Source organism: Blautia sp. DFI.1.216 (assembly GCF_020594215.1).
Taxonomy (GTDB): domain Bacteria; phylum Bacillota; class Clostridia; order Lachnospirales; family Lachnospiraceae; genus Blautia_A; species Blautia_A wexlerae.
The window spans coordinates 1-57671 of sequence record NZ_JAJDML010000014.1 but is presented as its reverse complement, the minus strand read 5'-3'; the positions used below and the strand labels follow the sequence as shown (position 1 = coordinate 57671).

The following is a 57671-nucleotide window of genomic DNA, read 5'->3' as shown; positions in this document are numbered from 1 at the left end:
TGCACCAGCCGCCAGATCCGTCTGGAGCTGCTTCTCTCCGGACATGAACTTTATGTCAGAGCTGATATGGAACAAATTCAGCAGGTTCTTTACAACCTTCTTGATAATGCCATTAAATTCAGCAATGATAATTCCTCTGTTCAGATTGAAACAACTGTAAAAAGCGGTAAGGTCTTCGTTTCTGTAAAAGATTACGGAACCGGCATTCCCAAAGAAAGTCTGGGCAAAATCTGGGATCGTTTCTACAAAATTGATGCATCCCGCGGAAAAGACCGTAAAGGCACCGGACTTGGACTTTCTATAGTCAAAGAGATCATCAATGCACATAACCAGAATATTGATGTGATCAGTACAGAAGGTGTGGGAACCGAATTTATCTTTACTCTGGAGAAAACGAAATAAATTTCTTTCACTTGAAAAATATTGTCTTAAATATACCTGTAACAACCCTCTTACCTGGAGCGTGTCTGAGAGGACTGCTATAAAAAATACCGTAACAAAAGTATATATCATTTACTTTTATTACGGTATTTTTTTTATTCTATGGCAATCCTCGTAAATAATGCATTTAAGACATTTCACCCACCTTAACTAAACGGTGTTCTCAGCATTCTGTCTTCATTTACGAGATAGATTCCTCTCGGTGTGATCCTGATTTCAGGAATCACAGGAAGTGCCATAAATGACAAGGTGATAAACGGATCAAATCCTTCTTTCACTCCCATCTCATGGGCCTTCGGAATCATTTTTGCAAGTGCTTCGTTTACACTCTCGTAGCCGGCATCGCTCATCAGTCCCATGACAGGAAGTGGTAAGGTTCCATAAATCTCTCCATTGCATACCAGAGTATAACCACCTTGCGTCCGCATCATTTCTTTTACAGCAACAGCCATATCACGATCATTATCTCCTACTACAATAATATTGTGGGAATCATGAGAAACACTGGAAGCAATAGCTCCGCCGCGGATTCCATAGCCTTTTATAATGCCCACTCCCATCTTGCCCGTATTCTTATGACGCTCTATTACTGCAATCTTCTGATATTCCCCGTCCGGAGCAAAATATTTCTCACCATCCGATTCTATCCATGGAACCTCTTCCAGAACATCCCTTGTCACAATCTGTTTCTCAAGCATCTGAATCACTCTTGCCTTTGTTCCCGGATGTTTCAGTTTCAGACGTTCCTCACTGAAACCTGATACATGAACTGTATTTTTCAGATATGGAGGACATGGTTTCAATTCTGCTTTCTCATCTTTAATGATCTTCTTACCACAATGATATACATCTACAACATTCAGATCTGCCACATTATCCAGAATGACAAAATCTGCCTGTCTTCCGGGTGCGATCATTCCAAGTCTGTATAAACCATAACATCTTGCAGGCTGGATCGTTGCCATCTGCAGTGCTTTCTCAACCGGAAGTCCAAGCTGTACAGCCCGCTTCACATTATAATTGATATGCCCCTCTTTACGAATTTCTTCGATATGCTTATCATCAGTACAGAAGCAGAAACCTGACGTATCTGTATGGTGTTCCACAATCCCCTTCACAATAGCATCCAGATTTCTTGCTGCACTTCCCTCACGTATCAATACCTGCATTCCATTTCTTGCCTCAGCCATTGCATACTCATAATCCACACACTCATGATCTGTGTCAATTCCGCCAAGTACATATGCAGCCAGATCCCCAGATGCCAGAAACGGTGCATGGCCATCCTTCACTCTGTCCTGAAACAGCTGGAGCTTTTCATGCATGGCAACACTTCCGTTAATCACAGAAGGCGCATCCATCACTTCACCAAGTCCCAGAATCCTCGGATGTTCCAGATATCCCTTCATCTTTCCTGCTGTAAGAATACACCCGTTATCATCCACATGAGTCGCCGGAACACAGGAAGGCATCATCACATATACATTCGCCGGTGCATCTTCTGTCTGATCCAGGATATAATCAATTCCATCCGTACCGGATACATTTGCAGACTCATGAGGATCTACAATAAATGTTGTAGTTCCACACTGTGCAGCCTGCCGGACCAGCTCACCCGGCGTCACCAGAGTAGATTCCAGATGCAGATGACTGTCGATAAATCCCGGACAGATTACTTTTCCTTCCAGATCAATCTCTGTCTCTCCTTCATATGTACCGACTCCGATCACAATTCCATCTGCAACAGCCACATCACCATCAATAAATTCTCCCGTACCAGAGCTGAACACACGCCCATTTTTAAACACCAACTCAGCCTTCTCAATACCTCTTGCCATCTGCGAATACCTGCGATACATCTCAAGTTCCATAAAAAAACCTCCTTTCGCTCCCTTGAAAGCCCTCCTGCGCCACACATTCATTATTACAGTAAAGCTTCCAATATATTATCATATTTACTTGTTTTTTCAGACTTTTTATTGTCCCAATCATTTTTTTCTATATATTTCATTATATATTATCATCTGTCTTTTTAATTTGCAACCTGTTTTTTCTTTACCAAAGCAACTTTCCATCAACTTTTAACGGCTTTACAAAAAGGCTGCCGGATATCTCCTGCAGCCTTTTCATATCACTTACATCTCTATATTTACATCATATAATCTTTGATCACATCATGATCTCTGAGTACTTTCTCGATCACAGTTCCCTTAACAGCTTTCAGAAGCGGTTTCTTCAGCATATCCAGTGGTCCCGGAAGTTCGATCTCCAGTGGAGATTTTCCATCCATCAGCTTCACACTGCTATCCAGTAATTCTCTGATATCATAAACACTGCCCCATACTTCCGGCACACCTCTGTCAACACCCAGAAGTCCATACACAGCCTCCATAGCAGTTCTTACGGAATATTCAGTAGTAAATACAGTATCTCTTGGTGTATCGGCAAACTGTCCGAGGAATGCGAAGTTTACACAGCCATCCGGAATAACATCAGGTCTGTCACCCTTTGTTCTCGGCATAAAGAATGCTGTAATATAAGGCATCATGGTCGGTACACAAACTGCACTGTTCTCAGCCATGTCTTCAATCTGGTCAACCGGAACGCCAAGATGATAGAGCCACTCTTCTGTGATTTCCTTACCTGTACACTCCTTCATAGGCTTCTTGATATAATCACCAGGTACATCTGTAAACAGACCATATACCCATACACAAACCTTGTCTTTGTCCTGATCCTTGAACTGTCCCTGTCTATTGATCGTCCAGCTTAATAACCAGCTGGAATCCTGACAGCTTACAATACCGCCTGTAACAACCTTGCCTGTTCTCGGATCACGTTTGCAGATATCTGTAATATAAGGAATGATCTTATCATCCAGAGTAGTCACTGTTGCTGACTCCCAATTTGTCTTAGCAATATCAGAACAGAATTTCTCAGGATGTCCGAAGGACGGATCCTGTTTTGCGATATTTTTCCAGAGACTCCAGCATCCACTTGTACGAACTTCTGCATCTCCGTTCGGTGCATGATTCTGATCGCCATAGATGGTTCCCTCTGTACAGCTTCCGTTTGTCACAAATACAAAGTCGTTTTCTGTAAGAACAATTCCCTTTTCTACGCCATTCACCTTACACTCGATTGCTTTTGCAATCTTCTTATTGCCTTCAAACTCAAAAAGTACGTTTGTAACCTCTGTATTGAACTGGAATTCAACACCTGCTTCTTCCAGATATTTCTGCATTGGCAGGATCAGGGATTCGTACTGATTATATTTTGTGAATTTCAGGGCACTGAAATCCGGAAGTCCGGAAATGTGATGGATAAATCTCTGGAAGTACAGTTTCATTTCCAGTGCACTGTGCCAGTTCTCAAATGCGAACATGGTTCTCCAGTATAACCAGAATGTGGAATCAAATACTTCATCGTCAAATACATCTTCAATTGTCTTGTCATAAAGATCTTCATCCTTTGTCATGAACAGCTTCATGATCTCCATGCAGCCCTTCTGGCTCAGATTGAATTTACCGTCTGTATGAGCATCCTTGCCTCTCTCTTTTGTTGCACGACAGAGAGAATAGTTGGGGTCTTCCTTATTCAGCCAGTAATATTCATCAAGTACAGATATACCAGGTGTTTCAATGGATGGAATACTTCTGAAAAGATCCCATAAGCACTCGAAATGGTTTTCCATCTCACGTCCCCCACGCATCACATATCCGCGGCTCGGATCAAAGATACCGTCACATGCTCCGCCTGCAATATCCATTGCTTCCAGAATGTGGATATTCTTTCCGGGCATCTGTCCGTCACGTACAAGGAAACAGGCTGCTGCAAGAGAAGCCAGTCCGCTTCCTACGATATAAGCATGTTTATCATCTACGCCTTCCGGCTTTCTTGGACGTGCAAATGCTTCATAGTTACCGTTTGTATAATAAATTCCCTTACTGTTTTTCTCATATTTTCCACGTTCTGTATTGCGATATTCACTTGTATTATGAAGTGCGTCATAATCTTCTTTTTTCTTTGTCTCAGCTGTTTTATACTTCTTTCCTACTGCCACTGCTGCCACGCCTGCTCCAACTGCCAATGCGGATATAAGTCCTAAACCTTTATTTTTACTCATAATACACATCCACCTTTCTTGAATTCTTCTTTAGAAGTTCTTTCAGATTCGTTATCTTAAATGCTTTTTACTCTCTGCTTTACCCATTTCCCGGAAACTCTTTTCGCCTGCCGGAAATCTCTTGATCTCCCGGCAAGACATCTTCATGACTTTTACATTCTTATCTGTATGTTTCCCACATCATAAGCATTTCATCCGTCTGAATTATCTGTTTGTTGCTATGGCTGTATATTAACAGTTAAAATATGATTCTACAATTTACAAAAGCCGCCGAATGATAAGTTTTTTATCACCCTGCGGCTTTTGTAAAGAATTTTTATATGATTATTTTTCCATATTATTTTTCTGAAAGTTATGAATAGATGTAGTCACTGTATCGCGAAGTGTCAAATCCATCATTCTTACCAGATCTTCAATATTTTCTTTCATCCCTTCCCTGATCCACTCAAGTATGATTCCCACAAAACCATATTTATAGAAGTCTGCAATAAATTTTTTATCCTCTTCTGTGATATTCAGACCCTTGCTTTTTTCTTCCACCACACCCACGATCAGATCATAGGTTAATTTAAAAAGATAATTTTCTATCCGCTCCCTGTCCACATTTCTGTAAACATTCATAATAAACGGTTTGTTTTCCAGCACTGCCTCAAATATCTGGGTCAGCCCTTCTGTCCAGGATTCAGAAGTCTTTTTGCCCTGAAGGGCTTTTGTCCCATCTTCCACGCAGGACCATTCAACCAGATCATAAATATCCTTGAAATGATAGTAGAAAGCCATGCGGCTTATCCCGCAGTCCGTGGTAATATCTGTTATCGTGATCTTGTCCAGAGGTTTCTTCAGAAGAAGCCGTTTCAGGGATTCTTCCAGAGCTGCTTTTGTGGTATTTGGCATATAACTCCTCCTGTCTGCTTACTGTGATTATTTCCAGTCGTAGTTTCTCAGGTGTCCTTCCAGATTCATGTGGTCAAAATTATTCTGGCGCAGTGCTTCGTACAGAACGATTGCTACGGAATTGCTCAGATTCAGAGAACGGATATCTCCGATCATAGGGATTCTTACGCAGGTTTCCTGATTATTGACCAGAATATCCTCCGGGATCCCTGCACTCTCTTTTCCAAACATGATGTAGCAGTCTTCTTCATAATGAACGTCTGTATAAGTCTGAGGCGCTTTTGTTGTTGCATAGTAAATTTTTGCCCCGGGATTCTTCTCCAGAAAGTCCTCAAAGTCCAGATATGTAGTTACATCCAGATCTTTCCAGTAATCCATTCCTGCTCTCTTTAAGGCTTTCTCACTTAAGGAAAATCCCAGAGGCTCGATAAGATGGAGTCTGGTTCCTGTTGCCACACAGGTACGGCCGATATTTCCTGTGTTTGCAGGAATCTCCGGCTCGTGAAGTACAATATTTAATTTTGCCATTTTCTTTTTATTCCTCTTGTTATTAATCGTCTGTCTCTTCTTAGAAAATTGTCTCTTAAGTTTCCTGCAGTTACTCTTTGAGAAGTTGCTGCAGTTCATCCTCTGCCGGACGTTCCAGATAGCGGGCACTGCCGCCACTGTAGAGAAGCCGGTCATTACCGCTGTTTGTCTGTCCGATGATCTCTGCCATAAATCCTTCATTGCGAAGCCTCTGTACCAGTGCTTCACCTCCGCGGATTCCAATCAATACTGCTCCATCTGCCTGAAGCTTATATGGATTCAGGTCAAAAATCTCGCACACTTCTATGGTCTCCTGACGAATCGGTACCTTACGGAAGTCTGCTTCCAGTCCTACTTCTGAAGCTTCTGCCATCTTCCAGAGCGCACTTAAAAAGCCGCCCTCACCCATAGCATATAATGCGCTGGCATCTGCCTCCTGCGCAATTTTCCAGACAATACTGCCGGCTCCATAAGCATCCCAAAGTGAAACGCAATTCTGAATAAAACCGGCAGAGAATCGCTCTGCCAGTTTGTCCTTTTTATTTTTTGCTATTACAGAGGTTCCTTTCAAAGCCACCGGGCATGCCACTACCAGTTCATCTCCCGGTTTCAGGCATCCGGTTATTTCTGCCCTCAGAGCCTCCATTGCCGCCTGTCCCAGTCTCATTCTTTTCCTCCGAAAATTTATTATACGATCAGAGACAGAACTGTCGGCACTACCATTGCCAGTACCAGAATGATTGCAATAATTGCTGTGATCACTTTACGGTTCTTTGGATTAAACATTCCCATTTCTCTTCACCTCTTTAATCTCTGTTCAGGTTCTCAAACACATCTTTCGTCACATCTGTCACATGAGCATTGTTAGTCAGCGGATCACGGTCTGCATAGTTAAACAACAGCACTGTTCCATCTGCAAATACTTCCACATGTGCATTCTTTGCCACTTTTTCCCGTTTTCTGAAGTCCCATACCTGTCTCTCAAAAGGCTTCTGATCTCTGGCAAAGCCAGGACGGCTTTTCAGGTTTTCTCTCAGATAGAGATCATATACCATCTGGTCTTTTACCTGATCCATGGAAATCTCCGGCACATCCTCAAGAAATTCCAGCAGGATCTCATATCTTCGCATTCTTGTATGAGAAACATCACCATAGCCCTTTTCCATGTAAAAGCTGCCCAGTCTCTCATAAATCGAGAAAGCATCCTGGAAAAAGTTTTCCAGATATTCAAGTGTATTCTGGAATTGTCCACTATTATAATACACTTCCACCATATTTTCCACAGTTTTCAGCTTCAAAACATGGTCATAATCCAGCCACTTCGTGGAAAGTACCTCATAAGGCTCCTGTGTTTTGTATACAATACCATATTCCCTGCACATCTCCATCATATGGGAACCCTTTAACACCTTCAAAAAGCCCAGCTGAAGCTGCTGTGGTTTCAACGCATAGACATCATTAAAGGAATGCCGGAAGCTGTCGTAATCTTCATAGGGAAGTCCTGCGATCAGGTCCAGATGCTGATGGATATTTCCAAAGCTGTGGATTCTGTCAACAATTCCTTTCAGTTTTTCAAAATCCATAGTTCTGTGAATTGCCTTAATCGTATCCGGATTTGTTGACTGTACTCCGATCTCCAACTGAATCAGGCCCGGACGCATAGTGGACATTTCCTGCAGTTCCTCTTCTCTTAACAGATCTGCTGAAATCTCAAAATGGAAGTTTGTCACACCATTATCGTGTTCATTAATATACTTCCAGATTGCCATTGCATGGTCATGTTTACAGTTAAAGGTACGGTCTACAAACTTTACCTGCGGAACCTTATTGTCTATAAAAAACTGCAGCTCTTTCTTTACTGTCTCTGTATCTCTGAAACGCAGTTTCTTATCAATGGAAGAAAGACAGTAACTGCAGGAGAACGGACATCCTCTGCTGCTTTCATAATAAATGATCCTGTTCTTAAACTCGGACAAATCTTTGTAAATAAATGGAATACTGCTTAAGTCCATGATCTGGCGCCATCCATTATGTATGATCTGATCTCCGTCTCTGTAACAGATTCCTGTCATATCTTTCAGATCCTGCGGATTTTTTTTCACATAATATCCGGCAAGTTCTTTAAATGTTTCTTCACCTTCCCCGACCATAACACCTTTAAATTCTGAGTTTTCTGTCAGGAATTTCTCCGCATCATAAGAAACTTCCGGACCGCCGGCCCAGAAGTCGGCGCCCGGAAGAATCTTTATCAGATCTGCCATCAGTTCTTTTACAAAAGAAAGGTTCCAGATATAACAGGACACGCATACCACATCAGGATGCTCCAGGTAAATATCACGCATGATATCATCTTTCTGCTGGTTGATGGTATATTCCTTTAATACAATATGATCTGCGTAATCGGATGCATATGCCTGCAGATCATAAACAGCAAGATTAGAATGAATATATTTTGCATTGCATGCCACTAATAAAATCTTCATAAATCTTTAGCCTTCCAGTGCACTCTTCAGCTCTTCTTTGGAAGTAAGACCTACGAAGCGTTTCACTTCCGCACCGTCTTTAAACAGGATCAGTGTCGGAATGCTGACTACACGAAACTGCTGTGCAAGTGCCATATTCTGATCTACGTCTACTTTTCCCACTGCGTATCCCTCTTCTGCCAGTTCTTCTACAACCGGACCCTGACGCATACATGGTCCACACCATGTTGCCCAGAAATCTATAAGAACCGGTTTCTCAGATTTTAATACTTCTGTTTCAAAATTTGCTGTTGTAATCTCTTTTGCCATGATTTATATCTCCTTTGCTTATTCTTTATAAAAATTTGCAATGTAAGTTCTCTGGTTTTATAATATCAACACTATAACCCTGTTAAATTTTCAATTTTTATTTTAGATTTTTTATTTTAAAGATCTTACATACTTCCCTGCATTAATACCTGCCTGTGCTCCCTCATACACAGCTTTCGCCACCTGAAGAAGTCCACCTGTACAGTCACCTGCCGCATAGAGTCCCGGGATGGTTGTTTCCATATTTTCGTTAACTTTAATGTTTCCTTTTTCAGTAAGTTCAGCTCCCATCTGGCGGGCAATCTCAGTACTGCCTGCAGTTCCCATTGCAATAAATACACCCTCTGCAGGACAGAAATCATTTGCCTGCTGACCTGCTTCTGCCTTTATTTCCTCTGCCTGCACATCAGGTTCAAGACGGATTCCGGATACCAGATCATCGCCCTCTACAGACTGGATCTTCATTGTGTTTACACTGATATTTTCTTCAGGTGTAAATTTCGGTTCTTCACCGTTTGTATAAATGGTTACTGTAGAAGCAGTATTTGACAATTCCTTTGCTTCATGCATGGCGAAATCACCGTTTCCCAGAACTGCTACATCCTTGCCTCTGTAAAAGAAAGCATCGCAGATTGCACAGTAGCTGACACCTTTTCCCTCAAATTCTTTAACACCCGGGATCTTCGGTGCAGCGCGCTTACTTCCTGTTGCAAGAATCAGACTCTGAGTCTCGAATTCACCTTCTGTAGTTTTTACCACAAAAGTATCAAACCCGCCGACTCCCAGAACCTGTGCATCCAATATTCGTACGCCCAGTGCTTTCGCCTGAGCGATTCCTGTATCATATAATTCCTGACCGGACAGCGGATGTTCCAGTCCGTAATAGTTTTCTATTTTCTCTGCTTTTTCCAAAGCACCGATCCCATTATTGATCACCAGGGGATCCAGATTTCCACGAACTGCATAAAGCGCAGCGGAAATTCCTGCAGGTCCGGCACCTATGATTATCACTTTTTCCAAATTCTGTCACCTGCTCTCTGTTATTGTTTTCAATATACTGTGATATATCATCGTTACTGTTCACTCTGTTCTCAGTAACTTATTATCAGCTATTGTTACTATACTACGTTTTCTGAAAAAAATCCATGATTTTATTTGGATAATTTTGGTATAATTTGGTTAAATAAGTTTCTCGATTCAGCGACATAATAAATAAAAGCGAAGTGCTGTTCACTCATGAACCATGCATTTCGCTTTTATACATTATTTTGTATGATTTATTTATCCAACCAGAGGATATTTGTCTGTAAGTTCTTTGACGATTGCCTTTGCCTTTTCCTGGCTGCCTTCTTCTTTTAAGGTCATAGCAATTGCTTCTGCAATCTTATCCATATCTTCCGGTTTCATGCCTCGTGAAGTAACTGCTGCTGTTCCGAGACGTACACCGCTTGTAACAAATGGAGACTGGGGATCATTTGGAATTGCATTCTTATTGCAGGTAATGTTTACTTCATCAAGAAGATTCTCCATCTGCTTGCCTGTAACGCCCAGACTTCTGAGGTCTACAAGCATCAGATGATTGTCTGTGCCACCGGAAACGATATCAATTCCTCGTTTCTGGAGTCCTTTGCAAAGTGCCTGCGCATTCTCAACGATCATCTTCGCATAGTCCTTAAATTCCGGCTGAAGCGCTTCTTTGAAACATACTGCCTTGGCAGCGATCACGTGCATCAGAGGACCACCCTGGATTCCCGGAAATACTGCTTTATTAAAGTTAAATTTCTTTGCATTCTCTGCGCTGCTTAAGATCAGGCCGCCTCTTGGTCCACGCAGAGTTTTGTGTGTGGTTGTAGTCACAACGTCTGCATAAGGAATCGGGCTTGGATGCTGTCCACCTGCTACCAGACCGGCGATATGCGCCATATCCACCATCAGATAAGCCCCAACTTCATCTGCGATCTCACGGAATTTCTTAAAATCAATAACTCTGGCATAGGCACTTGCACCTGCTACGATCAGCTTTGGTTTATTCTCAATGGCGATTCTTCTGACTTCTTCATAATCGATCACGCCGTCATCATTTACTCCATAATATACCGGCTTGAAGTAGGTTCCGGACATATTTGCAGGACTTCCATGTGTCAGATGTCCACCATGATCCAGATTCATACCCATTACAGTATCTCCCGTCTGCAACATTGCAAAAAAGACTGCCATATTTGCCTGTGCTCCGGAGTGTGGCTGTACATTTGCATATTCACATCCGAATAATTCTTTCGCACGTTCGATTGCAAGAGCTTCCACCTCATCCACGCAGGAACATCCGCCGTAAAATCTCTTCCCCGGATATCCTTCCGCATATTTATTAGTAAGAGGGCTTCCCATTGCTGCCATAACTGCTTTACTTACCCAGTTCTCTGAAGCGATCAGCTCAATATGGGAATTCTGGCGTGCAAGCTCCGCCTCGATCAGATCTGCGATATCCTTGTCTGTCTTTGCTACGTCGTCGATTGAATACATCTTCGTGCTCCTCCTTTGTTATACGCTCAGTAATTATTCCGATTATAACCAATTCTATCCATCATGTCAATCACCAAAAGACATTTGTCCGTGTACCAAAATATTTTATGATATAAATTAGGATACCACATATTATGTTTCTCTGCTGAGCTCTGTAGCAAATAACAGATTCGATTCGATTAAAACGCTTTTTTAATCTGTTTTACCAGTGCATCCACATCTTCCGCTTTCACAAGAAATCTCTCGGTTCCATTGATTTCCAGACTATCATAAGTATCATCATATGCAAAATATTTCAGAGTTACTTCCGGAGCTTCTTCTGTGTTTCTGTGGAATGTTACAGTCAGCACTTCTTCCTTATCTGCTGCATCTTTTGTTTCTTCAACTTCCGAATCAAGCATTATACTTTGAAGCGCCTGATACAATTCAGTAAATTTCTCCTTCTTTACAGTTTTCTTTCCGAATTTATAATCGCTGCCATCCAGCTTCATGGTATAGGTTTTCTTTCCAATGCTTATATCCACACTGTCAAGTGTATCAATATTTACCAATGCCGGAATCTTCAGGATCAAATTAAACGGTTTCAGCTCCAGAAGACTGTTCACCGACTCTTTTGAAAGCAGATAAACAGCCTCTTCGTATCCTTTTACGCATGCATAATAGTCACCATTCTCATCTGTATTTCCAATAAGGATCGTTGCTGTTGCATCTGCATCCTGCGTTTCTTTTGCTGTGTCATCGTTAACTGTATTTACAAAATCTACTGTAAAATATGTCTTTGTATTATCCAGTCCGGTATCTGTATTTGCTGCATCGACGCCGTTGCTGAGATCAAAAGCAGCCAGCACTCCAAACATTTCATACATATTCTCTGTGTTTACTGTTGCAATCTCATCATACGGATTGGTAATTTCCCAGTAGTCGAAATCCATCTTATAATCTGCCGGTTCCTGTTTGATCTGAAATACTTCTTCGCCGTCCTTTACAATGGAAAATCTGCGAATGGAATAGACAGACATTCTTGGATGTTCTACAGTTTTTAAATCTGTATTTTCTGTTTTATCATCTGTCTGATCAGCAATTTCTTCTTCCACAGCTGCATCTTCTGCTTTTGGCTCTTCTGCAGTCTCAGAGTTTTGTTCTGCTTCATCTGCCCATACAGGACAGGATATAACTGCTGTGCCTGCTGCACCGGCAGTAAACATGGCTGTCATTCCAAGAAGTAATATTTTTTTAATTTTGTTTTTCATGTCTGTGTTCCTCCTGTCCATATATAATATGGTTTTTATTTTATGTTACTTTTCGCAATTGAAACAGAATACTTACTCCGTTCGGTTAAAGTGCAATTTCTACCTCAGCAGGCTTATGTCCTGTCAGTTCTGCACTTCTTGTATCCGGCTGGGATACTCCTGCAAATAAACGGAAATGTTTTCCTGCGATGTAACGATTTCCATCTTCATCAACTATATTCATTGCTTTATTAGAAATTGTAAATTCTACAGATTTCTCTTCTCCCGCTTTCAGAGATACTCTCTTAAATCCGCAGAGACTGTAGTTACGAACTGCAAGCAGAGAATCAAGGTCTTTGATATACACCTGAACAACTTCATCTGTATCTACTGTTCCATTGTTCTTAACAGTTGCTTTTAACACGATATCGGACTCTGCTGATACTTCACCGACAACCTCTGCTTCTGTTACGCAGGTATCACTGTATGTAAGTCCGTATCCAAATGGATAAAGTGCCTCTTTTTCCATATAACGGTAAGTTCTGTTTTTCATAGAGTAATCTGTGAATTCCGGCATTCCTTCCAGGTCTTTATAGAAGGTTATCGGAAGTTTTCCTGATGGAGATTCTTTTCCGAAGAGAAGATCTGCTATTGCACGTCCGCCTCTTGCTCCCGGATACCATGCAAGAAGGATTCCATTACAGTTATCCTGCGCATAATTCAGGTCAATCGCACTTCCTGCCATCAGAACTACGATGGTAGGTTTTCCTACTGCTGTTACTTTCTCGATCAGTTCTTCCTGTACTTTCGGAAGATGAAGATCAACTTTGTCCCCGGATGCATCACTGTTTCCGGTATCTCCTTCTTCTCCCTCCAGAGTCTCATCAAGACCTACGCAGAGTATGACTACATCGCTGTTTTCCGCTGTAATTACTGCCTCAGAAATTCTGTCCTGATCCCATGCCAGATTTTCAACTTTGTCTTTATATAAATCACATCCCTGAGAGTAAAGGATCCTTACATCGTCACCTGCTTCTTCACGGATTCCTTCAAGAACAGTAATATATTCTGAAGATGTTCCATGATAATTTCCAATAAGAGCTGCACGGCTATTTGCATTCGGGCCGATGACACCAATAGTATTTACTTTTGTTTTATCAATCGGAAGAACTCCATCATTCTTCAGAAGTACGCAGCTCTTTCTTGCCATCTTAAGAGCTTCATCAATGTGCTCTTTGCACTCTACCACACTATACGGTATCTTATCATATTCACTTCCGTCAAACAGGCCCAGCAGATATCTGGTTGTCAGCAGTCTTACTGCGGATTCTGTAATTTTCTCTTCTGTTACCAGTCCATCCTGATAAGCTCCCATCATATGAAGATAGGTATTTCCACAGTTCAGGTCACAGCCTGCATTTAATGCCATAGCAGCGGACTGTCTTGGTGTGGAAGTTACCATGTGATGTTCATGAAAGTCACGGATTGCCCAGCAGTCAGAAGTATAATGACCTTCGAATTTCCATTTTCCTCTCAGGACATCTTCCATAAGATATTTATGTGCACAGCAGGGTTCTCCGTTTGTCCTGTTATAAGCACCCATTACAGCCTCAACATCCGCTTCTGTTACAAGCGCTTCAAAAGCCGGAAGATATGTTTCCCACATATCCTTCATGCTTGCCTGTGCATCAAATTCATGTCTGAGCGATTCCGGACCGCTGTGCACTGCATAATGCTTTGCACATGCTGCCGCTTTCATTACAGGTCCGTCACCCTGGATTCCTTCTACGAATTTCACGCCAAGTCTGGACGTCAGATATGGATCCTCACCATAGGTTTCATGCCCTCTGCCCCATCTCGGATCTCTGAAAATGTTTACATTGGGGGACCAGAAAGTAAGACCCTTGTAAATATCTCTGTCTTCTTTTGCAGAATATGCATTGTATTTTGCTCTTCCCTCAGTTGCAATGATATCGCCAACTTTTTTCATCTCTTCATCGTCAAATACTGCAGCCATTGCAATTGCCTGTGGGAACATGGTTGCCACACCTGCTCTGGCTACTCCATGCAGTGCTTCATTCCAGTAATTGTATGCCGGAACACCCAGTCTTTTCACGGGAGCAGCATCGTATTTTAACTGGGAAGCCTTCTCCAGAAGCGTCATCTGTGATACCAGTTTTTCTGCTTTTTTTCTTGCTTCTGTTCTTTCTTTTCTGTGATCTTTCATTTCAGATCCTCCTGTTTATATAATTTGATAATTATTCAGCAGGTATTAACAAAGCCTCAGCGCAGCCCGCTACTCCTGCATTATGTATTCTGCATTTCTTCTCTGTATTTCGTCGGAGATTTTCCTGTATGTTTCTTAAATGCCAGTGAGAAATAATTCGTATCTCTGTATCCTACCATCATAGCAATCTTTCCAGTCTTGATGCTGGTAGTTTCCAGAAGGCTCTTCGCCTTCTCAATCCTCTTTCTGACAATGTATTCATTACATCCTTCACCTGTAATCCGCTTAAATAATCTGGAGAAATAATTCGGTGTGATATAGAGACTTTCCGCAATGCTGGAAACCGAAATATCCTCTGCAAGATGCTCATCTATATAGTGTCTGGCATTGGAAATGGTATAATGTACATCCTCTTCATCATTTTCAATAAGCTGCTCAATAAACATTCTCGTAATCTCACAGGCCTCTTCTTTTCCTGCTGATGACAGACTCTTGGAGAGTGCATCCAACTTTCCTTCTTCCACCTCACACGATACTTCCATGTAGGAAAAAATCAAAGAGGAGGCAATCTCGAAACAACATCTGCGCACAGCAGAAGGGGAAAGATTATAGGATTCTGTTGCCTTAATAAAGGTATTAAATGCCTTTAGTACATAATCTGGAGTTCCTATATTGGAAATCATGATATTTCGCAGTTCTGCATAGATTTCCCAGAAGATTTTCTTCTTGTTCTGAGCCCCCATCGTCTGTATAATGTCCTGAATATTCTTTTTTTCATGTTCCAGAAGATATCTGGCATCATTGTAGGAAATTGCCAGATTTTCAAATCCTTGCACAGCACTTCCAACCGTAATCTTTGGTTTATATTCAAATTCATCCTTCAGCACATCCGACAATTCTTCAATCTGTTCCAGAACGCTGTCGTCATCATCTTTTTCAAAACAGACAATCGCAATCGTACCGTCATCATCTACAAATGTGATTCCTCTGTTTTGGGAATCCACCATGCTCATGCAGACATTTTTAACAGTCATTGCACGGAATTTTCCGTCATTCTGCTGTTCTGTATACATTCCCTGTTCCAGAAGAATCAGGCTCATTTTCTGCTTAATATCAAACTGAAAATCTTTCTGGAGAATATACAACTGCATTTCTTTATCTGCTTTTGTATGCACCAAATTTCTCATGCACTGCTCCAGTCTCATCTGCACTACAGAGCCTTGAGAGCGCCATACTCTGGCCTGATTCTGCTCTTTGTTTTCCTGCTCTTTCAGTTCTTTTATCTGCTTTTCTATCGCATTGAAAAGATCATCTTCATCAATCGGTTTCAGGAAGAAATCCTGCACCTGAAGCCGCAGGCTCTCTCTTGCATACTCAAAATTATCAAAGCCTGTAAGCACGATCACACGCAGTTCAGGTACTGATTCTCTGGCCGCTTTAATCAGTTCCAGTCCTGTCATTTCTGTCATCTGGATATCTGTAACCATAATTTCAGGACCTTCTTCTTTAAGAATCTTCAAAGCCTCGTTTCCTGACGCAGCAGTAAATACGTCATCTACTCCCAGTTTCTTCCAGTCTATGGCATTTTTCATCCCCATGCGTATCATCTTTTCGTCATCAACAATCAGTACTCTATACACACGTCCACTCGCCTCCCGCTGTGTTCTTTTTGATTTCTGTCTGATATGGCAGATGGATCACGACAGTTACTCCACCCGAATCATTCTTCTGGTAATTAAGACCATATCCCTCCCCAAAAAGAAGTTCAATCCTCTTGTTTACGTTTCGCACTCCATATCCGAAGGAATCCTCGTATCTGGAGAGCTGTTCATTCATTTCATCTATCTGTTCCTGACTCATTCCTGTGCCTGTATCTGATACCTTTATGATAACTTCATCCTCATTTTTATATGCTGTAAGATAAAGTGTACCTGTTTTTCCCTCTTTTACTTTCATTCCATGATAAATGGAATTCTCTACCAGTGGCTGCAGGGTCAGCTTCGGTATCAGGCTTTCTTCCACCTGAGATTCTACAACAATCTCACTTCCGATAATGTTGTCGTATCTCATGTTCTGGATAATCATATAATTCCTGATATGCTCTACTTCTTCTCTGATCGTGATCACGTCATGTCCTTTGCTGAGACAGATCCTGTAATATTTCGCCAGCGCCTTTACCATTGTGGAAATCTCTTTATTTCCTTCGGCAATCGCCTGCCAGTGGATACATTCCAGTGTATTATAAAGAAAATGCGGCTGAATCTGCGACTGAAGGGCATTAAAACGGATCTGCTCCAGCTGATGCTGTTCCAGTTTTACCTGTTCCATCAACACCTCGATTTCATCCATCATAGAGTTAAAACCAATTGCAAGCTTTGTGAAATCTTCACCCATATTGTCAACATTGATTCTTGTTCTCAGGGAACCTGTTGCAACATAATCCATATTAGATACTACCTTATTAAGGGGCTGATACATTTTCCTGACCAGTGCTCTTATAATAATGCTTACTATGATCAGCACTATGATCAGAACCAGAATCACAACAACCATTATATGGAATCCTGATTCCATCAGTTTATAAAAAGAAATCGAACTGACTACATAATAATTCCAGTTCTTAATCTTCTGGCATACATACATATTCCCATTCTTTGTAAATATCTGTATCCCTTTTTCCATCTCATCTATATAATTTACGTAACGGCCTGTCTCCTCTTTATCATTCGAAAGCAATATCATTCCACCTGTGTCAACTACTCTTGTTTCTGCTGAAGAATCTCCTACAGCCAGCATCCTCTGTACTGCCGGATCATCGAAATTCATGCACAGAAGCCCTCTTGCATCAGATACTTTTCTGGTATCATATAATGGATAATACAGACTCAATGTATATCTGTTCCCTTTATAATAATCGTTATAATAATCGTTATTATAGGAAACTTTCAGCGTTCCTTTCTGCGCATATTTGCTTCTCTCATATGCCTGGGGATACACTTCTTCAAACTGCGTAACTGATAAAGAACCCTTTCCTCTGTAGTAGTAACTTTTATAATCCGAACTGACAATGGCAGCAAAGTTCAGACTCTCATACATATTATTCAGATTCTCCAGCTTGCTGTAAACTGCATCAATGTCTGCTGTCTTCAGCTCATTTTTCTGCACCTGCCTGCAGTAATTCTGCACAGAATCATCCATGATCGTACCCAATACGATTTCTTTATATGAATCCATTGATCCCTTAAAAGATTCCGCAACTGTATTATTCTGCATCTGCAGAAGTTCTACAGACTGCTCTTTCATCGATGCTATAGAAAAAGTCAGAGAAACACCTGCAACCGTCAGCGTTACAATAAGAATACTGACGGTCACAAGTAAAAGTATTTTTTTATCAAATTTCCAGTGGCTGAATTTTGTTTTCCATTTGTTCATGTTGTCTTTCCTCATCTGTCACATAATTTCACATATACCCACATGATCAGGGGGGGATTTTACCTCCCCAATATCATACCATGTTCAATGGTAAATGGATACAACAGATTCTGCAGAAAGAATCAACCCTTTACAGCACCTGCAGTCATACCTTTTACCAGTTTATCCTGGAAAATAATAAACATGATAACCATTGGTAAAAGTGTTAATGTAAGAACCGCCATGATCATTGGTGTATTCATAGAATACTGTCCCTGAAATTCCCAGATTGCCAACGGCAGGGTACGATTCTGGGCAGACTGTGTCAGTGTATTTACAAATGAGAATTCATTCCACATATTTACACCATTGTAAATTGCCAGTGTCGCCATTCCGGGTTTGGAAAGCGGCAGGATCATGGAGAAAAACATCTGAATCTTTCCACATCCGTCAATTTCAGCAGATTCTTCGATTTCTCTCGGAATCTCTTTCATAAAGCTGGTCAGGATAAATACGGAAATCGGAACTGCGAATGCGACATACGGTCCGACCAGTGACCAGATTGTATCATAAAGTCCTGTTGACTTTGACATTTTGAATACAGGGATCAATGTAATATGTACAGGAATAGACATACAGGCTACAATGATCGCATAAATCGGCTGTGCCATTTTAAACTTAAATCTTGCCAGAGGATAAGAAGCGCATGCTGAAATAAACAGCAGCAGGATCAGGGAGATTGCAAGAACGATCACACTGTTCTTGAAGTAATTTGCAAACCCTCCTGTAAGTACCTCAGTGTAATTGGACCAGTTCAGTTGATCAGGAAGCTGGAATACACCCTTGGTAAGCATCTCAAATTTCTCTTTGAATGAGTTCAGCACCATGAATATAAAAGGTGTAAATGATACAATTGCTGCACCGATAGCAAGAACAAAAGCAATGATCCAGGCTATGATGCTTTTTCTTCTACTTTTCTTATAGCTGTCCATTCCTTAATCCTCCTGTTTTCCGTTTATAAGTTTCATAGTAATCATAGATACCATTGTAATCAGGATAAACATACCTCCTGCAATGGCTGAGCCATAACCCATGTTAAAGTTCTTGAATGATTCTTTGTACATATAGGTTGCCATCAGCTCTGTAGCAGTACCAGGACCGCCACCTGTCATAACATAGATCAGATCGAAGTATTTCAGAGATCCAACCATTGAAAGGATAGCTGCACTCTTAATTGACGGAATAAGAAGTGGAAGTGCAATCTTCCAGAAATACTGTCCTCTTGTAGCACCATCGATTCTTGCTGCTTCAAATACATCATATGGGATGTTTGTATAACCAGCCATAAAGTAAACCATGTAGAATGGTGTAAACTGCCATGCAATGATAAGAATAACTGTGAGCAATGCTAATTTTGGATTACCAAGAAGGTCAATGTTGCCCCCTCCGAACCATCCGGAAATTGTGCTGACAATACCTCCGTTTGTTGCAAGTGCGTATGTGAAAAGGAAACCAATTGCAACAGAAGACATAAGCATTGGAATAAACCAGATAACCTTGAAAATTGTAAGTTTCTTACCGCCAAAGTCAAGGAATGTTGCCATTGCAAGTCCTAACGGAATCTGGATAATGATAGATAGGATCATGATAATAACGTTGTTCTTAAATGCTATCCAGAATTTTGTATCTTTGATCAGTTTTGCCCAGTTTGCAAGTCCTACCATCTTCTTGTCTGCGGAAATACCATTCCACTGGTATCCGCTTGTAATAAATGTATCAATAATCGGATACGCGATAAATACTACTAATAAAATGATAACAGGTGCCAGAAAAAGTGCTGCTGTCTGACGTGTTTTTCTCTGTCTTAACTGAACCAGAGATATCCCTTTTTCATTCATTTTGGTGCCTCCTTTTTAATACTTTCTGAGATTTGATCATCTGACCTAACGTATGCCAGAGTATGTTTGAAAAATGCTTTCGGAATATGTTAGAGATATATTTCTGAGATGGTTTTTATATATTTTCTGACATGCTGTCTGATATGTAATTTGACATTGAAATGATTTTTCAAGCACGCTCTGTGTACTCACATATTGTTTTTCAAGATAAAGGGTTCTGCACTTTCAGCATGTGCAGAACCCTTCTTTTCTACCCTTACTCAGGTCAGAATGAATGCCTGCTTTCCTTTAAAGATTATTCAGCATCATCTGCTGCTGCATCATCTGTAGCTGCATCATCTGTAGCTTCTTCTGCAGTATCATCTGCTGCGCCGGAATCAGATTTGGTACTTAAATATTCGTCCATTGCTTTCTGCATTTCTTCCTGTGCTTCCTGAGGAGTCTTTGTCAGACCAAATACTTCCTGTAAGCCATCAAGATGTGCAGATGCAACAGATGTCGGCAGATACTGGTCATACCACAACTGGATAGAAGATGCTTCCTGAGCTGCATCAAAAATTTCCTTTACAACAGGATCTGAAATGTGGTCTCCTGCATCTTTTACAGGAACAATCTTGTTGTTAGAATATGTAATGTCTGCAACTTCATCAGATAAATGATCTGTTGCACATTCAAATGCTGCTGCAAGTTTATCACCTTCACAGTTGAAGCAAATGAACTGATCACCTACAGTACCGATCTGGATTGTAGGATCAGCATCGGAATCATCAATTGCAGGGAATGGGAACCAGCCGATCTTCTGATAGAATTCCTCACTGTCAGTCTGGAATGTTCCTGCATACCATGAGCCACAGAGAAGCATACCTGCTGTCTCCTGATACATTAACTGTTTTGCCTGTCCGTCATCTTCGCTTAAGGAGTTTACGCCATCCGGGAAGTATCCGTTTTTAACCCACTCCTGAATCTTCTCACCTGCTTTGATGAAGCAGTCATCTGTGAATTTGCCGCTTCCTGCAACTGCATTCTGGAATGGTTCCAGTCCGCCATAACGTGCTGCCAGAGACATGAAGTACATGGAACCTGTCCATTTGGAAGCATTAGCAAGTGCAAAAGGTGTAATTCCGTTTTCTTTTAATGTTGCACAGATATTTTCCAGATCAGCTAATGTCTTCGGTTCTTCAAGTCCGTACTGTTTAAACATATCTTTGTTGTAGAAGATACCTGCCAGAGAAACATTCAGATATGGGATTGCATATACATGTCCGTTGTAGCTTCCCTGTTCAATAGCTGCATCCAGAAGTTTATCTTTAACATCGGACTGATCAAGAAGATCATCAATCGGCTGAGCAAATCCGGAATCAATATATTCATACATCGGACCACCGGACCAGCTTGAGTACATATCAGGACACTCACCGGAGCTCATCGCGATAACAAGTTTTTCCTTGTATGTATCGTTCTGGATAGCTACCTGATTTACAGTATAGCCTGACTCTGTTTCTTTGTTAAACTTGTCTACTGCTGCAGTAACAATATCTTTGTCCGGGCTCTCTACCGCGATATTCCAGTAAGTAATTTCTTTGTCGTCAGCTGCAAATGCAGTTGTCTGCGCTGCCATCGGTACCACCATAGCTGCTGTCATGGCAAGTGCCATAATCTTGTACATTCTTTTTTTCATTTCTTGTTTCCTCCTTTTTTATTCACTTTGTATATTTAAGTGTATTTATCATAGCATTCCATTCACATAATGCCCATAAAATATTCTGTCCAAAATCTATAAATTTCTGTCTTTCCGTTTTCTGTGTGCAGAAAATTATAGATATCTGTACTGGAATCTTTCCAAAAATGTCTTCTGAGAACCAGCAAAAATTACTTTCAAATTTTAATTTTTTTATTATTTTTTGACTATTTTTCCATTATTTGCTTTAATATAAAAAGGAAGTCCCACCTACTGCTCATTACATTTTACAATTAAAGCAGAGGACTTACCTGATTCAGTTAACCTTTCAATCTATAGGAGGTCGTTTACATATTATGAGAAATTTTGAATATTATACACCAACACAGATTCTCTTTGGCAAAGATACCCACCTTCAGGCAGGTTCCCTGCTGAAGAAGTATGGAGCAAAAAAAGTTCTGATCCATTATGGAGGTCAGAGTGCTGTCCGTTCCGGACTGATTGATGAGATCACTTCTAATCTGAAAGAAGAGGGTCTTGAATACATCACCCTGGGTGGTGTCATTCCTAATCCACTTCTTTCCAAAGTCCGCGAGGGAATCGAATTATGCCAAAAAGAACATGTAGACTTTATCCTTGCTGTAGGAGGAGGAAGTGTTATTGACTCTTCCAAAGCCATCGGCTATGGCGTTGCCAATCCGAACAATGATGTCTGGGATTTCTGTCTGAAAAAAGCTGTTCCAACCGGCTGTCTGCCCATTGGTGTCATCCTTACAATTGCAGCTTCCGGAAGTGAAATGAGCAGTTCCAGTGTTATCACAAATGAAGAAACAAAAGAAAAACGTGGATGTGCAAAGACAGATTACTGCAGGCCGAAATTTGCCATCTTAAATCCACGTCTCACCTACACACTCCCACAGTATCAGACAGAAAGCGGATGTGTAGATATCCTCATGCACACCATGGAGCGATATTTTGTAAATATTGAAACTATGGAGATTACAGACAGTATCAGCGAAGCTCTGATGCAGACAGTCATTTACAATGCCCGTATTCTTATGAAAGAACCAGACAATTACAGCGCCAGGGCAGAAATTATGTGGGCAGGAAGCCTTTCCCACAACGGTCTGACCGGATGCGGTACAGGTGGTGGTGACTGGGCATGCCACCAGCTTGAACATGAACTGGGAGGTGTCTACAATGTAACTCACGGAGCAGGTCTGGCAGCTATCTGGGGAAGCTGGGCACGATACGTCTACGAGGTGAACCCTGAACGTTTTGCTCAGTTTGCCACCAATGTATTTGACATTCCATGTGGAACTGATTATAAAGAAACAGCCCTTGCAGGAATTGAAGCAATGGAAAATTTTTTCCGGTCTGTAAAAATGCCCACCAGTTTACATGAACTGGGTCTGGATCTCACAGATCAGCAAATTCATGATCTTGCATTCAAATGCAGTTTTGAGGACACTCGCACCATTGGAGTCTTTAAACAGCTCAATATGAGAGATATGGAAAAAATCTACCTTATGGCAAGATAAAATAAATTTTTGTTATAATTTTCTCTTTTTTCGCAAAAATCATAAAAATTACTTGCATTCAAACAATCGATATGCTATTATAAGGCCTGTGATACACAACAGTTCACAGACCAAATGCCCAGATAGCTCAGTTGGTAGAGCAGAGGACTGAAAATCCTCGTGTCGCTGGTTCGATTCCGGCTCTGGGCATTTTTTATTTTCTTTTTTGCTCACGGCTGGTTAGAAAAAGCCTGGGCATTTTTTATTTTCTTTTTTTGCTCACGGCTGGTTAGAAAAAGCCTGAGCATTTTTTTATTTCATTTTTTAATATTGTCTTCTCTCACTTTCAGCAGTATAATTTTTCCAGAGTATGTTTGAAAAATGCTTTCCGCAAGATGTGTATCCCAATTTGTGGGAATGATTTTTCAAACACGCTCTAAGACTATCATGAAATTTTGTATCAATATCATCACAATTTTCCCAATATTAATACAATATTTTATTGAAGCAATATTTCACATAAGAAAGGAACTAAACTCATGAGTGACTTTAAAGTCGAGACTAAATGTCTCCATTCCGGTTACACTCCGTCTAAGGGTGAACCATGCGCACTCCCGATTTATCAGAGTACCACTTATAAATATGATACTACTGATGAAATGGGACAGCTCTTCGATCTTAAGGCAGAAGGATACTTCTATACCCGTCTGCAGAACCCCACAAATGATGCTGTAGCAGCAAAAATTGCAGATCTGGAGGGTGGTGTTGCCGCTATCCTTACCTCTTCCGGACAGGCTGCCAACTTCTATGCAGTCTTCAATATCTGCGAAGCAGGTGATCATGTTGTGGCGGCTTCTACTATTTACGGAGGAACCTTTAACCTCCTGGCTGTTACCTTCAAAAAGCTTGGCATTGACTGCACTTTCGTTGACACCGATGCTAGCCCTGAAGAAATTGCAGCTGCCTTCCGTCCTAATACAAAGGTACTTTTCGCAGAGACCATCGCAAACCCGGCCCTGGTAATTCTTGATATTGAAAAATTCGCAAAGGTTGCTCACGAACATGAAGTTCCGCTTATTGTAGACAACACCTTCGCTACACCTGTAAACTGCCGTCCTTTTGAATGGGGAGCTGATATCGTCACCCATTCCACAACCAAATATATGGACGGACATGCTGTGCAGGTTGGCGGAGCTATCGTTGACAGCGGTAACTTTGACTGGGATGCCTATGGACATAAATATCATGGACTGACTGAACCGGATGAATCTTATCATGGTGTTATTTATACTAAACAGTTTGGAAAGAAGGCTTATATCACAAAGGCAACCTCTCAGTTAATGCGTGACCTGGGCTCTATCCCGTCTCCTACAAACTGCTTCCTGTTAAACCTGGGACTTGAAACTCTTCCTCTCCGCGTGGAACGTCACTGCTATAATGCACAAAGAATTGCAGAATTTCTGAATGCCCATGAGAAAGTATCTCATGTAAACTATGCAGGACTTCCTGATGACAAATACTATCCACTTGCTCAGAAATACATGAACGAAGGCAGAACCTGCGGCGTTATCTCCTTTGAACTGACAGGAGGCCGAGAAGCTGCAGTCCGCTTTATGGACAGCTTAAAGCTTGCCACCATCGCAACGCACGTAGCAGCATCCAAAACCATGATCCTGCATCCTGCAAGCCATACTCACCGTCAGATGAACGACGAACAACTTGCAGAAGCCGGTGTATCACCGGGAATGATCCGTCTCTCCGTTGGTATTGAAAATGTTGAAGACATCATTGCTGACATCGAACAGGCATTAAAAAACGCATAAAAGATAATTTCAAAAAATCCGAAAGAACTTCTGAAATGATTACAGATATAACAGATCATTTCCAGATTCTTCCGGATTTTTATTTTCAGGTCAAACGGATATTCGCAATCCGCTTTGCTACTTGATTCGGTTAAATTCTTTCTTATTTTCTACTTTAACAAATAAACATCTGTATAATATACCCCTTTGTCCTCCCCTTCCTGATGGGTAGCAACATAAATATCTATACAATTATGTTTAATCGCACCACCACAGTCCTCTGCAACATAAACCTGTCCATTGATCACAACCTTAGATCCATATGGAATCTGTGTAGGGTCCACCGCAATCGTACGGTTTGTCGTAGCAGTCACCCCTGTAGAAGTAATGCCATTTGCCCAAGGGCCACAACAAATACTGCAGGGACAATAATGAGTAATCTTAAAGGTTCCCAGCGGAACCAGTGACGCATCTGAAGACACAGCTACCGGAGTTCCCACCTTCACTCCATCCACAGACTCTCCCTTTGAAGCAGTTACACCATCCACAGCCTCTGCAAAAACGCCTTTGCCCTCACTCTTATGAATCGTTCCAGCTTCTTCGCCGTCTACTTTAGCGACCTTTGACTCTTCCGTATTCTCCTCTGCTGCTGTATTCTCCAGAACACTGGTTGGAATATATCCAATGCCTCTTTTTCCATTCTCTTTTTTATAGTAAATCTGACTCCAGATGCCGTTCACTGTAGCTAGGCGCTTCACTTCATCCTCCTGAATGACCTCACCTACTATCTGTCCATCCTTCTTTCCCGGATAATCCAGAATATCACTGTCCTTCAGTGCTGTAAAAGTTCCCCTTGCCTGAGCAACCTGATCACTATCATTGATATGTTTTGTGGGCACATAGCCACTGATCTTTTCCGTACCCTTTTTACCCTTTTTTTCATAAGTCACTTTACTCCAGCCATTATCACATACGGCCACTCTCTCTACACCGGTACCAAGATACACTCTTGCAAGCTTCTTTCCGTTTTTCCCTGGCATAGAACGTATATAAGTCGCCTTTGCAGAAACAGAAACCTTATCTGACTTGGCAACTGCAGTTACCTTCTCTCCACTTCCATTATCAATCTCAAAGGTCTGCGGTGTCTTATTATCCTGCTTATAAGCATTAATTGTCCCCTCATAATCCAGAATATCCGCAGAAACTGTTGTTGATAAAGTAAGCATACTACAAACTAATAATGCTAAAATTTTTTTCTTCATAAACTGAGCCTCAACTCCTTTATCGTCTCTCTCCGTCTGTCCTATCATAGCACACCCCCTCCCAATTTGCAATTTTCCACCCCATCCTTCACGGAATCTTCATAAACTATATTGCTTCTATTATTTCTATATGCTATAGTAAAATTATCAGAATTCTATTCTGCCTTACGAAAGATAAGATAAAATATAAATATTTTTTCGTAAAGGAGTGTGATTTTATGACTGCTGTTAAAGAACGTATTATAGGTGCTGTATCAATTATGAGTGATAAAGATGCTAATATCTTCTGGCATATTATTCAAAAACATTTTAAACTGCCTGATACATTCGCAGATATAGAAAAAGTTGAACCCGATGAAACAGATTTAATAATGTTAAAGGAAATCGAAAACAACCCTGACTGTCACGAATTCATTTCTCAGGAAGAATTAATGAAAGAACTTAATATGTAAGTATTGTTCCCTGAAAAGTGCCAATTTCAGCACTTTTCAGGGAGTCATAATTTTTCAATAAAACCATTATATAAAATTTCAAAATAAATAAAAAAACATTTGACAAACTCCACTGCATATAGTATCATATATTTTGTCGCTGAGGTAATCACTCAACTGACATCATAAATGCGATAGTGGCGTAGTTGGTAACGCGCGACCTTGCCAAGGTCGAGACCGCGGGTTCGAGCCCCGTCTATCGCTCTTAAAGCATCAGCTAAGGCTGATGCTTTTTTCATCCCCTTCTATTAACTTTCCATAACTATAGCAATTCCATATCTGCGAATAACATCTATAGCCAATATCCTTGATTAACATCCCTGAGTCAAGCGTATATTCGCAATCCGCTTCGCTACGCGGCTCTACACCAGCGCAGGACATTATATGTTTTTGCCCGCATTTGCAGGAGTCTTAGAAAAAGTTAGCGCCAGGAAATCTGCGTTATGTAAAAAAATTTCACTGTCTGAGCCGCATTTGCGGCGAGTTTGAAATTTTTTTACATGTTTTTAGCAGATTTCCTGGCGCTTAGTTTTTCTTAGGCTCCGAAACCGCGGACAAAAACATATAATGTCCTGCGCGTCCCCATACCAGCACCTTAGTGATGGAACAATCTGATACCAGTAAAACTCATCACCATTCCATATTTATTGCAAGTCTCGATCACAGCATCATCACGCACAGATCCACCCGGCTGCGCAATATACTTCACGCCACTCTTATGAGCACGCTCAATATTATCACTGAATGGGAAGAATGCATCAGATCCCAGTGTAACATCCGTCATCTGATCCAGCCATGCACGTTTCTCTTCTTTTGTAAATACTTCCGGTTTCTCTGTGAAAGTTTTCTCCCACATACCATCAGCAAGTACATCCATATATTCATCCCCGATATAAACATCAATGGCATTGTCACGTTCCGCACGTGAAATTGTATCTTTAAATGGCAGATTCAGCACTTTCGGGCACTGGCGAAGGAACCAGTTGTCTGCCTTCTGTCCTGCAAGTCTTGTACAATGTACACGTGACTGCTGTCCTGCACCAACACCGATAGCCTGTCCATCTTTTACGAAGCATACAGAGTTGGACTGTGTATATTTCAGGATGATCAGAGAAATCTTCATATCACGTTTTGCTTCCTCTGTAAGCTCTTTATTCTCTGTCACAATATTGGAAAGCATTGCATCATCGATCTCAAGCTCCTGACGGCCCTGCTCAAAAGTTACACCAAATACTTCTTTGTGTTCCAGCGGAGCCGGTACAAAGTTCTCATCAATCTGGATCACATTGTAGTTTCCTTTTTTCTTCTGCTTCAGGATCTCCAGTGCTTCCTCTGTGTATCCAGGTGCAATAACACCGTCAGATACCTCTCTCTTGATCAGAAGTGCTGTATCTTTATCACACACATCAGAAAGAGAAATAAAATCACCAAAAGAGGACATTCTGTCAGCACCGCGAGCTCTTGCATAAGCGCATGCTAATGGTGAAAAATTCTTCCAGTCCATATCATTTACCCAGTAGATCTTTGCCAGAGTCTCTGTAAGAGGAAGTCCTACAGCAGCACCGGCAGGAGATACATGTTTAAAAGATGTAGCTGCAGGAAGTCCTGTTGCTTTCTTCAGATTGGATACCAGCTGCCAGCCATTAAAAGCATCCAGGAAATTGATATATCCCGGTCTTCCGGAAAGGATCTTTACCGGAAGCTCAGATCCGTCTGCCATATAAATTTTTGCAGGTTTCTGATTCGGGTTACAGCCATATTTTAATTCGAATTCTTTCATTATATAAATCCTCCGTATGAACCAAATAAGTATTTTAAAATTAATTCCTGTAAATAATTTCTTACTGCGAAAGCATCGTCTTATGTTCACAATAATCTATGAGCACTATCTGTACTCAGTAAGTGACTATTATTTATTCTTATTAATGATCTTGCTTTCGTACTTACCTGTCTCAATATCAATATATCTTACAAACAGAGATACTTTGTTATCTTCGTTCAGGCTGTTCCAGAGAAGTTCTGCAAACTCATCCATATCATCCGGAATTGCTACCAATTTCGGTTCGCCTTCAAAGCTTGGAAGTGGATTTCCGTCACATTTATAAGTATGGATGAAATGTCCCTCTCCTGCAATGGCATTCTCGTATGCAAATGTGTATCTGTTACATGCATCCGGATTTCCGTTGTTGCTCTTGAGAATTGACATTGCATAGTTGAATTTTCCGTTCTCTACGTGCATAACACCGGAGATACGAGGTGTATAGTTCGGACCGTCCGGCTCGAATTCTCTGCTTCTTAAGGACTGCTCAAAAGTAAGCTGATGATCCATTCCCTCATAAATGGTATCTGTCTGATCTCCGTTAGTTACGATTGTTTTGTTTCCCAGTACACGTACAGGTGCATAGATGATCAGACTCGGATCTGTAAGTTTGGACGGATCAAATGCCTGGGTACGGATTCCCTCACCATCCTCTACAAATACTCTGTTTCTGCTGTTCTCGCTTCTGCCCATGATGAAATAAGCTGTCACTGCTTTCTTACCGTCTGCGGAACGTCCAATCACAATTCCTCTGCCAGGATAGGAATTCTCTTTCAGTTCTTTTTCCAGTGATAACATTTCCATAATTTTTCTCCTTTTCGTTAAAAATAAGGTTAAAAAAAGCCTGGGAAACCTATTTATTCATTGAATAATTTCCAGGCTGCCCAGGCGGTCGGCTCATATACTCGCTGCACTCCCTGTAGGTAATCCTACTTCCGCCAGTCATGCAGGCACTGTTGTGAAAAAAAATCACACGTTGTTATTATAGTACAATACTTCTTTGTGGATTTCAAGGCAAATTTTTTTGTACTGTGCTGAATTTTCGTTTTACTGAACATCCTGCAAACCATAATCAACATCAATCTGCGCCGCAATATCCGATTTCATCTGTATCCATGCATCCGGATTCTCCACATAATATTTCGGACAGTTTTTTCCGGTAACATCATAATGCCGGATCACATTCTCTGATGTAAGTCCAAACCGCACGCACAACCACGCAGAAAGCTTCACTGCCGAATCATAAGTTGCCTCATTGAATTTCCCCGTCTCATCCGGATGACAGCACTCGATGGACAAAGTATCTACATTACGTGAGTTCGTCGCATAGGACATCTCTGACGTAGGAATACACTGCACCACTTCCCCATCCAGCCCCACTACAAAATGACTGCTCACCTTTGTGTCATGAGTAGTCGCCAGATTCTCGAAGTAGTTCCTGTTTGCAATGGCTGTTGCCCCCGGATTTGCAGTATAATGAATGGCAATATACTGTACACTCTCAATGGGAATCTGCGGTCTGGAATATTCATTCGGCGTCAGCAGTTCCACATCTATGTACGGCGCCCCTTCTTTTTGCCATTGTTCCGGTCCGCCTGAAGAATCCGTATTGTCTGTTCCTGACTGTTCCCCATCAGAAACCATCGTGTCAGAATTATGTAAAAAGTCCCCAATACTCCATCCATTTTCACTGGCCCGATTTATTATGATCCACCCAATCAGAACTATGATCACGAGCAGCATGAGGCTCATAAGAATTCTCTGATTTCTCTGCCTTACTCTGCTGCTCTTTCGTCTTTTCGACCTGCTGTTTTTCTTTTTTACTGCAGTTTTCCCTGTTCTGGTATCTGTTTTTTTCTTTTTGTTTATATGCTTTTGCATTTTTACCTTCTCTTACGGGATTTTACTCCCTGCAAAAAATACCCCGGCCGGCATGCCTGGAAATCTTATTTCTTTCCATCAGCAGCCAGCCGGGGCATATATTACACCTGAAATTTATTATTTGTCATCTACGCTATAGTTCGGAGCTTCTTTTGTGATATGAATATCATGTGGATGAGATTCCTTAAGAGATGCAGCAGAAATCTTGATGAATCTGCCTGTTTCTTTAAGCTTCTCAATAGTTTCTGCTCCACAATATCCCATACCGGAACGAAGACCGCCCATGAGCTGGAATACAGTATCCTCAACATGTCCTTTGTAAGCAACACGTCCTTCTACGCCTTCCGGAACAAGTTTCTTCGCATTCTCCTGGAAGTAACGGTCTTTACTTCCGTTCTCCATAGCTGCGATAGATCCCATACCGCGGTATACTTTATATTTTCTGCCCTGATACAGTTCGAATGTTCCCGGGCTCTCGTCGCATCCTGCAAACATGCTTCCCATCATGCAGACATTCGCACCGGCTGCGATTGCCTTTGTGACATCTCCGGAATACTTGATACCACCGTCTGCAATGATCGGGATTCCATATTCTTTTGCAGCTTCGTAGCAGTCCATAACAGCAGTGATCTGCGGAACACCGATACCTGCAACAACTCGTGTGGTACAGATAGATCCAGGTCCGATACCAACCTTAACTGCATCTACACCGGCCTCGATCAGAGCCTTTGTCGCAGCACCTGTTGCTACGTTACCTGCGATTACCTGCAGTTCCGGATATGCTGCCTTGATCTCGCGTACAGCCTTCAGAATGTTCTCTGAATGTCCATGTGCAGAATCAATTACGATCACGTCTACAGATGCCTTTACAAGTGCATCAACACGTGCAAGTACATTAGCAGTGATTCCTACCGCAGCACCGCAGAGAAGACGTCCCTGCTCATCCTTTGCAGCCAGAGGATATTTGATCTGTTTCTCAATATCTTTAATAGTAATTAAGCCTTTTAAGTTAAAGTCATCATCTACAATGGGTAATTTCTCTTTACGTGATTTTGCCAGAATCTTCTTGGCATCTTCCAGTGTAATTCCCTCTTTGGCTGTAATCAGTCCCTCAGAAGTCATGCACTCTTTGATCTTCTTGCTGAAATCTGTCTCAAACTTCAGATCACGATTGGTAATGATTCCGACCAGTTTTCTGCCCTCTGTGATCGGCACACCGGAGATACGGAACTTTGCCATTAACTCATCTGCGTCCTTAAGTGTATGTTCAGGAGATAAATAGAAAGGATCTGTGATAACACCGTTCTCAGAACGTTTTACCTTGTCTACCTCTTCTGCCTGCGCTTCAATGGACATATTCTTATGAATAATACCAATACCACCCTGTCTCGCCATAGCGATCGCCATGCGATGCTCGGTTACTGTATCCATTCCTGCACTCATCATAGGAATGTTCAGTTTAACCTTCTTTGTTAAGTAAGTTGTGACATCTACCTGATTCGGAATTACCTTTGAATATGCCGGAACTAACAGCACGTCATCAAAAGTAATGCCTTCACCAATGATAGTACCCATTGCATTTCCTCCCTTGCGTATATGAAATTAAATTACTATTGTAATGTAAAAAGGAACCAGCAACTGGTCCTTTTATTTTCAACAAGTGTAACAAAAATCAGATTCTATGTCAATCCAAAAAAACTTTGCTCGGTGCTGAATTTTTCATAGCCTGTGCAAGTGCCTCATCCGGTTCCAGGATGATCTTGCATAAATTTCCGTCCAGTCTTGTGATAACACCAAAGCGTTTATGCTCCGGATTTCCTGATGAAAAGTCCAGTACTTTCATGTTCTGGTTTCCGTTGTAATAGTCCATTCTGTGGGAATCCAGCGGTGCTGCCAGATCTGCTTCTGATAATTTGAAGCTCTTTACTTTCTTTCTTTTTGTCTTTGACATGATCATGTCGATGTCAAAATCGCCATTGATAAACAGATATTCATATTCTACATCTGTTTTCGGGATTACAAAATAGCATGCAATTCCAAGCGCTACGGCAATGATCAGTGCCAGCGGTGTGATGATAAGTCCGGCAAATACTGCCAGCACTGTCAAAACGATCAGACCGTATTTGAGCAGGCTGTCTTTAGCCGTCTTATCTTTCTTTACCAGTAATTCTGAATACAAGTCGCCCATTGTTTCGTCTCCTTTTCATTTGTTCAGCTGTTGAAAGCAGCTTTTTTTTGCACAGCATATTTAACAATTATATTTTATTCATCATGCTGTTTTTCTGCATTATATCACAAAACGGAACCATCGTCTATGACGACGGTTCCGTTTCACATATTTCCGCCTGCGCTGTTTTTATCTATAGCAATCCTCGTAAATAATGCATTTAAGACAATTCAGCAGAGTGCGAAAGACAAGGAAGATATCTGCAGGCGTGCTGACGCACGGCAAAGATATCTGACGCAGGATTTCACACTCTGATGGGCTGGATTAAGATGCATTATTTCAGAGAATTGCTATAAGCATACTACGGTATAATTTTATCGTTTATTAAAAATTACATCATTCCCATTCCAGGATTAGCAGCCGGTGCAGGTGTGTCTTCTTTGATAATTGCAACAGCAGATTCTGTTGTAAGTAATGTAGACGCAACGCTTGTAGCATTCTGAAGAGCACTTCTTGTAACCTTTGCAGGATCAAGGATACCTTCGCTTACCATATCTACATATCTTTCGTTCAAAGCATCAAAGCCGATTCCCGGTTCGGATTCTCTTACTTTGTTGATGATTACGGAACCTTCAAGTCCTGCATTTGCAGAAATGCGGAACAGAGGAGCTTCCAGAGCTTTCAGGATGATATTTGCACCTGTCTTCTCGTCACCTTCCAGAGTTGTTGCAAGTTTTGCAACTTCTTTGGATGCGTGGATGTAAGCAGAGCCGCCACCTGCGATGATACCTTCTTCTACTGCTGCTCTTGTAGCTGCAAGAGCATCTTCCAGACGAAGCTTAGCTTCTTTCATTTCTGTCTCAGTGGAAGCACCAACACGGATAACAGCTACGCCGCCAGCCAGTTTTGCAAGTCTTTCCTGTAATTTTTCTTTATCAAATTCAGATTTTGTTTCTTCAATCTGTCCACGGATCTGAGCAACACGGTTTGCGATTGCATCTTTGTCACCCATACCGTCAACGATAACTGTGTTCTCTTTTGCAACTTTAACAGATTTTGCACGTCCTAACTGCTCCATAGTTGCGTCTTTCAGTTCCAGACCAACTTCTTCGGAGATTACCTGGCCGCCTGTAAGGATTGCGATATCCTGAAGCATTTCTTTTCTTCTGTCACCATATCCCGGAGCTTTGACAGCTACTACCTGGAAGGTTCCTCTTAATTTGTTTACGATCAGAGTTGTAAGAGCTTCACCCTCTACATCTTCAGCAATGATAAGAAGTTTCGCACCAACTTTTACGATCTGCTCCAGTAATGGAAGGATTTCCTGGATGTTGCTGATCTTCTTGTCTGTGATCAGGATATATGGATCTTCCAGATTTGCTTCCATTTTTTCCATATCTGTTGACATATATGCGGATACATATCCACGATCGAACTGCATACCTTCTACAAGGTCAAGTTCTGTGTGCATTGTCTTGGATTCTTCTACTGTGATAACGCCGTCTTTGGAAACTTTTTCCATAGCATCTGCTACTAACTGTCCAACAGTCTCATCGCTTGCGGAAATAGATGCAACGTTTGCGATCTGTTTCTTGCCGCTGATTGTCTGGCTCATGTTCTTGATTGCTTCTACAGCTACATCTGTAGCTTTCTTCATTCCTTTTCTGAGGATGATCGGGTTAGCGCCTGCTGCCAGGTTTCTCATTCCTTCGTGAACCATAGCCTGTGCAAGAACAGTAGCTGTTGTTGTACCATCACCTGCTACATCGTTTGTTTTGGAAGCAACTTCTTTGATCAGCTGTGCGCCCATGTTTTCAAATCCGTCTTCCAGTTCAATTTCTTTTGCGATTGTAACACCGTCGTTTGTGATAAGCGGAGCACCGTATGGTTTGTCAAGAACTACGTTTCTTCCTTTCGGTCCTAATGTTACTCTTACTGTATCAGCTAATTTATTTACACCAGCTTCAAGAGCTGCTCTGGCTTCTGCGCCGAATTTAATTTCTTTTGCCATGATAATATGACCTCCTGATTCAAATTTTGATCTCTATGAATTCTTTCTGATACTTATCCGGTATTTCATGTTACATCCTGTAAATATTATCCTGTAAATATTATCTTATAAGTATCTTCATTTATGTTTTCTATTTTGATATTGCTTATTTAACAATTGCAAGAATATCATTCTGTTTTACAATGATATATTCTGTGCCATCCATTTTTACTTCTGTTCCTGAATATTTGGAGTAGATAACTTTATCACCTACAGCTACTTCCATTTTTACTTCTTTGCCGTCAACAACTCCGCCAGGTCCTACAGCTACAACTTCTGCCTGCTGTGGTTTCTCCTGTGCCTGTCCCGGAAGAACGATTCCGGATTTTGTTGTTTCTTCTGCTTCAACCTGTTTTAATACAACTCTGTCACCTAAAGGTACTAATGTCATGATCTATATCCTCCTTTATTCTCCAACCTGGAATCTCTGTTACCGTCTCTGCTATTCTTAATATCCGGCAACTGTTTCGGCACTCTGTCTAATTCTGCCGATTTTTGCTAGCACTCATTTACTTCGAGTGCTAATCACTGTCCTTATATTATTGAAAATGAGTCGATTTCGCAAGTGCTTTTATCATTATAAAATAATCTATATTCTCTTTTTTACTTATATATACTCTTTTTTTCTTTTGTTTTCTTAATTTACAAATAATTTTGTCATATCTTCCTTGTCTTTCGCATTCAGTTGAATTGTCTTCAAATACATCAATTAAGAGGCTTGCTATAATTCCTGTAACATAATAAAAAGACCGTCCACCATACAGCAGACAGCCTTCTTGCATTCATTATTTATGGAAGCTTCTATATCAGGATTTCTTATTTCTCTGAGCTTTAATCTCTTCCAGTTCATCAAAGATGACTTCATTCAGCACTTTAATGTAGGTTCCTTTCATACCGGAAGATCTGGATTCAATCACACCGGCACTTTCAAACTTCCTCAAAGCGTTTACGATAACAGATCTGGTGATTCCCACGCGGTCTGCGATCTTACTTGCAACCAGGATTCCCTCATCTCCGTCAAGTTCATCAAAGATATGGATGATTGCCTCCAGTTCGGAGAAAGATAAAGTATTAAACGCAGATTTCACTACCTGCTGCTTTCTGTCCTCCTCAGCATTCTCTTCATGGACCGCTCTCATCATCTCCAGCCCTACAACGGTTGTTCCATATTCACTGACAATAATATCTTCAATGTCATATGGTTTCTCATAACGATACATAAATACAGTACCCAGTCGTTCCCCTGCAATATCTATCGGATTAATGATTCCCTGATAACTGCTTGATACATGTTCAAATCCCAGTGTCTGAAGATTTACATTCTCTTTTGTTGACAGGACACCCAGAAATCTCTCGTTTAACAGGGAATCTACATATCCGCCAACCTTGTCCTCGATCAGTTCAGTGATCTCCTCTACTCCTGGGCATAAACTGACACCCAGAACCTTTCCTTTTTTACTGAGAACCAGAATGTTGGAACTCAGTGTCTCCATCAGAACCTGACAGATGTCATTAAATACCACTTTGCTGGAACTGCTGTTATGCAGAAGTTTATTAATTTTTCTTGTTCTATCCAGCAGCTGAACACTCATATTGTCCTCCTTTCACCCTGTACATATCCGAAATCTTTCTGTCATTATTTCATAAATGAGCAGTCACTTTCTTTTGCTCGCAAGGAAGATTCAGACACACATGGTCATTAACATTACTGATACTTTGATTTTACACGTTTTAAAGTCAAATTACAAGACAAATTTTACTATTTTTTTATTTATTTTTGCTTTTCTGAAAATAGATTCCTTTTATAATATTATTCAATAAATATCATCATCAAAAATTCAAAGGATTGAAGACAAAAAGTCAGAAAGTCACTGACTGTAAGACAAAAAACGGAACTGTTGCATTAATGAAATTCATTTTCAACTGCTGCAACAGTCCCATTTATAACATTTACAATCCGTTATTATTCTTTCTCGTCCTTTGCCTCTACATATCCACATGTCTCCTGGCTGCAGACAAGCTTATTCCCCTTTTCCACCATATAGCTTCCACATTTCGGGCATTTCTTTGCTGATGGTTTCTGCCAGGACATGAAATCACAATCCGGATTATCCTCACATCCGTAGTACTTACGTCCTTTTTTGGTTTTCTTTAGCACAATCTCTTTTCCACATTTCGGACATGCCACCCCGATCTTCTCAAAATATGGTTTGGTATTTTTGCATTCCGGAAATCCCGGACATGCAAGGAATCGTCCATGAGGACCATATTTGATCACCATATGTCTGCCACAGTTTTCGCAGATCACATCTGTCACTTCATCCTGAATATCAACCTTTTCAAGTTCTTCCTCTGCAGCATCTACATCCTTCTTCAGATCCGGATAGAAGTTGCTTACTACTGTCTTCCACTTTACAGTTCCTGCTGCCACACAGTCCAGAAGCCCTTCCATAGTCGCAGTGAAGTTTACATCTACAATACTCGGGAAAGCCTGTTTCATAATATTATTGACAACTTCCCCCAACTCTGTAACATACAGGTTCTTCTGTTCTTTTGCAACATAACGGCGGCTGATGATCGTTGTGATCGTCGGCGCATAGGTACTTGGACGTCCGATCCCCAGTTCTTCCATAGTCTTGACCAGAGATGCCTCTGTATAATGTGCAGGCGGCTGCGTGAAATGCTGTTCTGGTTTCAGTTCCTTAAGACTAAGCTTCATTCCTCTTTCAAGACTCTGATTCAGAACATTTCCTTTTTTCTGGTCCTCTTCATCTGTGTATACAGACATAAATCCGTCAAATATGATCTTGGAGGCAGAGACTGTAAAAATATACTGGTCTGCACCAATCTTTACAGATGTTGTTTCGTATTTTGCAGGAGCCATTCTGCTGGCCGCAAAACGTCTCCAGATAAGCTGATACAGTCTGAACTGATCTCTTGAAAGAGATTCCTTCAGTACAGCCGGTGTACGGCTGATGTCTGTAGGACGGATCGCTTCGTGAGCATCCTGAATCTTCTGTCCCTTTTTCACAGCTTTCTCAGACTTTGAAACATAATCCTCTCCGTACTGAGCAGTGATATATTCTCTTGCAGCAGCATCTGCTTCCTCTGAGATTCGGGTAGAATCTGTACGCAGATAAGAGATCACACCTACCGTTCCATTTCCTTTGATATCAATTCCTTCATACAGCTGCTGTGCCAGACGCATTGTCTTCTGTGTGGAAAAGTTTAAGGTCTTGGCTGCTTCCTGCTGTAAGGTACTTGTAGTAAAGGGAAGCGGTGCATTCTTGATCCTCTCGCCTTTCTTTACTTCATTGATCTCATATTCTTTATCTTTCAGAGAGGCCAGAAGTTTATCCATTTCCTCTTTGCTGTGGATATCCATCTTTTTATCTGTTCCATAAAACTTCGCCTGCAGCGGTTTCTTCTCACCCTTCACCTGAAAATCTCCCTCCAGGCTCCAGTATTCTTCCGGAATAAACGCATTGATCTCATCTTCTCTGTCACAGATGATACGAAGCGCAACAGACTGTACGCGCCCCGCACTTAAGCCTCTCTTGACTTTTGCCCAGAGAAGCGGGCTGATGGTATAACCTACCATACGGTCAAGCATACGTCTTGCCTGCTGTGCATCTACCAGATCCATATCCAGGTCTCTGGCCTGTTTGATTGATGATTTTACTGCTGTCTTGGTAATCTCGTTAAAGGTAATCCTGTGCATCTTCTTCGGATCTTCTTTTAATGCCTGCATCAGATGCCAGGAAATTGCCTCTCCCTCGCGGTCAGGGTCAGTTGCAAGATAAATCTTATCTGCTTTCTTTGCAGCCTTGCGAAGCTTTGCAAGCAGTTCTCCCTTTCCTCTGATCGTTATATATTTGGGTTCAAAATCATGCTCAACATCAATTCCGAACTGACTCTTCGGGAAATCACGGACATGTCCGTTAGAAGCTTCCACATCGTAATTCGCACCGAGAAATTTCTTTATTGTTTTCACTTTTGCAGGTGATTCTACTATCACCAGATATTTCGCCATGCTACCTCTCCTAGTCGTAATCTGTTATTCTTCACAGTGTCCCTGAACGGGCACATTGCCTGACAACGATATTGTTACATATGAAAATCGCCCTGCGCCGCAGAAACGTGAAGCACAATAATCATAAATCGTCAACTGTCTTTTACATAATAATGTCTCCCGCTCTCTCTTATGAGCCCCCGCAGTGTCAGTTCCACAAGACAGTTGCTTACCTGTGCCGGGGAAAAGCCTGTTTTTCTCACAATGTAGTCGGGATTTTTTGGTCGTAAATCGAGACAACTATACACCATATTCAAATCTCTTGCAAGTCCCAAGTTGTTTTTTTCACCGTTTTGTGTTACTTTTTCCATCGAAATTCCAAGTTCTTCCAGCATAATTTCCGGACAGTATGCAATCCCTGCGCCGTCGTAGATCAGCTTATGGCAGCCTCTGCTGAGTTCATCTGTCACTGCCCCCGGAATCGCATAGACCATCTTTCCCTGTTCCAGTGCAAATCCCGCAGTGATCAGCGAACCGCTGTTTTCTTTTGCTTCCACTACCAGAACCGCGTCTGACAAAGCACTGATGATCCGGTTTCGCGCCGGGAAATGCCAGGAAACAGGTCCTGAACCCAGTGGACATTCACTGATGATCCCACCATTTTCCCATAAGATCCTCTCATAGAGTTTTCTGTTAGATTTCGGATAGCATACATCAACACCACTTCCAAGCACCGCAAATGTAGGCATCTTTCCTTCCAGTGCGCCTTTATGTCCTTCTGAATCAATGCCAAGTGCCATACCGCTGATAATCTGGACTCCAGCTACACTTAACGCTTTCGCATACCGAAATGCCTGCATCCTTCCATAAGGACTGCACATTCTGGCACCGATCACTGCCACCGTTCTTCTCTTAGGATCAGGAAGTCTGCCTTTTACATAAAGCTTTGCCGGCATGGAGGAATACTGCTTCATTATCTGAGGATATTCCGGATCTGATTTCTCAATACATCGTATCTGACCTGTACTGTATTCTTCTGTATGATTATTTTTCACATCAGTTCTTTCCATATAAAATACCTCACTGACCTTTATTTTATGACAGAATCTTTGTCAAATGCCCTGTACGAAAGTGCTTCTCCGATATGATGACCGGCAATCATTTCTTCCCCTTCCATATCCGCAATTGTTCTGGCTACCTTCAGGATCCTGTGATAGGATCTGGCACTGAATGCGATTTTTTCAAAGGCTCTTGCCAGAAGTCGGGATGCGCTGTCTGTAAGAGGGCAGAATTTATCGATCAGACTGCTCTTCAGCTGCCCGTTAAAATTTATTTTCTCATCTTTATACCGTTCTTCCTGGATCTTCTGTACTTTTTCCACTCTTTTTCTGATAGCAGCGGAATTTTCTCCCTTTCTTCCACAGTGAAGCTGTGAAAAAGAAACCGGCGGTACCTCAGTGCTGATATCAATTCTGTCCAGAAGAGGGCGACTGATCTTTCCCATATAATGTGTGATCTCACCTGCTGTACAGGTGCATCTGTTTAAATCCGGATAATAACCGCAGGGACAGGGGTTCATCGCTGCACATAACATAAAATCCGCCGGAAAGTTGTAAGTTCCGCTTGCTCTGGCTATCTGGATCACTTTATCCTCCATGGGCTGTCGCAGAAGTTCCAGACTTGCTCTGGAAAATTCCGGCATTTCATCCAGAAAGAGTACACCTTTATGCGCAAGAGTGATTTCGCCGGGTCTGGGATTACGCCCGCCTCCTGCAATTGCCTGCGGAGTACTTGTATGATGAGGGCTGCGAAATGGTCGCTCATCGATCAGAGGATGTTCTCTTGAAAGAAGTCCTGCAATACTGTAAATTCTGGTAAGCTCCAGCTTTTCTTCAAAGCCAAGCCCAGGCATGATCGTCGGCAGTCTTCTGGCAAGCATGGTTTTGCCCGTTCCCGGAGGTCCGATAAGGAGAAGATTGTGAAATCCGCTTACTGCAATTTCCGCCGCTCTTTTTGCCCCTTCCTGTCCTTCAATGTCTGAAAAATCCATTCCCATATCTGTATTTATAATAGAAGGAATTTCTTCCTGTATTTCCCTCTTCAGATAGGGTTCCGGATTCTTAAGACACTCGACCAGTTCCCGTAAATTTTTTACTCCTGCTACCGGCACATCCCTGATCAGTCTTCCTTCTTTCAGATTCTCATAGGGAACTACGCAAAAACGACTACCCAAACTTCTTGCACACAACACAATCGGCAGGATTCCGGATATCCCATGGATTTCTCCGTCCAGACCGATCTCCCCTGCCATCATAACTCTGCTGACAACCTGAGGGCTGATCATCTCAAAAGCAGCCAACACTGCTGCTGCCACCGGTACATCAAAACCGGCTCCCTCTTTCTTCATGTCTGCAGGAGCAAAATTGACGGTAATTCTCTTTGGTGGAAACTGATAACCATTATTCTTGAGGGCTGTGCGTACCCGTTCCTGCGCTTCCTTTACCTGCGCAGAAGGAAATCCTACCATGATAAAGGAAGGAAGTCCGTTACTTACATCAGCTTCTACCTGCACAGGGCATACTTCCACCCCAAAAATTGCAGCTGATAATACACTTGCAAACAAATATAAACTCCTTTCTTCCGGCATAAATCTCCCCCGATATTTATGCTCACCAAACAGCGGACGACTGAATAGTTACATCACTTAAATTGTATTGGAAATTATTTCAGAAATCAGATTAGAAAAAAGATTATTTTTATAATAGACCATTTTGCTCTGTTTTGCAACCGTTCATTTTGTTCTGTTTTATACTTTTTTTCAGTACATAATCTGCGAAGGCTTTTCACAGATCATGTTTGGGAGTACACTACAAAACAGAGAGGTGAACTATATGAAATTTCAGCGTATTCAGGATTTACGTACAGATGCTGACATGTCACAGAAACAGCTCAGCGAAATTCTTCACATCAGCCAGCGTTCCTACTCTCACTATGAGACAGGTTCACGCAATATCCCGGTTGAAATGCTTATCAGACTGGCAAATTATTACGATATAAGTGTTGATTATCTGATAGGACGCACTGATAAAAAAGAGATGAATAAATAAGTAAAATCACTTTTTTTAATATAAAAGGATTCCTGTAACTGTTTATGTTACTGAATCCTTTTATATTTTTTGTATCTTTTATTCTTTTATCATAACAGTATCCACAGAAGGATGGACTTTTGCACCCTCCGCTTTTGTTTTTGTCTTAATATTCACATAAAGACGACCATTATCAAAGGTAAGATAACCCTTTGCTACATTTCCCAGCGAGTCTGTAAACGAGAATCTGGTTGCATTTCCTGCGACGGATTTCTTTACTTTTGCCTTGCAGGAAGCTGTCTTTTTCTTATTTGTCTGCCAATAAGTGAATGTGATCGATTTCTGGCTGAGTTTTTTAATTTTGATCTTAACCCTGCCATTCTCACTGCGCCAGGTTCCCAGATAGTCCTCCGGGTTAAAAACATATGCCCTTTCCAGTACAGGTGTTGGTGTTACCGTAGGAATCGGCGTTGGGGTAGGTGTGGGTGTAGCTGCAGGTGTCGGTGTTACAGTGGGAACTCTTTCCAGTGCCGCGATTGCTTCTGCTTTTCTCTGTTCTCTGTCCACATTCTTTCTGTGTTGGAGCAGCAGAGTATCTGCCAGCATAAGCAGGATAAACAGGATAATTACAATTATCAGAAGTTTTATAAGTCTTTTTTTCTTTTTATTCCATTTCTGTTTCCCATTGTTTGTTATCGACAAATCTGCATCTCCTCTTCTGTTTCTTGTTCGTTACTTATTCTTTTCCATCCCAGCAATAGGTACAGAGTTTACATGGTGAAATTCCAATGGAAGCTTTCAGATCATCAAGTCTGTGGAATTTCAGTGATGTGAAATTCAGCTCCTTACGGATTTCTTCCAGCATTTCTTTATAATTTGCTGAATTTGGATCTGCATAGTCTGCCAGGACTTTATCACTGACATTCTCTCCCTCACGTTTGGCTATCACACGTCTTGTGATCAGGTCCATCTCTGATTTTGAACGCGAGAAATTCAGATATTTACATCCATAAAGTAAAGGCGGACATGCCGGACGGATATGTACTTCCTTTGCACCATTTCTGTAAAGAAATTCTGTCGTTTCTCTTAACTGTGTTCCACGCACAATAGAATCATCAATCATAAGAAGGCTCTTATCCTTGATCAGACGGTGCACAGGAATCAGTTTCATTCTTGCGATAAGATTTCTCTGGCTCTGCTGTGTAGGCATAAATGATCTTGGCCAGGTTGGTGTATATTTGATAAACGGACGGGCAAAAGGTACACCGGACTGGTTCGCATATCCGATAGCATGGGCAATACCGGAATCCGGAACACCGGCTACAATATCAGGATTTACTTCTCCCCTGTCTCTCCTGGCCAGCATATCACCGCAATGATAACGCATTTCTTCTACATTCACACCCTCGTAGGCAGAAGTAGGGTATCCGTAATATACCCAGAGAAATGAACAGATTCGCATCTCTTCCCCTGGTTTCTGCAAGGTTTCCACACCGTCCGGAGTCACAGCAACAATTTCTCCTGGTCCCAGTTCTTTCAAATCTTCATATCCAAGATTCAGGTATGCAAAGCTCTCAAAAGACACACAACAGGCATCTTCTTTCTTTCCCACGATCAACGGAGTCCTTCCCAGACGGTCACGTGCTGCCAGAATCCCCTTTGGTGTCAGGATCAGCATGGTCATGGAACCTTCTATCACTTCCTGCGCATAACGGATTCCCTCAATCATGTTGTCTTTCTGATTGATCAGTGCAGCTACCATTTCTGTGGGGTTTACACTTCCTCCACTCATTTCCAGAAAATGAGTGCATCCGTTTTTAAAACAACTGGCAATCAGTTCATCCATGTTATTGATTTTTCCAACTGTGGTAATTGCAAAGTTGCCAAGATGAGAGCGCACCAGAAGAGGCTGAGGTTCATTATCTGAAATACATCCGATTCCCAGATTTCCCTCCATCTCACCAATGTCACCATCAAATTTGGTCCTGAACGGCGCATTTTCAATGTTATGAATCACGCGGTCAAAACCACGTTTCTTATCATACACTGCCATTCCGCCTCTGCGTGTTCCCAGATGGGAATGATAATCAATTCCGAAGAAAAGGTCCAGAATGCAACTGGACTTTGATGCTACTCCAAAAATTCCACCCATTATCGTATTCTCCTTTTGTTCATCATCTTCAGGCAACTTTTATCATAATCCTCTTCGATAATCCATTTAAAAAGATTACTATAGCCCGTTTCATAACGTTTTCCTTCACTATAACAGTTCTTATCCTGCCAAATTGCTGTAAAAACAGTTATATCACACAACACTCCCATTATATAGAATGAAAATTTAGAAGTAAAGAGTTTTAATCTTATTTCTTTTCCTTGATGATACCTGTTCTGTATGCATCCAGCAGCTGGATCAATTCCTGTATTCTCTCTTTCAGCGCATGACCTGTATCTGTATCACCCACAAGCTGGCGTCTGGACATGTAGCTGACTGCCACGCGGTTCGATACAATATCAGTCTCTCTTGCCACAGCATCTGCTTTGGACGTAAACGGTTCATGAGCAGTAAGATTCAGTCCATAGGAATTATAGATCAGCGTATATCCGGCAATTCCCGTTACTTTCTGATATGGCTTGGAAAAACCACCGTCAATCACGATAACCTTTCCATCACATTTTACAGGACTTTCTCCTTCACTCTGGTGTACCGGAACATGGCCATTGATGATATGCCCTTTTTCCGGATCCAGACCAAATTCACGAAGCATATTATCTACCACTTCTTCATTCTCCCAGAGGCGGTAATAAGCATTCTTCTTCTCTTCATGTGTAGAAGGATCCTCTATGAAATATCTTTCAAAAGTACTCATCTTGCTCTTGCCAAACAATGGTGAATTCGGAGCTGCCCAGATATACCACATAATATCTCTGCCCTTCTTCTGTTCTTCTTTTCCTACAGAATAGAATGCTCTGCGCACATAGGTTTCCAGTACATCGTACAGTTCTTTTCCCTTGTAGCTTTTTCCATAAATCTGTACTTCCCGGAATGTTCCGTCTTCATTCAGAGGAATGCTTCCGTGAAACAGAAGATTTCCGTTATATACTGTATAAAGCCCACCTTTGTCAAGTAGGAGACGGATGTGGTTTTGCAGTTTTTCACAGTTTCTGAATGCAGAGGACAGTTTGTCCATAACTTCTTTTTCTCCGGCTGTAAGTTCGTATGGATGTTTCCAGTCAATAGTCGGAAAATTATTGTCGCGAAGCGGATATTCTTTTCCGTCAGGCAGTGTGATCGTCCCTTTTTCCGGATTGATCCGATGAAGAAGTGCTCTGTCTTCCATCTGGAATTCTTTATGTCTGCGCACCAGTTTACCTTCTAATTTAAACTGGATCACAGCAATAGCCTTGTGCATTTTTTTGCCCAGTTCTTCCTCAAGAACATTATAATTGAAAGCACCTTTCATAGCAAAAATCTCGCAGGGATCATCCTTATACGCCTCCATCACAAAGGTCGCCAGAGGAAGCATATTGATTCCGTATCCATCCTCAAGAATATCCAGATTTCCGTAACGGATACTGTTTCTTACCACTGTTGCAATACAGGCTTTCTGTCCTGCTGCCGCACCCATCCAGACAACATCATGGTTTCCCCACTGAATATCCAGGGAGTGATACTGCATCAGGCGATCCATAATGAAATGTGGAGCAGGACCTCTGTCATAAATATCCCCCAGAATATGTAAATGATCCACGACCAGACGCTGGATCAGTTCTGCAAGCGCAATGATAAAATTCTCCGCACTGCCGATCTCAATGATCGTATTTACAATGGAATCATAATATGCCTCTTTATCGAGAACTTCCGCTTTCTCTGTGATCAGTTCTTCGATCACATAGGCATAATCTGTGGGAAGAGCTTTTCGTACTTTGGACCTGGTATATTTGGAGGCTGTTGTCTTACAGATTTCAATAAGACGGTAGAGCGTGATCTTATACCAGTTTTCCATATCTTCTTCCGTATCTTTGACAAGATCCATCTTCTCTTTCGGATAATAGATCAGAGTTGCCAGAGAACGCTTATCATTGTTACTTAATGTATGTCCAAACACATCATCAATCTTCTTCCTCACTGCACCGGAACCATTTCTGAGCACATGTGAAAACGCCTGATACTCCCCATGAAGGTCTGACATAAAGTGTTCCGTTCCCTTCGGCAGATTCAGGATTGACTGAAGATTGATAATCTCCGTAGATGCCTTTCCGATTGTAGGATAAATTTCTGCAAGTCTCTGTAAATATCTAAGTTCGTCTTTCTTCATATCCATCTCCTGTTATCATATATTATGATGTCAGGGCATTTTATGTTGCTGTCTGCACCATGCCCTGCAACACACTTTGCGGTCACAGAATTTATGCTCATCCTGTAAAGTCAAATAATGACATCTGGTTCGACTGCGGGATATCTCCGAATAATTTCAGATCATCCATCAGATCAATAACCGTTTTGCTGACCTTTGTTCTGTCGCGGAAGTCGTCTTTTGACAAGAATTTTCCCTGTTTTGCAGCATCAACCACTGCATCTGCCGCCTTATCTCCCAGTCCGTCAATAGTTGCAAGTGACGGCATCAGTTTCCCATCCACGATCTGAAATCTCTGTGCCTTGGCAGTATAAAGATCAATCGGTACAAATTCAAATCCACGTGCGTACATTTCCTGTACAATACGCATATCCTTCAGGGTATCCAGTTCTTTTTTAGATGCTGAATCACCTTTTTTGCGAATTTCTGCCATATAATACTCCAGGCGTTCCTTTCCCATACACATCATCTCATAGGAGAACGCTGTGGCGCGGATACTGAAATATGCCGCATAGTATGCCAGTGGCTGAAACACCTTATACCACGCAATTCTGTACGCCATCATAACGTATGCTGCTGCATGAGCCTTCGGGAACATATACTTGATCAGCTTACAGGACCAGATATACCAGTCCGGAACTCCATGCTCTTTCATGGTCTCGATCCACTCATCACGAAGACCTTTTCCCTTACGGACGCTCTCCATGATCGTAAACGCAAGGCCACTTTCCACTCCTTTTCCGATAAGGTAGATCATAATATCGTCTCGGGTACAGATAGCTGTGGAAATGGTTGCCTTACCCTCCTGGATCAACACCTGGGCATTACCCAGCCATACATCCGTACCATGAGAAAGCCCTGCAATACGGATCAGGTCAGAGAAGTATTTCGGCTTGGTGTCAATAAGCATCTGCATGGCGAAATCTGTACCAAATTCCGGGATTCCCAGACATCCGAGCTTACATCCGCCAATATCTTCCGGTTCAATTTTCAAAGCCTTTGTACTTGCAAACAATGACATGACATCCCTCTGATCCAGGGGGACATCCCTAGCACTGATTCCCGTTAAATCCTCCAGCATTCGGATCATAGTGGGATCATCGTGTCCAAGTATATCAAGCTTCAGCAGGTTTCCGTCAATAGAATGGTAATCAAAATGTGTGGTGATAATGTCACTGTTCACATCATTCGCAGGGTGCTGGACAGGAGTAAATTTCTCAATCTCCTCACCTACAGGAAGTACGATAATGCCTCCCGGATGCTGTCCTGTTGTACGCCGCACGCCTGTACATCCCTGTACGATGCGGTTGATCTCACAGTAACGTTTATGCACACCACGCTCTTCAAAATAATTCTTCACATAACCAAATGCAGTTTTCTCCGCAAGCGTACCGATAGTCCCTGCCTTGAATGTCTGTCCCTTACCAAAAATAACCTCTGTATATCTGTGTGCATTAGCCTGATACTCTCCTGAAAAGTTAAGGTCAATATCCGGTTCCTTATCTCCCTTGAATCCAAGGAATGTCTCAAAAGGAATGTCAAACCCTTCCTTTTTCATCCTGGTTCCACATTTCGGACAGATCTTATCCGGCATATCACATCCCGCCATACCTGCATACTGCTTTACTTCCGGTGAATCAAAATCACTGTATTTGCAGTCCGGATTAGGACAGAGATAATGAGGCGGCAGAGGATTTACCTCTGTGATACCGGACATGGTAGCTGCCAGAGAAGATCCTACAGAACCTCGCGAACCTACCAGATAACCATCTTCATTTGACTTCCATACAAGCTTCTGTGCAATGATATACATTACGGCATACCCATTGGAAATGATTGAATTCAGTTCCCTGTCAAGCCTGCTTTCCACAATCTCCGGCAATGGATCTCCATACATTTCATGCGCTTTTGTAAAACAGATATTCTTCAGATCCTGGTCGGAATTCTCAATGACCGGCGGGAATTTGTCCGGATGAATAGGTGATATCTTCTCAATCATATCTGCGATCTTATTTGTATTTGTAATGACAACTTCTTCTGCTTTCTCGCTTCCCAGATAGGCAAATTCTTCCAGCATTTCCTCTGTGGTACGTAAATACAACGGTGCCTGCTCATCTGCATCTGAGAATCCGTTTCCGGCCATAATGATCCTTCTGTAAATCTCATCCTGTGGATCCATGAAATGCACATCACAGGTTGCAACTACCGGTTTCTTAAACTGCTCTCCAAGCTTAACGATCTTCCTGTTTATCTCCTTCAGGTCTTCTTCGGAACTGATCATATCATGCTTATCATCTGCTATCATAAATCTGTTATTTCCAACAGGCTGGATCTCCAGATAATCATAGAAATTTACCAGTCTGGCTATCTCCGGATCCGGTGCATTTCTCAGAATTGCCTGATACAGTTCCCCTGCTTCACAGGCACTTCCCACCAGAAGTCCGTCTCTGTACTGCTCCAGCACACTTTTGGGAACACGTGGACGTCTGTGATAATACTTCAGGTGCGACTGACTCACTAATTTATACAGATTAATGCGCCCTGTCTCATTTCTGGCAAAAATGATCACATGGTAGGTCGGCAGTTTCCTGATACTATTTACAGAAACAGCTCCCTGCTCATTCAGCATATCCACATCCCGGATATCACGCTCTTCCAGCATCTTTACAAACTTCACAAAAATCTCTGCAGTACATGCGGCATCATCTACTGCCCGGTGATGATTTTCCAGTGAAACCCCAACTGCTTTTGCTACCGTATCCAGCTTAAATCTGTTCAATGCAGGAAGCAGGAAACGGGCCATACCGACCGTATCTACATAAGTAAAATCATGTGCGATTCCCAGTCTGTCACAGTTTTTCATAATAAATCCCATATCAAAGTCCGCATTGTGTGCAACCATAACCGCATCCTTGCTGAATTCAAGGAATTTCGGAAGCACTTCTTCGATAGTCGGGGCATCCATGACCATACTGTCATTGATACTGGTCAGCTGTTCAATGCGAAAAGGAATCGGTACCTTTGGATTTACAAATGTGGAAAAACGATCCGTAATCTCACCATTTTCTACCAGTACGGCGCCAATCTCTATGATCTGACAGGTCAGCGAAGAAAAACCTGTTGTCTCAATATCAAAGACCACAAATCTATCGTTCAGCTTCTGACCTTTTCCATTGGTCACCATACCTTTTAAATCATCTACCAGATAGCCTTCCATTCCATAAAGAACCTTAAAATCAGAATCCTTCGGCACACATCCGCCCCAGGCATCGAAACAGTGATTTGCCTCCGGAAATGCCTGTACAACCCCATGGTCTGTAATGGCAATGGCAGGATGTCCCCACTCATAAGCACGTTTCACCAGAGATTTGGCATCCGTAACCCCATCCATATCGCTCATCTTTGTATGACAGTGAAGCTCTACTCTTTTCTGTGGGCTGGTATCTACTCTGGCAGTTGTAAAATTGGCAATTTTCTTAATCCCGGCTATGGATGCAATAGTCAGTTCACTGTCAAAACGGTCTACTGTTGTCACACCGCGAAACTTCAGAAAAGCCCCCTTCTTTACATGTTCTGTCACTTCCGGCACCTGTTCATTGCGCAAAAACATCTTCACAACAATACTGTCCGTAAAGTCTGTGATCGGGAAGATAAGAATTGTTTTTTCATTACGGATTTCTCTGGCTTCAACCTCCATAACCTGTCCGCGAACGATCACCTCACCCATTTCACCGGTAATCGTCTCAAGTGCAACAGGCTCTCCTTCGAAATCTCTTCCATAGATAACATCCGGATTGCTGTCCCTTCTGAATCCACCCCGGAAATCTCCCTTCCTGTTGTCTTTGCGGTCTGCAAATGCAGCTTTTTTGTCCTTCTTTTCCTGCTGTCCCTTATCAGTCTTTTTCTCTGCTTTCTTCTCTGCTGTTCCTGCTTCTTCAGACTGAGCCGGCTCTTCATTCTTACTGTTTAATTTCGCATGACGGATTACATTTTCCACTTCCTGAGCGATCTGCACTGCTGCATTCTTACGGTACTTACTTTCCTGCGTCTCCCGGAACTCAAGTTCCACCTTCAAGTCCATTCCGCATCTTTCGCAGAAAACCTTCTGCAGATATTCGATCAGGATCCCGCTCTTTTCTCTGGCTATTACAGAATCAGGAAGGATCATATGAAGATCATTTTCTCCGGGAAAAGAAATCTGCGCCTGTCTGAACATATTGTATTCCAGCATATTGTAGCTGCGCAGTTCCAGTTCCATGCTGGATCTGTAAGTTTCCAGAAAGTTCTGAGGATTGTACTGACCGGAAAGACGGAATTTCTCAATAACTGTAACTGTTACATTCAGTCCTGCAAAAATCTGTCTCTCTATCTGTTCTTCCAGTTCAAAGATATGCTTCTTATGAATCCAGCGTTCACTTTTTATATACACCCATATATGAGTTCTGGAAGGATTGCAGGACACTCTGGTCACAAAAACCATGTCCAGCAGTTCTTCCAGTTCTTTCTTCACTTTTAAGCTGGGAAATACGTCAAAAAAGTCTTTTTCCAAAATAAAATCTCCTCGTTGATCTGACAGGAAGTCTTCGTTCCAAATGTTACTTCCAGTTCAGAAGTTCTTCCCGCAACGTATCCAAAAGCTGATCTTCCGGAACTTTCTTTATGATCTCACCATGTTTGATCAGAAGTCCCACACCAACTCCGCCTGCAATTCCGATATCTGCCTCTTTTGCTTCTCCGGGTCCGTTTACCACACAGCCCATAACTGCTACTTTAATATCAAGTGGGATATCCTGCACCATGGTTTCTACCTTATTTGCAAGACCGATCAGATCAATCTGTGTGCGTCCACAGGTTGGACATGACACAACTTCTATGCCACCTTTGCGAAGCCCCAGAGTTTTCAGGATACGTTTTGCGGATTTAATCTCTTCTAAAGGTGCTCCTGTAAGAGAGACACGAATGGTATCACCGATTCCCTGATTCAGGATGATCCCCAGTCCGATAGCAGATTTAATGTTTCCGGAATAAAGAGTTCCGGCTTCTGTGATTCCTACATGAAGTGGATAATTCGTCTTCTCCGCGATCAGTTCATGAGCCTTTGCACACATAAGGACATCCGAAGATTTGATGCTGATCACCAGATTGTCATATCCCAGGTCTTCGATGATATGAACTTTATCCAGCGCACTCTCCACCAGTCCCTCTGCAGTGACCCCATGATATTTCTCCACAAGTTCTTTCTCAAGAGAACCACTGTTTACACCAACACGAATGGGTATTCCTCGCTCCTTTGCCACATCAACCACTGCTTTGATTCGCTCTGTACTGCCGATATTTCCGGGATTGATCCGAATCTTATCTGCACCGTTTTCCATGGCTGCAATGGCAAGACGATAATCAAAATGGATATCTGCCACAAGTGGTATATGGATCTGTTTTTTGATTTCCTTCAGTGCTTTTGCAGCTTCCATAGTCGGTACTGCACAACGGATAATATCACAGCCAGCCTGCTCCAGTGCCAGGATCTGAGCTACTGTCTGTTCTACATCTTCAGTTTTTGTATTTGTCATGGACTGGATTAAAATCGGGTTGCCGCCGCCAATCTTTCTGTCTCCGATCTGAATCACTTTTGTATGATCTCTGTACATAATTTTCCTCTTCTCTCATTTATAGCAATTCCATAAATTACTGCTGAACAGTTATCTGATTTCCAGAAGTTTTCTCTTCAGTTCTTCTTCCATGCGGTGCATTTCCATCTCTGCTGCCTGTCTCTTCTGACGGCCTTCCATCTGGATCCGCATCACATCATCCAGAGTCTGGATCAAATCTGCATTTGTCTTCTGGAGTGTTTCAAGGTCAACTATTCCACGCTCTGATTCTTTCGCTGTCTCAACCGTTGCCATATGAAGTGTCTCTGCATTCTTTCTGAGAAGTTCATTGGTGATATCTGTTACCTGTCTCTGTGCCTGTGCTGCTTCTGCAGAATGAGCAATTCCCAGAGCAAGCACCATCTGACTCTTCCATAATGGAATTGTGTTTACGATCGTTGTCTGTATTTTCTCAACCATTACCGTATCATTATTCTGGATCAGCCGGATCTGAGGCGCGGTCTGCATGGCAATCGTACGGGTAAGTTCCAGATCATGCAGTTTCTTTTCAAATCTGCTACATTTCTCATCCAGGTCTCTGGCTGCCTGCGCGTCTTCGGGAAGCCCGCTCAGAGCTGCCTTATTTTTCATTTCTGCAAGCTTTCCGTTTCTGGTTTCTTCCAGTTTCTTTTTTCCGGCAAGGATATACATGGTAAGTTCTTTAAAATAATTCAGGTTCTGTTCATACATCTTGTCCAGCATGGCAGAATCTTTCATAAGGCGCACCTGATGTTGCTGAAGAGAATCTGTAATCTTCTCCACATTGACTTGTGCTTTGTCATATTTGTTTTTCAGATTTTCAATCTTAGAAGTCTGCTTTCTGAAAAATCCAAAGAATTTTCCTTCCTCCTGTACATCGAAATCTTTCAGTTCTCCCACAACATTACTGATCAGTTCTCCAATCTCACCGAGATCCTGTGTCTTTACATTCTCAAGAGCTGTATCAGAAAAGTCCGCCATTTTTTTCTGGGTTCCTGCACCATACTGAAGAATCTGATTAGTATTCTCAATATCAATCTTTGCAGCAAAATCATTTACCATTTTCTGTTCTTCCGGTGTCAGTACAGGCACTTCTTCCTTCTGTAGCTGCTTTTGGGGGATCACTTCTTCTTTCTTTTCAAGCTCTCCAAGATCCGGCTCCAGTGTTAATGATGGCGTTTCCATTTCAAAATCTTTAAATTCGTTTCCCATGTCCTCTGCCGCTCCTTTTTATCCTTTTTTTATTTTCAGTTCTTTTTCATTTTTGCAAAATCATCATCTGTCAGACCTTCCTGTGCAAGCAGCGTATGAAGCACTGAAATATCACTTGAAACATCCCACGCAGTATCCTGAAAAACAGAATCCAGAAGTTTTTCAAATGCCTGATTCAGTGTATCCAGTGTATCCTCTATCTCCTTTTTGGATGCCTGGATATTCTCTCCCTGCACAGGCTGCTGATCCATTTCTTCATATGCATCCAGCAGCTTTACTGTCATGGGTAGATAATAATTCATCAGTTTCTTCAAATCCGGAATAATCTCCGGATGCTTCTGCGCTCGTTCAAAAATCTTCTCCACAATCAGTTCCATTCTGGATATTTTTGCAGAAATCTCCACTCCAGGAATCGCATCGTTGCTCCTGTGGATCTTATCCAGAAATTCATTTCCTTTATCCAGCACTTCCTGCACTTCAGGCGGTGTGTTCTTTCTGTTTCTCTTCTGTTCAGCCTGACATTTCTCTTCTTCCTGTTTCTTCTGCTCAAGTGCCTTCTGCGTCTGCGTATATTGCAGATAAGTCTCATTACTGGTGATCAGACAGGTTTCCTGCTCATCAATATGTCCCTGACGGAACCATCTGTCATCAATCATCTTTTTAATATCTTTTTTAACGAATTTCACCGGCTTATTTACTGCTGCAGATAATTGTTCAAAATTACAGTATGTGTGATTTCCCAGTGTGTCAATATACTTTTGAAAACGTTCCAGTTTACCCAGTTTTTTAATGCCGCCTGCGAGAAGTCCCACTCCTGTCAAAGCTCCGACTGCCATAAAACAGGTTCCACCGGTCACAAGGGAACTCATATGTCCCACTGCGCCAAAGATGCTAAGGACCAGAGTTCCCAGTCCCATTCCACTGGCAAGGATTCCACCTGAAACAGCAATCATCATACCTTTCATTCTTCCCCCGGTGTTCCTTTCATAAAGAGTCAGCATCTTCTCTTTTGCTTTCTCCTTCTCAATCCTCTGACGTTCCTGCTCCTGTTCACGCCTGCGCTTTTCTTCAAATTCTTTTGTTTTATTGCGGTATACCCCGGAATCACCGGACTGACTGTTTCCGGTTCCAAATACATTATTCAGACCATTTTTGATTGCCTCGCTTCCGGAATCTACAGCAGAATTTACTGCGCTGTTAACAGTCTGTCCCACCGTCTGCTTAATATCCTCGGTCATCTGGCGGTAATCTTTAGTAGAAACTGCTGTGTCTATGATCTTTTTTATTTTGTCTCCAAGTTCTCCTAATTCATCAAAATTCTCGCTCATATTTTCCTCCATTTTCTATTCCATATTATAGCGAAATCCTCTATAAAAAACAAGACTGGCGGATTTTTTGTTACTGTATGTGAACAGTAACACGATTTTTCAATTTTTCATTAAAATTGGAAATTTCCCATTGAACTTAGCAGACAAAAGTTTTACAATGGTAAAGAGATAAACAGTAATCACACTTGTAAATACTGTAAATATGTGTGAACGGAGGAAAGATTCATTATGGAAAAAAAGAATATCGACTGGAGCAGCTTAGGCTTCGGTTACGTACAGACCGATTATCGTTATGTATCTAAATTCAAAGACGGCGCATGGGATGCTGGAGAACTGACAACAGATCCTAATGTAACACTGAACGAATGTGCAGGTGTTTTCCAGTATGCACAGACAGTTTTCGAAGGAATGAAGGCTTACACTACAGAAGACGGACATATCGTTACTTTCCGTCCTGACTTAAATGCAGAACGTATGGCAAACTCAGCAAAGAGACTTGAGATGCCTGTATTCCCGGAAGACCGTTTTGTTGATGCAATTGTTCAGACTGTAAAAGCTAACGCAGCATATGTTCCGCCATACGGTTCAGGCGCAACTTTATATGTTCGTCCATATATGATGGGTACTAACCCGGTTATCGGTGTAAAACCTGCTGATGAGTATATGTTCCGTGTATTCACTACACCTGTAGGACCATACTTCAAAGGCGGTGCTAAACCAATTACAATCCGCGTCAGTGATTTCGATCGCGCTGCACCTCATGGAACAGGCCATATCAAAGCAGGTCTTAACTATGCAATGAGCTTACATGCAATCGTAGATGCTCACAAGAACGGATTCGATGAGAACATGTATCTTGATGCAGCTACACGTACCAAGGTAGAAGAAACAGGCGGTGCTAACTTCATTTTCGTTACAAAAGACGGCAAAGTTGTCACACCGAAGTCCAACAGTATCCTTCCTTCTATCACACGTCGTTCCTTAATCTATGTTGCCAAGGAATACCTGGGATTAGAAGCTGAGGAAAGAGAAATATACTTCGATGAAGTGAAAGATTTCGCTGAATGTGGTCTCTGCGGTACTGCTGCAGTTATCTCTCCTGTCGGAAAGATTGTTGACCATGGTAAAGAAATCTGTTTCCCAAGCGGAATGGAGAAAATGGGTCCGGTTATCCAGAAACTCTATGACACATTAACAGGTATCCAGATGGGACGTATCCAGGCTCCGGAAGGATGGCTGAAAGTTATTGAATAAATAACATCTGACTGCCAGACAGTTAACGTCTTTCAACATCAGAAGAATTGTTGCTGTTCATACACTGCTATCCCGCTGAGAACGTAATGAATAGTAACGTAGATTTTCACTATACAAAAACATCCCTCAGAATCAGTTTAAACACATTCTGAGGGATATTTTTTCTTTTACATCACTGGTTTTTCCGGCTTTTCCGGCTCTGCTTTGTTTCTTCTATTTCTTTCTCTCATACTTCACAAACTGATACTCCAGATCAAAGTATGTCTGCTCATCGCTCTCTCCCGTAATTTCCCATTCATCATCTTCGTCCAGATTTGGAAAATGACTGTCTGCTTCATATGCAAAGTCAATCTTTGTCACATGAGCTACATCACAGTACGGAAGCATCTGCGCATAAATGCTGTCACCACCTATACAGTAAACATCTTCTGCCGGATATTTCTTTATCTCTTCCAGCGCTTCTTCAATACTGTGTACTATGATCGCACCCTTTACCTCATATTCTTTATTGGATGTGATCACAATATTGATCCTGTTTTTAAGCGGAAGTCCGTTTGGAAAACTTTCCAGAGTTTTTCTTCCCATCACTACTACTTTTCCACTTGTTTCCTCACGAAACATCTTCATATCTGCCGGAATACTTACCAGAAGCTGGTTGTTCTTGCCGATTCCCCAGTTTTTATCTGCTGCTACGATAACATTCATTTGAATTTTCCTCTCTTGATTTTATATTGTCAATTTAAGTCAGGCGAACAAAATCATCCGCATTCGCTACTTGCTCATAACCAGATAATTGCTCCACAGTTTGGTTAAACGGCAATCGGAATATTCTTAATCTGCGGCCATGTCTCATAATTCTCCACGATCAGGTCATCTGTTGTAAACTGATAGAAATCCTTCACTTCCGGATTCAGTTTCACAACAGGTGCAGGATATGGTTTTCTCTGGATCAGTTCCTTTATCAGCGGGATATGACGGTCATAGATATGGCAGTCTGCCACTACATGAAGCAGTTCCCCTGCTTCCATATCACATACCTGAGCCATCATCATAAGCAGAAGTGCATACTGACATACATTCCAGTTATTCGCTGCAAGGATATCCTGTGAACGCTGATTGAGGATTGCATTCAGAGTCAGCTTATCGTTCCCCGGTGTCTGTGTCACATTAAATGTCATGGAATATGCACAGGGATACAGATTCATCTCATGGAGATCCTGATGCACATAAATATTGGTCATAATTCTTCGGCTGAACGGATTATTTTTCAGATCATAGATCACTCTGTCTACCTGATCCATCATTCCTTCTTTGTACTCATGTTTCACGCCAAGCTGATACCCATATGCCTTACCGATAGAACCACTCTCATCTGCCCAGCTGTCCCAGATATGGCTGTGAAGATCATGGATATTGTTGGATTTCTTCTGCCAGATCCAGAGGATCTCATCCATGGCACTCTTTAACGCTGTACGTCTGAGTGTCATAGCCGGAAATTCCTTTCTCAGATCATATCTGTTTACCACTCCGAATTTCTTGATCGTATATGCCGGAGTTCCATCCTCCCATACAGGACGAACCTTTTCTCCTTCCGTACTTGTCCCGTTTTCCAGGATATCCTGACACATTTTTATAAATACATCATCTGCGTAACTCATTTTTCTTTACACTCCTGTTTTTCTGTTTTTTATATTGTTTCAGGTCTTACTTTAATCCGTTACTGAAAACTTATAAAAAGTTATAAACTTCTATGTTCCATTCCTACTTCAACGAGTATGCTTTTGATGATATAAATATCAATCTACTCACAGGTTCTTGTACTCTCCATAGGCGTAAATTCCGGACTAACGTATCCGTACATATTTGTATTAACATTTCAGTGTCAGCTTGCAAATTTTTCTCCATAAGTCTTGAGATTTATAGATGCCTGGAAATCTCTATCAATCATATTCCCACACGCACATCTATAAACTCTATCAGATAACTTCAGATCTTTTTTGATGTTTCCACAACAGCTGCAAAGCTTTGATGATGGATAAAACCGATCAGCCACAATAAGCT

The 57671-nt window shown here is 41.8% G+C and carries 45 protein-coding genes, 2 tRNA genes and 1 riboswitch (1 of these 48 running past the window's edge); of the genes, 8 read left to right on the top strand and 39 right to left on the bottom strand.

The annotated features are described in order from the left end of the window. Positions 1-402 carry the 3' portion of a sensor histidine kinase gene (locus LJE11_RS07475; RefSeq protein WP_118566110.1) on the top strand. It extends 1011 nt beyond the left edge of the window, so 402 of the gene's 1413 nt are visible here — the last part of the coding sequence; the start codon falls outside the window, past its left edge; the stop codon is at positions 400-402. Positions 403-587: 185 nt separating this feature from the next. Here LJE11_RS07475 and ade read toward each other — a convergent pair whose 3' ends face one another. From ade to LJE11_RS07395, 16 genes are all read right to left on the bottom strand, one after another. Next, positions 588-2312 (bottom strand): adenine deaminase, encoded by a 1725-nt coding sequence (gene ade / locus LJE11_RS07470; RefSeq protein WP_055200003.1) that lies wholly within the window; start codon positions 2310-2312, stop codon positions 588-590. Between the two features lie 278 nt (positions 2313-2590). Continuing rightward, a complete protein-coding gene (locus tag LJE11_RS07465) occupies positions 2591-4567 on the bottom strand; it encodes an oleate hydratase (protein WP_025579804.1) in 1977 nt (658 codons plus the stop codon). 324 nt (positions 4568-4891) lie between these two features. Next, positions 4892-5461 (bottom strand): TetR/AcrR family transcriptional regulator, encoded by a 570-nt coding sequence (locus LJE11_RS07460; RefSeq protein ID WP_008705658.1) that lies wholly within the window; start codon positions 5459-5461, stop codon positions 4892-4894. A 27-nt stretch (positions 5462-5488) separates the two neighbouring features. After that, positions 5489-5989, bottom strand: coding sequence for a tRNA (cytidine(34)-2'-O)-methyltransferase (locus LJE11_RS07455; RefSeq protein ID WP_008705660.1), 501 nt, complete (start codon positions 5987-5989; stop codon positions 5489-5491). Positions 5990-6059: 70 nt separating this feature from the next. After that, positions 6060-6656 carry an AIR synthase-related protein gene (locus LJE11_RS07450; protein ID WP_227295772.1) on the bottom strand — a complete coding sequence of 199 codons (597 nt, stop codon included), beginning with the start codon at positions 6654-6656 and terminating at the stop codon, positions 6060-6062. A gap of 139 nt (positions 6657-6795) precedes the next feature. Continuing rightward, the gene (locus LJE11_RS07445) at positions 6796-8472 is read right to left on the bottom strand and encodes a B12-binding domain-containing radical SAM protein (RefSeq protein WP_227295770.1); all 1677 of its coding nucleotides are present in this window, start codon (positions 8470-8472) and stop codon (positions 6796-6798) included. Between the two features lie 6 nt (positions 8473-8478). After that, complete coding sequence (gene trxA, locus LJE11_RS07440; RefSeq protein WP_008705666.1) at positions 8479-8781, bottom strand: thioredoxin; 303 nt, start codon at positions 8779-8781, stop codon at positions 8479-8481. Between the two features lie 111 nt (positions 8782-8892). Continuing rightward, positions 8893-9801: an NAD(P)/FAD-dependent oxidoreductase gene (locus LJE11_RS07435; RefSeq protein ID WP_022380391.1), complete on the bottom strand. Its 909-nt coding sequence runs from the start codon at positions 9799-9801 to the stop codon at positions 8893-8895. A gap of 261 nt (positions 9802-10062) precedes the next feature. After that, positions 10063-11301: a serine hydroxymethyltransferase gene (gene glyA, locus LJE11_RS07430; RefSeq protein ID WP_022380392.1), complete on the bottom strand. Its 1239-nt coding sequence runs from the start codon at positions 11299-11301 to the stop codon at positions 10063-10065. 179 nt (positions 11302-11480) lie between these two features. Next, on the bottom strand, positions 11481-12551 hold the full coding sequence (locus tag LJE11_RS07425) for a DUF4340 domain-containing protein (protein WP_195280076.1): 1071 nt from the start codon (positions 12549-12551) through the stop codon (positions 11481-11483). Positions 12552-12636: 85 nt separating this feature from the next. Then, positions 12637-14757, bottom strand: a complete 2121-nt coding sequence (locus LJE11_RS07420; RefSeq protein ID WP_227295769.1) for a glycoside hydrolase family 3 C-terminal domain-containing protein — start codon at positions 14755-14757, stop codon at positions 12637-12639. Between the two features lie 80 nt (positions 14758-14837). Next, on the bottom strand, positions 14838-16397 hold the full coding sequence (locus tag LJE11_RS07415; RefSeq protein ID WP_008705673.1) for a response regulator: 1560 nt from the start codon (positions 16395-16397) through the stop codon (positions 14838-14840). Next, positions 16390-18189 (bottom strand): sensor histidine kinase, encoded by a 1800-nt coding sequence (locus tag LJE11_RS07410; protein WP_008705675.1) that lies wholly within the window; start codon positions 18187-18189, stop codon positions 16390-16392. The genes LJE11_RS07415 and LJE11_RS07410 overlap by 8 nt, the downstream gene beginning before the upstream one ends. A 122-nt stretch (positions 18190-18311) precedes the next feature. Continuing rightward, entirely contained in the window at positions 18312-19160 is an 849-nt protein-coding gene (locus LJE11_RS07405) for a carbohydrate ABC transporter permease (protein ID WP_008705677.1), read from the bottom strand. A 3-nt stretch (positions 19161-19163) separates the two neighbouring features. Next, positions 19164-20066 carry a carbohydrate ABC transporter permease gene (locus LJE11_RS07400; RefSeq protein WP_008705678.1) on the bottom strand — a complete coding sequence of 301 codons (903 nt, stop codon included), beginning with the start codon at positions 20064-20066 and terminating at the stop codon, positions 19164-19166. 295 nt (positions 20067-20361) lie between these two features. Continuing rightward, a complete protein-coding gene (locus LJE11_RS07395; protein WP_227295767.1) occupies positions 20362-21744 on the bottom strand; it encodes an extracellular solute-binding protein in 1383 nt (460 codons plus the stop codon). 356 nt (positions 21745-22100) lie between these two features. Between LJE11_RS07395 and LJE11_RS07390 the strand changes: the two genes are divergently transcribed. Both LJE11_RS07390 and LJE11_RS07385 read left to right on the top strand, forming a co-directional pair. Then, positions 22101-23285: an iron-containing alcohol dehydrogenase gene (locus LJE11_RS07390; protein WP_144136949.1), complete on the top strand. Its 1185-nt coding sequence runs from the start codon at positions 22101-22103 to the stop codon at positions 23283-23285. A gap of 116 nt (positions 23286-23401) precedes the next feature. Then, a tRNA-Phe gene (locus tag LJE11_RS07385) sits at positions 23402-23474 on the top strand. A gap of 107 nt (positions 23475-23581) precedes the next feature. On the opposite strand, the gene LJE11_RS20775 is transcribed toward LJE11_RS07385, so the two are convergent. After that, positions 23582-23683, bottom strand: a complete 102-nt coding sequence (locus tag LJE11_RS20775) for a DUF6783 domain-containing protein (RefSeq protein ID WP_420314092.1) — start codon at positions 23681-23683, stop codon at positions 23582-23584. Positions 23684-23803: 120 nt separating this feature from the next. On the opposite strand from LJE11_RS20775, the gene LJE11_RS07380 reads away from it, so the two are divergent. Next, positions 23804-25087: an O-acetylhomoserine aminocarboxypropyltransferase/cysteine synthase family protein gene (locus LJE11_RS07380; RefSeq protein WP_025581303.1), complete on the top strand. Its 1284-nt coding sequence runs from the start codon at positions 23804-23806 to the stop codon at positions 25085-25087. Positions 25088-25236: 149 nt separating this feature from the next. On the opposite strand, the gene LJE11_RS07375 is transcribed toward LJE11_RS07380, so the two are convergent. Continuing rightward, positions 25237-26376, bottom strand: coding sequence for a 3D domain-containing protein (locus LJE11_RS07375; protein WP_118587213.1), 1140 nt, complete (start codon positions 26374-26376; stop codon positions 25237-25239). A 170-nt stretch (positions 26377-26546) separates the two neighbouring features. On the opposite strand from LJE11_RS07375, the gene LJE11_RS07370 reads away from it, so the two are divergent. Next, a complete protein-coding gene (locus tag LJE11_RS07370) occupies positions 26547-26780 on the top strand; it encodes a hypothetical protein (protein ID WP_008705688.1) in 234 nt (77 codons plus the stop codon). Between the two features lie 170 nt (positions 26781-26950). Continuing rightward, positions 26951-27023: transfer RNA gene (locus tag LJE11_RS07365), tRNA-Gly, on the top strand. Between the two features lie 391 nt (positions 27024-27414). Here the strand turns inward: LJE11_RS07365 and LJE11_RS07360 are convergent. The 11 genes from LJE11_RS07360 to LJE11_RS07310 form a co-directional block, all read right to left on the bottom strand. Continuing rightward, positions 27415-28599 carry a phosphoribosylaminoimidazolecarboxamide formyltransferase gene (locus LJE11_RS07360; protein ID WP_008705691.1) on the bottom strand — a complete coding sequence of 395 codons (1185 nt, stop codon included), beginning with the start codon at positions 28597-28599 and terminating at the stop codon, positions 27415-27417. A 129-nt stretch (positions 28600-28728) separates the two neighbouring features. Next, on the bottom strand, positions 28729-29442 hold the full coding sequence (locus LJE11_RS07355; protein WP_008705693.1) for an IMP cyclohydrolase: 714 nt from the start codon (positions 29440-29442) through the stop codon (positions 28729-28731). 71 nt (positions 29443-29513) lie between these two features. Further along, a riboswitch (ZMP/ZTP riboswitch) is annotated at positions 29514-29594 on the bottom strand. A gap of 91 nt (positions 29595-29685) precedes the next feature. Beyond that, positions 29686-30390: a peptidoglycan recognition protein family protein gene (locus LJE11_RS07350; RefSeq protein WP_227295783.1), complete on the bottom strand. Its 705-nt coding sequence runs from the start codon at positions 30388-30390 to the stop codon at positions 29686-29688. A gap of 246 nt (positions 30391-30636) precedes the next feature. Then, positions 30637-32094: an IMP dehydrogenase gene (guaB, locus tag LJE11_RS07345; protein ID WP_008705695.1), complete on the bottom strand. Its 1458-nt coding sequence runs from the start codon at positions 32092-32094 to the stop codon at positions 30637-30639. Positions 32095-32203: 109 nt separating this feature from the next. Beyond that, positions 32204-32707 (bottom strand): DUF6106 family protein, encoded by a 504-nt coding sequence (locus LJE11_RS07340; protein ID WP_022380754.1) that lies wholly within the window; start codon positions 32705-32707, stop codon positions 32204-32206. Between the two features lie 370 nt (positions 32708-33077). After that, the gene (gene groL / locus LJE11_RS07335) at positions 33078-34697 is read right to left on the bottom strand and encodes a chaperonin GroEL (RefSeq protein ID WP_055053500.1); all 1620 of its coding nucleotides are present in this window, start codon (positions 34695-34697) and stop codon (positions 33078-33080) included. Between the two features lie 145 nt (positions 34698-34842). Continuing rightward, the gene (groES, locus tag LJE11_RS07330; protein ID WP_008705701.1) at positions 34843-35127 is read right to left on the bottom strand and encodes a co-chaperone GroES; all 285 of its coding nucleotides are present in this window, start codon (positions 35125-35127) and stop codon (positions 34843-34845) included. Between the two features lie 415 nt (positions 35128-35542). Continuing rightward, positions 35543-36328, bottom strand: a complete 786-nt coding sequence (gene codY / locus LJE11_RS07325; RefSeq protein ID WP_008705703.1) for a GTP-sensing pleiotropic transcriptional regulator CodY — start codon at positions 36326-36328, stop codon at positions 35543-35545. A gap of 371 nt (positions 36329-36699) precedes the next feature. Beyond that, positions 36700-38769, bottom strand: a complete 2070-nt coding sequence (topA, locus tag LJE11_RS07320; protein WP_008705704.1) for a type I DNA topoisomerase — start codon at positions 38767-38769, stop codon at positions 36700-36702. Between the two features lie 131 nt (positions 38770-38900). Beyond that, positions 38901-39818 (bottom strand): DNA-processing protein DprA, encoded by a 918-nt coding sequence (dprA, locus tag LJE11_RS07315; protein WP_062807261.1) that lies wholly within the window; start codon positions 39816-39818, stop codon positions 38901-38903. A 20-nt stretch (positions 39819-39838) separates the two neighbouring features. Next, the gene (locus tag LJE11_RS07310; protein WP_008705706.1) at positions 39839-41371 is read right to left on the bottom strand and encodes a YifB family Mg chelatase-like AAA ATPase; all 1533 of its coding nucleotides are present in this window, start codon (positions 41369-41371) and stop codon (positions 39839-39841) included. A gap of 268 nt (positions 41372-41639) precedes the next feature. On the opposite strand from LJE11_RS07310, the gene LJE11_RS07305 reads away from it, so the two are divergent. After that, positions 41640-41855 (top strand): helix-turn-helix domain-containing protein, encoded by a 216-nt coding sequence (locus LJE11_RS07305; protein WP_055053498.1) that lies wholly within the window; start codon positions 41640-41642, stop codon positions 41853-41855. Positions 41856-41933: 78 nt separating this feature from the next. Here the strand turns inward: LJE11_RS07305 and LJE11_RS07300 are convergent, their stop codons facing one another. From LJE11_RS07300 to LJE11_RS07270, 7 genes are all read right to left on the bottom strand, one after another. After that, a complete protein-coding gene (locus tag LJE11_RS07300) occupies positions 41934-42536 on the bottom strand; it encodes a hypothetical protein (RefSeq protein ID WP_195659041.1) in 603 nt (200 codons plus the stop codon). Positions 42537-42570: 34 nt separating this feature from the next. Next, complete coding sequence (locus LJE11_RS07295) at positions 42571-43986, bottom strand: amidophosphoribosyltransferase (protein WP_173699934.1); 1416 nt, start codon at positions 43984-43986, stop codon at positions 42571-42573. A 208-nt stretch (positions 43987-44194) separates the two neighbouring features. After that, positions 44195-46150 carry a fructose-1,6-bisphosphatase gene (locus LJE11_RS07290; RefSeq protein ID WP_173698197.1) on the bottom strand — a complete coding sequence of 652 codons (1956 nt, stop codon included), beginning with the start codon at positions 46148-46150 and terminating at the stop codon, positions 44195-44197. A gap of 97 nt (positions 46151-46247) precedes the next feature. Further along, a complete protein-coding gene (locus LJE11_RS07285; RefSeq protein WP_227295765.1) occupies positions 46248-50738 on the bottom strand; it encodes a PolC-type DNA polymerase III in 4491 nt (1496 codons plus the stop codon). 46 nt (positions 50739-50784) lie between these two features. Next, positions 50785-51837, bottom strand: a complete 1053-nt coding sequence (gene ispG / locus LJE11_RS07280; protein WP_008705719.1) for a flavodoxin-dependent (E)-4-hydroxy-3-methylbut-2-enyl-diphosphate synthase — start codon at positions 51835-51837, stop codon at positions 50785-50787. 51 nt (positions 51838-51888) lie between these two features. Then, positions 51889-53028 (bottom strand): toxic anion resistance protein, encoded by a 1140-nt coding sequence (locus tag LJE11_RS07275; RefSeq protein ID WP_227295764.1) that lies wholly within the window; start codon positions 53026-53028, stop codon positions 51889-51891. 35 nt (positions 53029-53063) lie between these two features. Beyond that, positions 53064-54356 (bottom strand): 5-bromo-4-chloroindolyl phosphate hydrolysis family protein, encoded by a 1293-nt coding sequence (locus LJE11_RS07270; protein ID WP_227295762.1) that lies wholly within the window; start codon positions 54354-54356, stop codon positions 53064-53066. Between the two features lie 228 nt (positions 54357-54584). On the opposite strand from LJE11_RS07270, the gene LJE11_RS07265 reads away from it, so the two are divergent. Further along, complete coding sequence (locus tag LJE11_RS07265; protein ID WP_008705724.1) at positions 54585-55610, top strand: branched-chain amino acid aminotransferase; 1026 nt, start codon at positions 54585-54587, stop codon at positions 55608-55610. A gap of 213 nt (positions 55611-55823) precedes the next feature. On the opposite strand, the gene LJE11_RS07260 is transcribed toward LJE11_RS07265, so the two are convergent. The 3 genes from LJE11_RS07260 to LJE11_RS20305 all read right to left on the bottom strand — a co-directional run. Continuing rightward, positions 55824-56315, bottom strand: a complete 492-nt coding sequence (locus LJE11_RS07260) for a dihydrofolate reductase (protein WP_008705726.1) — start codon at positions 56313-56315, stop codon at positions 55824-55826. A gap of 104 nt (positions 56316-56419) precedes the next feature. Continuing rightward, on the bottom strand, positions 56420-57268 hold the full coding sequence (thyA, locus tag LJE11_RS07255; protein ID WP_227295760.1) for a thymidylate synthase: 849 nt from the start codon (positions 57266-57268) through the stop codon (positions 56420-56422). A 224-nt stretch (positions 57269-57492) separates the two neighbouring features. Then, positions 57493-57671: zinc ribbon domain-containing protein (locus LJE11_RS20305; RefSeq protein ID WP_227295781.1), on the bottom strand; the 179-nt coding region annotated here is incomplete at its 5' end.

Coding starts and splice junctions, on each gene's coding strand:
- groES (WP_008705701.1), bottom strand. CDS start 35,127: ATGACATTAGTACCTTTAGGTGACAGAGTTGTATTAAAACAGGTTGAA.
- LJE11_RS07295 (WP_173699934.1), bottom strand. CDS start 43,986: ATGGGTGGAATTTTTGGAGTAGCATCAAAGTCCAGTTGCATTCTGGAC.
- groL (WP_055053500.1), bottom strand. CDS start 34,697: ATGGCAAAAGAAATTAAATTCGGCGCAGAAGCCAGAGCAGCTCTTGAA.
- LJE11_RS07445 (WP_227295770.1), bottom strand. CDS start 8,472: ATGAAGATTTTATTAGTGGCATGCAATGCAAAATATATTCATTCTAAT.
- dprA (WP_062807261.1), bottom strand. CDS start 39,818: ATGGAAAGAACTGATGTGAAAAATAATCATACAGAAGAATACAGTACA.
- LJE11_RS07420 (WP_227295769.1), bottom strand. CDS start 14,757: ATGAAAGATCACAGAAAAGAAAGAACAGAAGCAAGAAAAAAAGCAGAA.
- LJE11_RS07370 (WP_008705688.1), top strand. CDS start 26,547: ATGACTGCTGTTAAAGAACGTATTATAGGTGCTGTATCAATTATGAGT.
- LJE11_RS07400 (WP_008705678.1), bottom strand. CDS start 20,066: ATGAATGAAAAAGGGATATCTCTGGTTCAGTTAAGACAGAGAAAAACA.
- LJE11_RS07290 (WP_173698197.1), bottom strand. CDS start 46,150: ATGAAGAAAGACGAACTTAGATATTTACAGAGACTTGCAGAAATTTAT.
- LJE11_RS07265 (WP_008705724.1), top strand. CDS start 54,585: ATGGAAAAAAAGAATATCGACTGGAGCAGCTTAGGCTTCGGTTACGTA.
- guaB (WP_008705695.1), bottom strand. CDS start 32,094: ATGGGTACTATCATTGGTGAAGGCATTACTTTTGATGACGTGCTGTTA.
- LJE11_RS07375 (WP_118587213.1), bottom strand. CDS start 26,376: ATGATAGGACAGACGGAGAGAGACGATAAAGGAGTTGAGGCTCAGTTT.
- LJE11_RS07305 (WP_055053498.1), top strand. CDS start 41,640: ATGAAATTTCAGCGTATTCAGGATTTACGTACAGATGCTGACATGTCA.
- ispG (WP_008705719.1), bottom strand. CDS start 51,837: ATGTACAGAGATCATACAAAAGTGATTCAGATCGGAGACAGAAAGATT.
- topA (WP_008705704.1), bottom strand. CDS start 38,769: ATGGCGAAATATCTGGTGATAGTAGAATCACCTGCAAAAGTGAAAACA.
- thyA (WP_227295760.1), bottom strand. CDS start 57,268: ATGAGTTACGCAGATGATGTATTTATAAAAATGTGTCAGGATATCCTG.
- LJE11_RS07340 (WP_022380754.1), bottom strand. CDS start 32,707: ATGGGCGACTTGTATTCAGAATTACTGGTAAAGAAAGATAAGACGGCT.
- LJE11_RS07390 (WP_144136949.1), top strand. CDS start 22,101: ATGAGAAATTTTGAATATTATACACCAACACAGATTCTCTTTGGCAAA.
- LJE11_RS07260 (WP_008705726.1), bottom strand. CDS start 56,315: ATGAATGTTATCGTAGCAGCAGATAAAAACTGGGGAATCGGCAAGAAC.
- LJE11_RS07450 (WP_227295772.1), bottom strand. CDS start 6,656: ATGAGACTGGGACAGGCGGCAATGGAGGCTCTGAGGGCAGAAATAACC.
- LJE11_RS07380 (WP_025581303.1), top strand. CDS start 23,804: ATGAGTGACTTTAAAGTCGAGACTAAATGTCTCCATTCCGGTTACACT.
- glyA (WP_022380392.1), bottom strand. CDS start 11,301: ATGTATTCAATCGACGACGTAGCAAAGACAGACAAGGATATCGCAGAT.
- codY (WP_008705703.1), bottom strand. CDS start 36,328: ATGAGTGTTCAGCTGCTGGATAGAACAAGAAAAATTAATAAACTTCTG.
- LJE11_RS07410 (WP_008705675.1), bottom strand. CDS start 18,189: ATGAACAAATGGAAAACAAAATTCAGCCACTGGAAATTTGATAAAAAA.
- LJE11_RS07355 (WP_008705693.1), bottom strand. CDS start 29,442: ATGGAAATGTTATCACTGGAAAAAGAACTGAAAGAGAATTCCTATCCT.
- LJE11_RS07460 (WP_008705658.1), bottom strand. CDS start 5,461: ATGCCAAATACCACAAAAGCAGCTCTGGAAGAATCCCTGAAACGGCTT.
- LJE11_RS07270 (WP_227295762.1), bottom strand. CDS start 54,356: ATGAGCGAGAATTTTGATGAATTAGGAGAACTTGGAGACAAAATAAAA.
- ade (WP_055200003.1), bottom strand. CDS start 2,312: ATGGAACTTGAGATGTATCGCAGGTATTCGCAGATGGCAAGAGGTATT.
- LJE11_RS07455 (WP_008705660.1), bottom strand. CDS start 5,989: ATGGCAAAATTAAATATTGTACTTCACGAGCCGGAGATTCCTGCAAAC.
- LJE11_RS07465 (WP_025579804.1), bottom strand. CDS start 4,567: ATGAGTAAAAATAAAGGTTTAGGACTTATATCCGCATTGGCAGTTGGA.
- LJE11_RS07350 (WP_227295783.1), bottom strand. CDS start 30,390: ATGAGCCTCATGCTGCTCGTGATCATAGTTCTGATTGGGTGGATCATA.
- trxA (WP_008705666.1), bottom strand. CDS start 8,781: ATGGCAAAAGAGATTACAACAGCAAATTTTGAAACAGAAGTATTAAAA.
- LJE11_RS07275 (WP_227295764.1), bottom strand. CDS start 53,028: ATGGGAAACGAATTTAAAGATTTTGAAATGGAAACGCCATCATTAACA.
- LJE11_RS07360 (WP_008705691.1), bottom strand. CDS start 28,599: ATGAAAGAATTCGAATTAAAATATGGCTGTAACCCGAATCAGAAACCT.
- LJE11_RS07405 (WP_008705677.1), bottom strand. CDS start 19,160: ATGGACAGCTATAAGAAAAGTAGAAGAAAAAGCATCATAGCCTGGATC.
- LJE11_RS07395 (WP_227295767.1), bottom strand. CDS start 21,744: ATGAAAAAAAGAATGTACAAGATTATGGCACTTGCCATGACAGCAGCT.
- LJE11_RS07425 (WP_195280076.1), bottom strand. CDS start 12,551: ATGAAAAACAAAATTAAAAAAATATTACTTCTTGGAATGACAGCCATG.